Origin of the sequence: Azospirillum griseum (genome assembly GCF_003966125.1) — a bacterium.
GTDB classification, from domain to species: domain Bacteria; phylum Pseudomonadota; class Alphaproteobacteria; order Azospirillales; family Azospirillaceae; genus Azospirillum; species Azospirillum griseum.
Genome location: NZ_RXMA01000005.1, coordinates 112083 through 167322, shown reverse-complemented (window position 1 = coordinate 167322; position 55240 = coordinate 112083). Strand labels below are relative to the sequence as shown.

Here is a 55240-nt window from a genome sequence, read left to right as displayed (position 1 = left end):
CGCTCTGGAGATGGGCGTGCCGCTTCTGGGCATCTGCCGGGGCTTTCAGGAGTTGAACGTCGCGCTGGGCGGCACGCTTCACCAGCGGGTGCACGAGATCCCCGGATACACCAACCACCGCGAGGACAAATCGGCCCCTCTCACCGTCCAATACGGTCCATCCCACCGTGTCCACCTGACGCCGGGCGGGGTGCTGGCCGGCTTGGCGAACGGGGCCGGGTCGGTGATGGTCAACTCCCTGCACGCCCAGGGTCTGGACCGGCTGGCCGACGGCCTGTCGGTGGAGGCCCGCGCCGACGATGGTCTGGTCGAAGCCGTGCGGGTGACGGCGGCCCCGGCCTTCGCCCTGGCCGTGCAATGGCACCCCGAGTGGCGGTTCTGGGAGGATTCCCTCTCCACCGCCCTGCTGCACGCCTTCGGCCAAGCCGCCGCCGCGCACGCGCAGCGCAAGCGGTGATCGGCATCACCTGTTGGTCAACGAAGGGGTCTTGGCCAACGAAAAAGGGGACCGCGCATCGCACGGTCCCCTTTTTGCTTAGCATTCTTGCTGAACCGTGCGCAGCGGCGTCGGCCACAGCCGCGCCAACCGGCGTCACTTCGACCGGGACACCCGGCGCAGGAAGTCGATGAACTGGCCCTGCTCTTCCGGGGTCAGGTCCTTGACCATGCCCTGATCGTGCGCCTGGACGCGGGGGATCAGGTCATCCATCAGGGCCTGGCCTTCCGGCGACAGGCGCAGGGCGTAGGAGCGGCGGTCGTTCGGCGAGGGCGCGCGCACGACAAGGCCACGCGACTCCAGACGGTCGATCACCGCGACCATGGTCGACCGGTCGATGCCGACCGCCGTGCCCAGATCGGATTGGGACAGGCCTTCGTTCTCGCGGATCATGATGAGGACGCCGAACTGGCCGGGCGTCACGTCATGCGGGGAAACCGCGTTCTGGAAGCTCTGGAACAAAGCCACCTGCGCCTTGCGGAGGTTGTACCCCACGAGGTCGGGAAGTGGGCCAAGGGCGAGCTTGCCGTTTTTGCCGGGACGCAGGCGCGAACGCCGGTCGGCGGGGGTGGAACGCTCGTTGTCAGTCACCGCAAGTGCCGTCGTTGTATGATCATGGAAGATGAATGCATAACATGGGGTGAACCATCCGCTTTGTCAGCAAGAACCGCACGGCGCACAGCAAACGCATACCTATCATGCGATTTACGCATTGGTTGTGCATCAAACAAACGCCACCTTGATGCATTAAGAAGCGATCAGACTCGCTTTCGGCAATGATCGCCCGCCCTGCGGTTTCCCCTGCCGCCTGCGGGTTCCGACATTCGGAGCTTCCGACGCCCGGTCCCCCCCAGACCGGGCGTCTTCGTGCCGCCCCCTCGCCATCGAGTCGGTCCTGGTCGGATCAAGGCGGTGATCGCGCCCCTCCGTTGGGCGCTTGGTCCGCCGCGTGGTTTCGGGTACCTCTGGAGTCCACCCGCTCCACACCACCGCAAGAGCCGTCCGATCATGGCCTACGCCGTTCCCCTGTGGTCCCAGCCCACCGTTCCCGTGACCGGCGGCGATCCGTTTCCCGTTCGCCGCATCTATTGCGTCGGCCGCAACTACGCCGCCCACGCCCGCGAGATGGGGGCCGACCCGACGCGCGAGCCGCCCTTTTTCTTCATGAAGCCCGCCGACGCCATCGTGCCGGACGGGGCGACGGTCCCCTACCCGCCCAAGACCGCCAACCTGCACCATGAAATCGAGCTGGTGGTCGCCATCGGGCGCGGCGGGCGCGACATCCCGGTCGAGGCCGCGCTGGACCATGTGTTCGGCTACGCCGTTGGGCTGGACATGACCCGGCGCGACCTGCAAAACGCCGCCAAGAAAGAGGGCAAGCCCTGGGACATGGGCAAGGGCTTTGACCAGTCGGCCCCGTGCAGCGCCATCCGCAAGGCCGCCGACATCGGCCACCCCAGCGCCGGGGCCGTCACCCTGTCGGTGAACGGCGCGCTGCGGCAGAGCGGCGATCTGGCCGATCTGATCTGGTCGGTGGCGGAGACGATTGCCTATCTGTCCGGGCTGGTCGAGCTGCAACCCGGCGATCTCATCTACACCGGCACGCCCGAGGGCGTCGGCCCGGTGGTGAGCGGCGACGTGCTGAGCGGCGCGGTCGAGGGGGTCGGCACGCTGACCCTGACCATCGCCCCCTCGCACGGCACCACCACGACCAGCGCGTGAGCGGCCCGACCATGCGCATCGTCACCTGGAACATCAATTCGGTCCGCATGCGTCTGGACCTGCTGCTGCGCCTGATCGCGGAGGAGCAGCCGGACGTCATCTGTTTGCAGGAAACCAAGGTGGTGGACGCCGATTTCCCGCTCGATCCCCTGATCGCGCAGGGCTACGTCCACACCCACATCCACGGGATGAAGAGCTACAACGGCGTCGCCATCCTGTCGCGCCTGCCCTTCACCGCCCCCGCCGTCCGCCATTGGTGCGGCAAGGAGGACCGGCGCCACGCCCTGGTGACGCTGCCCGGCGATGTGGAGCTGCATTGCGTCTACATTCCGGCGGGCGGCGACATCCCCGACCCGGCGGTGAACGACAAATTCGCCCACAAGCTCCAGTTCCTCGACGACATGACGGCGTGGCTGGCGGCGGAACGCCGGGCCGATCAAAAGATGGTGCTGGTCGGCGATCTCAACATCGCCCCGCTGGAACAGGATGTGTGGAGCCACAAGGAGTTGCTCTCCGTCGTGTCCCACACCCCGGTCGAGGTGGAAAAGCTGGGGGCGCTGCAGGCGTCGGTCGGCTGGGTGGACGCGATGCGCCATTTCGTGCCGCCGACGGACAAGCTCTACACCTGGTGGAGCTACCGGGCGAAGGATTGGGCGGCGTCCAACCGGGGCCGCCGCCTGGATCACGTCTGGGTGACGCCGCCGCTGAAGGACGCCTTGCGCGGCCAACGCGTTCTGCGCGACGCGCGCGGCTGGGAACCGAAGCCGTCCGACCACGTGCCGGTTCTGATCGATCTGGATCTGTGATCCTGGATCGGTGATTCCGGATCGGTGACGCGGACACCGCGCCGCTTTTCCGCCCGACCGGGTGGAAAAGCGGGGTCAGGGCTGCTGTTGCGGCTTTTTCTTGGCCGGGGGAGGAGCGGGCTGCTCCTTCAACTGGACGAGCACCGCACGCACCCGCCCCAAATCGGGCGGAACCGGGGCCTTGGCCACCGGGGCTTTGCTGGGCACGGTCTTCGCCGGAGTTGGGAGCGTCGGCTCTGGGGCGACCAGCGCGGCGGGAATGACGATCGGCCCGGTCGGCAGCGGTCGGTTCGGGACCGGAGTCGGGCGGGGCGGCGGGGCCAGATCGGCCAGCGCCACCCGCTCGACGGCGGCGGGTTTCTGCGGCGCGCGGGCCTCCTGCACGGCCTGGCCGCCGCGCGGCTCGCCACCGCCGCCCTTCGGCGTCCAGGTGCGGAACGGGCCGGTGTCGACGTGGACGTGGCCGGTGCTGGGGTACATGGCGTAACCGCCGCGCTGCATCGCCGCCGCCTCTTCGGCCAAGCGGGCCGGGGACACGCCGGGAATCGAGAAATCCGCCGCCTGCCCGCGCATGTGATAGGAGTTGTCGGCGACGTTGGCGTTGGTCTTGGCCAACAGCGCGTTGCTGGCGGGCGAACGGTAGCCGGAGGTCAGGCGGATCGGTGCCTCTGCAGGCGCGCCGGTGCGTTGACGCAACTCGACCAGCATGTCGATCAGGGCGGGATCGACCGGGATGGTTTCACCGCTGCGCCGGTCGCGGAACAGGATGGCGATCTCGCGCATGGCGTCGGGATCATACCCGGTTCCCGGTCGCCAATAGGTGGCGGCGACGGTTTCGCCGCTGGGATGGGTCATCACGATGGAGCGTGGCCCGTCGCCCAGCCCCGCCCCCGGTTGCGAGGCGCAACCCGCCAACCCGGCGGCGATCAGACACAGCGGCGCGAGCGCCCGCAGCCCCTTCGGCATCCTTTTCCCCCACCCCCGACGCCGCACGGCCCCCGCCCCATCGCGGTTCGCCCAACGCGTTCCGCGCGGCCCCTCCCCTGTTTCTACCAGAATTGTCACAGGCCGAAACTGTGACATCGACTCCCCAACGGGTGGCAGGGATGCGAAAGACGGGGAAAACGGGTCAGAGCGTCAGTTCCATGCCCTCGCGCGCCACCAGCGAGCCGGGGCGCATGGCCTGGGCGGCTGCGGCGATGGCGTCCAACTCGTCATCGGTGCGGGCCGGGTCATGGTGGAAGATCACGGCGCGCCCGACTCCGGCGGCCTCGGCCAGGCGCAGGCACTCCTGCCAGGTCGAATGCCCCCAGCCGACGCGCGCCGGGTATTCGGCGTCGGTGTAGGTGCTGTCGTAGATCATCAGGTCCGCCCCGCGCAGCAGCTCCAGAATGATCGGGTCGCGGCCCTCGGCGGGGTGTTCGGTGTCGGTCAGCACGCACAGGCTGCGGCCGCCCCACTCCACACGGTAGCCGGTGGCCCCGTCGGGGTGGTTCAGCGGTGCGGTGCGGACGGTCACACCGGGCTTGGGTTCCAACGTCTCCCCAGCGGTGAAGTCGCGGAAACAGCAATCGGCGCGGAAGATCTCGACCGGGACCGGAAACAGAGGGGCCGTCATCATCCCCGACAGCACGGTGCGGAAAGGCCGGTCCGGCGGCAGATGCCCGGCCCAAAAACACAGACGGCTGTCCGGATGGAAGGCGGGCGCGAAAAAAGGCAGACCGCAGATGTGGTCCAGGTGGCTGTGCGTCAGCAGCAGGTCGATGTCCACCGGCCCGCCGCGCGCCAGCCGTTCGCCCAAGGGGCGGATGCCCGTGCCGCAATCAAACACGATGTGGGCGTCGCCGCACCGGACCTCGATGCAAGCGGTGTTGCCACCATACCGCACGGTGTCGGGACCGGGGGAGGCAATGCTGCCGCGAACGCCCCAAAACCGGACGGTGAAGGGCGCGGCAGCCTGGGCGGCATCGGAGGCGGAAAGGGGCGCGGGTCCGGCGGTCATAGCCCGGTCATGTTGGCGGGGACCGCCGCCCAAGTCGAGGATTTTCCACCCCGCCCGGTGACGCGCGCCGCCCCCAAGACCGGGCTTTCCCCAATGATCGGAATGTGGTGAAACGCATAAGATGTGGTAGCGTGCCGGTCATCGCGCACAGCGCGGTTTCCCGCTCGCCGCCACCCTCGCCCGAGGGGGCCGACGGGCCAGAGGACGGACCTGACGACGGATGGATCCAGACAAGCTTGCCAAAGTCCTGGCGATGGCCGAGTCGGAGCATCAGGGGGAAGCCTTGTCCGCCCTGCGCGCCGCCCGCATCATGCTGTCCCGCGCCGGAATGACCTTCCGCGATCTGGCCGAACGCGCCCGCGAGGATCGACCGGCCCCGGAGCCGCCGCCCACCGTCGTCACCCCCAGCGCCCCGGCGCAACCGCCCCCGCCCGACGAGCTGGTGCACGGCCTGCGCCGTCAGGTGAAGGATCTGGAACTGGAACTGGCGACCCTGCGCCGCCAGCTCGACAAGGCCGCCACCGACCTCGACCGCCACAAGGAAGAGGCCGAACGCTGGCGCGGTCTGGCCCGCGAGACGGCGGAAAAGCTGTGGGACATCGGCAAGGCGCTGGAGCGCAAACACTCCCGCCACACCGACAGCGACAAGCGCCGCGCCGCGTTGGAGCTGTTGCAGGATCCCGCCAGCGCCCTGCTGTCGGACGACGAGATCGCCCGGCGGATCGGCCTGTCGGCGCACATCGTCGGCCATTGGCGGCGACGGCTGGCCATCGTCGGGCGCAAGATGCGGCTGCTGCCGGTGGTGGCGCGCGGGCGCGGCCTGTGGGGGTTGCCGGGCAAGCCGCCGGTCGGCCTGGGCCGTGGCCGCCAGCGTTGGCCCGCCATCACCGCCCAGATCACCATCGCCGGGCGCGGCAGCCAGACCGACGCGCGCGGCGGCTCGCCTTACGGCACCAAACGGTAGCCGCCGGGTTCCGTCACCAGGATTTGCGCGCTGGACGGGTCGCTTTCGATCTTCTGGCGCAGGCGGTAGACGTGGGTTTCCAGCGTGTGGGTGGTGACGTCGGCGTTGTACCCCCACACCTCGCCCAACAGCACGTCGCGCCCCACCACCTGATCGCCCGCGCGGTACAGATGCTTCAGGATCGCCGTTTCCTTTTCGGTCAGGCGGATCTTGCGGTTCTTCGCCTCGTCCAGCAGCAGCTTAGCCGCAGGGCGGAAGCTGTAGGGACCGATGGCGAACACCGCGTCCTCGGTCTGTTCGAACTGGCGGAGCTGCGCGCGCAGCCGGGCCAGCAGCACCCCCAGCCGGAAGGGCTTGGCGATGTAGTCGTTGGCCCCGGATTCCAGACCCAGGATGGTGTCGGAATCGGTGGCCGACGCCGTCAGCATGATGATCGGGCAGCGCACCCCGTCGCGCCGCAGCTTTTTGCACACGTCGCGCCCGTCCATATCCGGCAGCCCGACGTCGAGCAGGATGGCGGAAAACCCACCCTCCGGCGCGGCGGCCAGCGCCCCGGCCCCGTCGCCCGCCTCCACCGTCTCGAACGACTCCAACAGGCGGAGCTGTTCGGCCAGCGATTGACGCAGGGCGCTGTCGTCATCGACCAGAAGAATGCGTTTCACAGAGGTCATGAGCGCAAGAAACCATACCGGGAACACCGCCGGGACCTTAGCACGGGCCGCAACTCCTTGTCGCCAGACCTCGTTTGGTCCACGTCAGACCTCGTTTGGTCCACATCACACGCCGTCAGTCCGCGCCGGACAGCGCCAACGCACCGGCCAAGACCTCCAGCCGCTCCACCAGCGCTCGCCCGCCCGGCTCGTCATCCTCCACCCGCAACAGAATGGCGGACGGCAGTCCCAGCGCGATCACCGCATCGGCCACCGCGCGGTCCGGAACCACGATCATCCGCATCAGGGCCAACACCCCCTGTTCGAGATGTCGCCGCGCCGCCGCCGCGCCGTTTGTGTCACCGTCGCCCCCATCCCCCGCATCCGCCCAGCGCAGCCGGTCCACCAGAGCAACCAGACGCAAACGCCGGTCCTCCACCGCCAGCGCCGCCGCCAGATTGGGCAGCGCCAGCGCATCCACCAACACCACCGCGCCGTCGGGCAGGCGAGGCGTCAACAGCTCCGCCGCCAAAATCGCCGACGGATCGACCTGGGGGTGTGGACCGGGCAAACGGTGGACGGTGATCGACGGACCACCCGCCCGCTCCACCGCCGCCAGCATCCGCAGGGCGTAGGAATCGGGCGACGGGACGCTGGACAGCACGGCGTGCAACACCACGACAATGGGTTCCTTGGTTGATTCCCGGGTGCGGCCCCCGGAAGTGTGGGATCAGATGCATTTGGCGACGATGCGCGGCAGCGTGCCATCGGCCCGCGCCTTGCGCACCGCCGCATCATAGCGCGCCAGCACCAGCCCACGGCAAGCCCCGGAAGCTCGGGGCCGGTTCAGCCGTTTGTCCCGAATCTTGAGTCGGCCGATCGGGCATTTTGCGCGCACTCGCCCACCGTTGCGTTCCCGGCAACGGTCTGGCGCGCGGGAAACGCTGGACAGGGGCGCGCCACCTGCGCTTTGCTTCGCCCGCCCCGCGCACCATCTCTGTCGAGTCGCTCGCGCACCCGTCTTCCGCACACGCCACGAAGTACCCCGACCATGCAGCCCGAACGCCGCCCAGACCAGATTCCTTCGATCGACGAGGCCGCCGTGCGCGCCGTGGACCGCGCGCTGGCCGCGCTGCGCCGGGGCGAGGTGGTCGCGATTGAAAACACCGACGGCAGCGTCGGGGCCGCCGTGTCGGTGGAATCGGTGGCCATCGACGCGGTGCAACGGCTCAAGCGCCTGACCGGCGGTGTGGCCGGGCTCGCGATCACCCGCCGCCGCGCCATCGTGCTGGGCCTGCTGACCGAGGGGGAGGACGACTCCCCCGCCCTGTCGGGCAGCGTCGTGGCGCTGGGTTGTGCTGGTGGGTTGACCGCCGACCAGGCCCACGCGCTGGCCGATCCCGAACAACCGCCCAAGGGCATCGTCGTTCCGCCCGGCCTGACCGCCCGGATCATGGACGCGCACAGCCGCGACGCGGCGGCGGTCGATCTGGTCCGGTTGGCCAGGCTGCTGCCCGCCGCCATCACGGCGGCGGTGGCCGACACCAGCCGCAGCGCCGCCGAATGGGCCGCCGAGCATGATCTGTTGCTGGTGCGCGCCCGCGACGTCGCCGATTACCGCAGCCATGTCGTGCGCACCCTGCGCCGGGTGGCCGACGCCCGCGTGCCGTTGAGCGGGGCCGAGAACACCCGGATTTTCGCCTTCCGCCCCGCCGATGGCGGGCCGGAGCATCTGGCCATCGTCATCGGCGACCCCGATCCCGCCCATCCGGTTCTGGCCCGGCTGCATTCGGAATGCTTCACCGGCGATCTGCTGGGATCGTTGCGCTGCGACTGCGGCGACCAGCTGCGCGGGGCCATCGCCGAGATCGCCCGCCAGGGCAGCGGCGTGCTGCTCTACCTGGCCCAGGAAGGGCGCGGCATCGGGCTGGTCAACAAGCTGCGGGCCTACCGGATCCAGGACAAGGGATTCGACACCGTGGACGCAAACGAGATTCTGGGCTTTGAGGCCGACGAGCGGGTCTATCTCCCCGCCGCCGAAATGTTGCGTCAACTGGGCTATGGGGCCGTCCGGCTGATGACCAACAACCCCGAGAAGCTGCGCCAGCTTGGCCGGTGCGGCATCAACGTCGTCGAACGCGTTGCCCACATCTTCCCGTCGAATGGCCACAATGAGGGGTATTTGCGGACGAAGGCGGAGCGCAGCGGCCACATGTTCTGACCGCGCCGCCGTCGGTTGAGCGCGGCGGGCAGGAATCGCCCCAGCGCGCCCGACCGACCGGCAGTTTTTGCCGCCGCCCTCCCCTGGGGGAATCCGATTCCGGGTGGCCGTGGCTTTGGAGCGGTGAAATCCGCCCTTTTCACCGAGTCGTTGCTCCCGAAATCCCTTGCTGTTGTTGGCACACCCCTTGCTTTCCTGGTCAGCAACCTTCGCCGGGAGACACGCCCATGGCCATCGACGCCGCGTCCTACGACAGCACCGCCGCCACCCGCCCGGTGGTTGCCCGCGAGCGTGAAACCACGACGATGGTCAGCCGCGACGGCGAACGGGTTGAGATCCCGAACGATCTGTCCTTTGGCGACATCCTGGACGTCATCAACCCGCTTCAGCATCTGCCGATCATTGGCACGCTCTACCGCAACCTGACCGGTGACACCCTGAATCCCGCCGCGCGGGTGATGGGTGGCTTCTTGTATGGCGGCGTCGTCGGCGGTCTGGTGTCTGTCACCAACGCGGTGATCGAACAATCCAGCGGCAAAGATGTGGGCGATCACGTCATGGCTTCGCTCGGCTTCGGGGAGGGCGTCCATCCCGCCGCCCCGGTTGCCGTTGCGACCACCACGGGGGGGACGGCGACGGCCTCCACCACCGGCTCCCCCGTGGTTCCTTCCACCGCACCCACGACCAACGGCGCGGCGGTGCAAGTCGCGCAGACCACCCCCACCCCGCCGCAGACCATCCCCCAGATGGCCACCCCCCAGGCGGCCGCCTCCACCACGCCCAGCGCCGCCGCTCCGCAGCGGGCCGCAACCGAGGCCAACGGCGGGGCCGGTGGCCCAATCCGTCTGTCCGCCGCCGGGCCGGGACCGACGCCGGTCAGCAGCCTGTCCGGTGGAGCGGTGCCGACACCCAGCAAGATGCCCGCGCGCGACACCCCGCTGGCCAGTTCCGCCCTGGCCAAGCACAGCGCACCGAAGTTCGCCGCGCCGATGACCGGCTCCACGATGGTCAACGCGCAGGCGGCCAATGGCAACGCGCCGACGGCGGCCACCCCCGAAGCCTTGTCGGAAACGATGATGCGCAACCTCGCCAAATACGAACAGTCGCGCAAAACCGCGCAGCCCGCCGCACCGGCCCTGCGGGTGTCCGGATGAGCGGGGCCGTGGAGATCACCGTCGATCCGGACGGCTGGGTGATGTGGAACCATCGCCGTGCCCGCTGCGCGCTGGGACGCGGCGGCGTGCGCACCGACAAGCGCGAGGGCGATGGGGCCACGCCAGTCGGTCGCTTTCCGCTGCGCCGGGTGTTGTGGCGGGCCGACCGGTTGACGCAACCCGCCACCGGCCTGCCCATCCGCCCCATCAATCCGAGCGATGGCTGGTGCGACGCGCCGGAGGATCCGGCCTACAACCGCCCGGTCACGCGCCCGCACCCGACCAGCCACGAGGCGCTGTGGCGGGAGGATGGTGTCTATGACGTGATCGTGGTGATGGGCCACAACGACGACCCGGTGATCGCCGGGTTGGGCAGCGCGGTGTTTCTGCACATCGCCCGCCCGGATTGGGACCCAACGGCGGGCTGCGTCGCCCTGGCCTTGGACGATCTGCTGGCGCTGCTGGCCGATTGTGGACCGGGGAGCGCGCTGACGGTCCCGCCCCCCATCGGGCCAAATCCGACCGGTCAGCCCGCCGGATAAGGGCGGGAACCGAAAATCGCCGTGCCGACTCGAACATGGGTGGCCCCGAAACGGATGGCGGTCTCATAGTCGCCGCTCATCCCCATGCTGATCTCGGCCAGACCCAAACGGCGGGCCATGTCGGAGAGAAGAGCGAAATGCATCGCCGGTTCCTCGTCCACCGGCGGGATGCACATCAACCCCGTGACCGGCAAACCCAGGCGATTCCGGCAATCAGCCAGAAACGACTCGACGTCCGCCGGAGCGATCCCGGCCTTTTGCGGTTCCTCTCCCGTGTTGACCTCGATCAGGCAGCGCGGGCGGCGACCGGATTTCGCCATCTCATCGGCCAACGCTTCGGCCAGTTTGGGCCGGTCCAACGTTTGAATCACATCGAACAGGGCGACCGCGTCCTTGACCTTGTTGGTTTGAAGCGGGCCAATCAGATGCAACTCCAGGTCTGGAAACCGCGCCTTCAAGTCAGGAAACTTGCTTTTGGCCTCTTGCACGCGGTTTTCGCCGAACACGCGCTGCCCAACCGCCAACGCCTCTTCAACCGCCTCCACCGGATGGGTTTTCGACACCGCCACCAGCGTGGTCGACAGTGGTGCTTCCCCCACCGCCGATGCCAGCGACTCGGCGATGCGGCGGCGGACCTCGCGCAACCGCGCGGCCACCGCACCATCGGCGTTCTGGTGAGAATCCATGGCCTGAGCGCCCGTCATGGCAAGCCCTTTCTGGTCGGTGGGGTGTACAGGAGACCGTCCGGCGTGGTAGCGGACAGCCTGTTCAAACGCAAGCACCCAAAGGAGTTCCCCCATGCGGAATCGGTTGCACCGGACGGCCCGTTCAGCAGCCGCCACAGCATTGGCGGCGATGGTCATGCTCATGACCGCTCAACAGGTTCAGGCCGAAACCAAAGCCGCCGCCCAAGGGCAGGCGCAGGCCGGTCAGGCCCCCTCTGGCAAATCCGACAAGCCGCGCGTGATGGCCGGATCGCCGTTGACGCAGATCCCGTTCGCCATTCCTGCCTTTCCACTGACGGATGATGGCACCTACCGCGCCTATTTGAACAAGATCGCCGCCGATGACAACCGGCAGTGCGGCAAGCAGGAGCAATTTGGGTGGGAGTTCGAGAAGGGCAGCCAGGCCACCCTCGACAGCCTTTTTTCGGCCGCGCAATCGGCTCTGGCCAAGAACGGCTACAAAATCACCGCCTCAACCTCGGCGGCCATCGCCGACAAGGAAACCGTTGCCCAGTTCGCTGACAAAAGCAAACGCAACATCCTGTTGGTCTGGGTTCCCATGCAGGACGCCGCCCTGTTGATGCTGTGTGAAACCGCAAGCACCAAAAAGCCCAAGTGAACGCTGCGTGGTCGCAGCGACTCGGCGACCAATGACGCTCACGGCACCATATGTGACGGGAGCAGCGACGCGACGGCATGAAAAAAGGCGACGGGTTGCCCCGCCGCCTTTTTCCGCAACAGCCCCGCTGTCGATCAGAACGCGATGCGCGTGTCGATCAGGACGATGTTGGCGTCGTTGTTGACGGTGCCAACCTTGTTGTCCAGGAAGCTGTATTCCAGGCTGGTGGTCAGGCCGGGCGCAACGGCGTAGGTGACGCCCGCTTGCCACAGATGAGCCTTGGCGTTGGTGGTCGCCGCAAAGCTCTCAACACCGCCCTTGGCGTCGGTGTAGGTGGCGGCGAAGGTGAGCGGGCCGGTCGCATACTGCGCACCCAGGATCCAAACCTGATTCTTGTCCAGGTTCCGCGCCGTGGTGGCGTGACCGCTCTTGCCGCTGTAGGCGTAGCTGCCGCCGATCTTGAACGCACCATAGCCAACGGTCACACCGGTGTGGACCGAGCTGAGATCCTGGACGGTCGAAACACCGGCGTTGCCGAAGATGTACTCGACGCTGGCGTCAACCGACACCGCACCATAAGCGCCCTTGTAGAAGGCACCGACTTCGCCGGTGTCGAAGTAGTTGGTGGTGTTCTTGGTGCGGTTGATCGAGGTGTAATAGTCACCGGTGCGCGGGGTGTAGGCGGCACCCAGCTGCAGGCCCGAGAAGGTCGGGGTCAGATAGACCAGCTTGGTGGCGTTGTCGCCCGATTCCTGGGTGCGCAGGTTGCCCAGCGCGTAGGGCAGGCTGCCCGCGTAGAAGTTCAGGGCGTTGCCGTCCGGCGTGCCGCCAATGCCGTCAACGTTCGGGCCGATGTTGCCGTACTCGTCGCCCAGACCGTTGATGACACCGGCCTGGACGGTCCCGAAGGCGCCGTTGACGAACAGGAAGCCGCGATCGGCATCGACCGTGCGGTTGGCGTTCGCGGCGCGCAGACGCAGGCGGGCACCATATTCCAGACCGTTGTCAGCCTTGGCCGTCGGGGTGAAGTGCAGACGGAAACGGTTGCTGAACTCGGTCGTGCGGCCGTTGGCGTTGGTCGTCACATCTTCCTTGGCATAGGCGGCCAGGAAATAGGCGTCACCGCCGACCAGAATGTCGAACTTCGACTTGGTCTGGGCCGAAGCGGCACCAGCGGCGCAAACGATGGCCGACACGGCGCAACCAATGAGGAGTGAGCGCTTCATGATGATGTTGTCCTTCTTATCCAAACCCGTCCCTCGGGTGAGCTTTGAGAATAAACGCGGTTGTCATATTTCCTACAAGCGTTGAAACAAAACCACCGCATGATCGGTTGAACAAGTTGCACTTTCGACACAGCCAATTTGTTGGATACTTCAGCAATCTATGCTCTGCTGCAACTTGATATTCCTGTGTGTCATTTTTTAGGCTTTTTGCCGATTAAATAGTCACTGCGCTGTCGTCTTGCGTGATGTCAGGACATGGCGGGAGTCATTGCAATGCAACAAAGGCTCTCGACCGAGTCGAAAACAGCACGTTCCGCGTTTTCGTCCCGTTGCACGGCAAAGAACACAAGTCCAAAACCAAAGGGGGTGTGTCCACCCCGCCTCGTTTCACTGCCCGTGCCGTTCCATCGTTTGCGGCGCACCGGGCCTGGAGAGCGGGACCCTGTGAAATTGTGCTAAACTTGCCACACTGTTCCATCAACGCAGCGGGCGGCGTGTTTCCCGCTTGTCGCTCGCCTCGGCTGTGCGTACCACTGGGCATGGCTGCGGAACAAACCGGGCTGTATGAATATTGTTGCCAGGATGGAGACAACACCATGAACCGTAATCTTCTGGCCGGCGCTGCGGCCATTGCGCTGGCGCTGGGCGCCGGGACCGCCAACGCCCAGGCGAAGTTCGATCTCAAGATCGGTGGCGATGCGTTCTTCCAGGCCGGCTTCGTCGACCAGGACCGCGACACCAACCGCCGTTCGACCGAGTTCAACAACCGCTTCCGCCTGAACATCGTTGCCTCGGCCAAGGCCGACAACGGCCTTGAGTACGGCGCTCGTCTGCGTCTGCGCAACAACACCAACGACCGCGTCACCGAAGCGGATCGTGGCTACATGTTCCTGAACGGCAGCTTCGGCCATGTCCGTCTGGGCGTGTCGAACAGCTACAGCGACGATATGGGTGCGGTGTTCCGTCCGATCGACTACTCGTTCCTGGGCTTCTGGGACGAGCCGGTCAACTGGGCCTCGACCGGCAACGGCACGGGCATCACCACCCGTCTGGCCGATCTGACCCTGACCGACAACAGCCGTGGCACCAAGGTGTTCTACGCCTCGCCGCGCTTCTCGGGCTTCCAGGTCGGTGGTTCGTTCACCCCGCAGCCCAGCAGCAACTTCACCGACATTGACCGCGTGAAGAACACCACCGCTGGCTACCAGGACATCTGGGAACTGGGCCTGAACTACGCCGAGACCTTCTCGGGCGTTGGCGTCAAGGCTGGCGTTGGCTACACCGGTGGCCGCAACGAGCTGTCGACTGTCGAAGGTCTGTCGGCTCTCCAGGCTGGCCTGTCGATCGACTACGCCGGCTTCACGCTGGGCGGTGGTTACATCAACAAGTACGACTCCGGCCTGACCAAGGCTTCGGCCCGCAAGTCGAACTTCCAGGTCTGGAACGTTGGTGCGCAGTACGTCACCGGCCCGATCACGGTCGGCGTTGGTTACACCCACGGTTCGGAAGAGGGCAGCCAGGCCATCGCCGGCAAGGACAAGCAGGACTACTACTCGATCGGTGCGAACTACAAGGTCGCCCCGGGTCTGGTGGTTGGTGCCGAGTACGCCTACGTCAAGTTCGACGACGAGACCAACCTCGCCGCCAACGACGACAAGGCGAACGTCTTCATCGTTCGCAGCTGGCTCTCCTTCTAATAGAGATCAACCGATCTCTGTTGGATGGTTCCAGGAAAGCGGCAGCCTTCGGGCTGCCGCTTTTTTTTGACCCGGCTTTTGCCCTGGTGGCCACACTCTCCCCTGTTGCGTCCGGTCGGGTTTTTATGGTCTTTTCAGCGGCACCTGTGCACGGCATCGTGCGCACATCCCCATTCTTGACGTTGGGTTTCCAAATCATGCGCCGTGTCCATGCCTTGAAGCTCCTCTCCGTCCTCGTCGTCGGGTCGCTCGCGACCGCTGGCTGCTCCAGTTGGGGCGGCAAGACCGAGACGATGGAAGAGCAAATGAAGAAGGATTATAAGTACGGCAGCATCCTCGGCACCGAGGGTGGCTTCAACCTGTTCGGCAAGAACAAGCGTGGCACCGGGGAGCAGGACAGCGCCAACGGTCTGGGCGTCAACAGCTTCCTGTGGCGCGCCGCGCTCGACACCCTGTCCTTCATGCCGATCGCCTCGGCCGATCCCTTCGGCGGCGTCATCCTGACCGACTGGTACACCGCCCCGGAAACCCCGAACGAGCGGTTCAAGGTCAACCTGTACATCATGGACAAGCAGCTGCGCGCCGACGGCGTGCGGGTGTCGGTGTTCAAGCAGCAGCGCACCGGCAACGACTGGCGCGACACCACCGTCGGCAACGACACGGCGGGCACGCTGGAAGACGCGGTTCTGACCCGCGCCCGCCAGCTGCGGGTCGCCGCCCAGGCCGCCACGCGCCAGTGACCATACGGCCAGACATCACACGGCCAGACATCACACGAATGGGGCGGGCCATGATGCGCCCGTCCGCTTTCATCGCAAGCTGAACGATACAACGGGAAACGGCGTCCTCCATGTCGCGTTACAATGTCAAGGAAACCGAAGCGAAGTGGCAAAGCCTGTGGGAAAGCCAGGGCTGCTTCACCGCGCGCGAGGACGCGTCCCGTCCCAAATATTATGTGCTGGAGATGTTCCCCTACCCGTCGGGGCGCATCCACATGGGCCACGTCCGCAACTACACCATCGGCGATGTGATCGCCCGTTTCAAACGGGCCAAGGGCTTCAACGTCCTGCACCCGATGGGCTGGGACGCCTTCGGCCTGCCCGCTGAAAACGCGGCGCTGGAAAAGAAGACCCACCCGGCGAGCTGGACGCGCGAGAACATCGCGACCATGCGCGGCCAGTTGAAGACGATGGGCCTGTCCATCGATTGGGACCGCGAAATCGCCACCTGCGACGTGGAATATTACCGCCACGAGCAGAAAATGTTCCTGGATTTCCTGAAGGCCGGTCTGGCCTATCGCAAGGAAAGCTGGGTCAACTGGGATCCGGTGGACAACACCGTGCTCGCCAACGAACAGGTGATCGACGGGCGCGGCTGGCGCACCGGCGCGCTGGTCGAAAAGCGCAAGCTGTCCCAATGGTTCCTGAAGATCACCGCCTTCGCCGACGATCTTCTGAAGGGGCTGGAGACGCTGGACCGCTGGCCCGAGCGCGTCCGCATCATGCAGGAAAACTGGATCGGCAAATCCACCGGCGTGCGCTTCCGCTTCGCGCTGAAGGACCGGGCCGACACGCTGGAGGTCTTCACCACCCGGCCCGACACGCTGTTCGGCGCGTCCTTCGCCGCCATTTCGCCCAACCACCCGTTGGCCGCCGAACTGGCCGCGTCGAACCCGGAGTTGGCGGAGTTCATCGCCGAATGCAACCGGCTGGGAACCAGCGAGGAAGCGATTGAAACGGCGGAGAAGTGCGGGTTCGACACCGGCCTGAAGGTGGTGCATCCGCTCGACCCGTCGTGGGAATTGCCGGTCTATGTCGCCAATTTCGTGCTGATGGAATACGGGACCGGGGCGATCTTCGCCTGCCCGGCGCACGACCAGCGCGATTTGGACTTCGCCCGCAAATACGGCCTGCCGGTGCTGCCGGTGGTCATCCCCGCCGACGCCGACCCGGCCAGCTTCACCGTGGACACGGAGGCCTACACCGGCCCCGGCGTGCTGCGCAACTCGCGTTTCCTGGATGGGCTGGACGTCGAGTCGGCCAAGCAGGAGGTGGGCAAGCGCCTCGAGTCGGCGGGCCAGGGCGAACGCACCACCCAATTCCGCCTGCGCGATTGGGGCGTGTCGCGCCAACGCTATTGGGGCTGCCCGATCCCGGTCATCCATTGCGACTCCTGCGGCATCGTCCCGGTTCCCGACGATCAATTGCCCGTCGTGCTGCCGGAGGATGTGACCTTCGACAAGCCGGGCAACCCGCTGTCCCATCACCCGAGCTGGAAACACACCGCCTGCCCGAGCTGCGGCAAACCGGCGCTGCGCGAAACCGACACCTTCGACACCTTCATCGAGTCGTCGTGGTATTTCGCCCGCTTCTGCTCGCCCAAGGAGGACTCGACCGGCTTCACCCGTGAGTCGGTGGATTACTGGCTGGGGGTGGACCAGTACATCGGCGGCATCGAACACGCCGTCCTGCATCTGCTCTATTCGCGCTTCTGGACCCGCGCGCTGAAGACATGCGGCTATCTGAACCTGGACGAGCCGTTCACCGGCCTGTTCACCCAGGGCATGGTCAACCACGAAACCTACAAGGACGCCGACAGCGGCGCGTGGCTGGCCCCGACCGATCTGGAAAAGAACGACCAGGGCCAGTGGGTGCACCGCGACACCAAGGTCCCGGTCAACGTCGGCCGCGTCGAAAAGATGTCGAAGTCCAAAAAGAACGTGGTGGACCCGGCGCACATCATCGGCACCTACGGGGCCGACGCCGCCCGCCTGTTCATGCTGTCGGACAGCCCGCCGGAACGCGATCTGGAATGGACGGAATCCGGCATTGATGGCGCGTGGCGCTACATCAACCGCCTGTGGCGCATGGTGACGGACGCCCCGGTGGCCCTGCCCCCGGTTGGCGCGCCCAAACCCGACGCGCTGAGCGCCAAGGCCGAAGCGACCCGCCGTCTGGTCCACAAGACCATCGCCGGGATGTCGGAGGACCTCGACAAGTTCCGCTTCAACAAGGCCGTCGCCCGCGTGCGCGAACTGTCCAACGCGCTCGGCGAACTGGACGGCAGCGGTGAGGGCGAGGCCTGGGTGCTGCGCGAAGGCTTCGAGTCGGTGGTCCGCCTGATCGGCCCGATGATGCCCCATCTGGCCGAAGAGCTGTGGGTGGCGCTGGGCCATCAGGGCCTGCTGACCGACCAGCCCTGGCCGGAGGCGGACCCCGCCCTGGTGACGGAGGACAGCGTCAAGATCGCCGTCCAGGTCAACGGCAAGCTGCGCGCCACGCTGGATTTGCCGCGCGATCTGGACAAGGACTCCGCCGAACGGGTTGCCCTGGCCGACGCCAACGTGCAACGTGCGTTGGAGGGCAAGCCTGTCCGCAAAGTCATCGTCGTCCCGAACCGGGTGATCAATGTCGTCGTCTGACCCCAGCCTGTTCCGTCGTGATCAACGTCCGGCCCGGAAGGGTTGGGCGTTGGCGTGTGCGCTCATCCTCCTGTCGGGCTGTGGCTTCCAGCCGCTCTACGGCGACAAGAGCTATGGGGCGGGGGCGACGGAGATGCTGGCCAACGTCGACATCGCCGGCATTCCCGACCGGGAAGGCCAAAAACTGCGCAACCTGCTGATCGACCGCTTTTACCCGTCAAGCCGCCCCAGCAGCACGCGCTACCGTCTGGCCGTCAGCCTGACGGCGACCGAGGAAAAGCTCGCTCTGCAAAAGGATGCGTCGGCGGTGCGGGCACAGCTTCATGTGACCGCTCCCTACACGCTGACCGACACGGCCACCGGGGCCGTGGTGTTCCAGTCGCGCGCCCGGTCGCTCATCAGCTACAACATCCTGGAGCAGCATTACGCGGGCGTGGTGACGGTCGAAAACGCCTATGATCGCGCGTTGGAGGAGATCTCCAACGACATCACCACCCGCGTCGCCATGCATCTTGGCCGCCAGCCCTAAACACACCGGTCGGCGGATCGGCCCGGTCGATCCGCTCCCCCGACCGGTGCAGGAACGCCGTCCGTGAAGCTGCAAGCCAGAGCCATCGACGGGTTTTTGCGCAACCCGGATCCGGCCATCCGCGCCGTCCTGCTCTATGGGCCGGATGGCGGGCTGGTGCGCGACCGCGCCCAGCAATTGGGCCGCAAAGTCGTGGAGGATCTGGCCGATCCCTTCCGCGTCGCCGAATTCCTCGGGCGGGCGGTGGCCGACGATCCCGCGCGGCTCGCCGACGAGGCCGCCGCCCTGTCCTTCACCGGTGGACGCCGCCTGATCCGCGTGCGCGAGGCGGAGGACAACAGCGCCGCCGCCTTCGCCGCCTTTCTCGACCCGCCGCCGCCCGGCGACAGCCTGGTCGTTGTCGAGTCGGGCGATCTTGGCGCGCGCTCCAAGCTGCGGTTGCTGTTCGAAGGGGCCGACAAGGCCGTCGCCATTCCCTGTTACGTCGAGGATGAGGCGTCGCTGGGCCGGGTCATCGCCGATCTGCTGCACGCCCATGGCCTGTCCGCCGACCCCGACGCGCTGGAGTTTCTCAGCGGCCATCTGGTCGGCGACCGCATGGTCGCGCGCGGCGAGGTGGACAAGCTGGCGCTCTATGTCGGCGCGGCCAAGCGGGTGCGGCTGGAGGATGTCCAGGCCTGCATCGGCGACAGCGCCGCCCTGTCGATGGATGAACCGATCTGGGCGGCGGCGGAGGGGGATTTCGCCACGCTCGACCGCTCGCTGGCCCGGCTGTTCGCCGAAGGCACCTCGCCCGTGCCGATCCTGCGCGGGGCGCAGCGCCATTTCCAGCGCCTGCACCTGATCGGCGGGCAGATCGCGGCGGGCAAATCCGCCGAAGCCGCCGTCGAGTCGCTGCGCCCGCCGGTGTTTTTCAAGCTGAAAAGCCGCCTGATCGGGCAGGCCCGGCGCTGGTCGCCCAATCTGGTGCGTCAGGCGTTGGAACGGTTGGTGGACGCCGAGGCGGATTGCAAGAAAACCCACATGCCCGACGAAACCATCTGCGCGCGGGTGCTGTTCCAACTGGCTTCGCTGGCCGCGCGGCGCTGAATCCCCACCCACGGACCTCCCCCGGCCCCGCAACGCGCGGAACCGGGGGGAAACGGTCTGTTACTGGCCCAGAACGTCGAAGTTGGACGGGGCCGGGTCGATGATCCGCGCGCCGGTCGGGGCCACCTCCAGCACCGCCAGACCGCGTTCGACCGCGCCGTTGGCGCGCAGGCGGAACAGCCCGTCCAACCCTTCGAAGCCGCTGGGGTTGGTCATCGCGCTGCGGTCCACGCCACGCCCGGCGCGGGCCAGCACGGCGGCGACCGACGTGGCGTCATAGGCCAGGGTGGCGATGCGCTGCGGCTTGCGGCCATAGGTCTGCTCGAACTTCGCTTCGAAGGCCGCGCGGGCCTGCGGCGTCGGCGCGGCGTACCAGCCGCCGACCAGGGCCGGTTCCTGACCCAGGCTGCTGCCCTGCTGGGCATCGTCCCACAGGCCGGTTCCCAACAGCTTGACCTGCTGCGGCGACACGCCGTTGGCCGCCAGCGCGGCGGCCAGCGCTTGGGCGCGGCTGCCGCCTTCGGCCAACAGCACCGCCTGCGGCTGGCCAGCGCCCTGGGCCACTTGCCGGGCCGGGCCGGACAGATCGGTGGCGGCGGCGTCGTAGCGTTCGACCTGGACGGTCGCGCCGAATTTCTGCGTCGCCCCCTGCATCGCGCCGACCACCGCGTCGCCATAGGGGGTGCGGGGGGCCAGCACGACGAAGCGGCTGATGCCGCGCGATTTGGCGAAGCCCGTCACCCGTTCGACCTGATCGCCGGGCACGAAGCCCATGACGAAGGCCCCGTTGCCCGCCTGGTTCCAATCGGTGGTGAAGGCCAGCACATCGACCCCGGCGGGCTGGGCCACCGGCTTGACCGCCGCCACTTCCGCCGCAAACAGCGGGCCGAGGATGAGGCGCGCGCCCTCCGCCAGGGCCTGACGCGCGGCGTCGGCGGCCCCGGCCGGGGTTCCCTTGGTGTCGCGCGGCAGCAGTTCGAAGCGGTCGCCCGCCATGTCGAACAGGGCGAGTTGCGCGGCGTCCAGCATGCTTTGCCCGATGGCGGCACTCGGCCCCGACAGCGGGACCAGCAAGGCGACCTTGACGTTTTGCGACGGGTCGACAACCGGGGTGGCTGCGGTCGGTTGCGTGGTTTGCCGCGCCCCTTGTGCCACGGGCGGCGGGGCCGTTACAGTCGAGCACGCCGACAGCCCGACGGCGACCAGCAAGGCCGCCACGCCGTGACGTTTCAGACCCCCGTGACGTTTCAGACCCAGTGAGAAAGCTGTTGCCAAGCGCGCCACCGATCGTCTCCACATCCGCTAAGGCTCAAACCGACGCCCAAGGTAGCGGCACGGAGTCCTTAAGTAAACTCGCGCCCGGCCTTTATGTCGTCGCCACCCCGATCGGGAACGCCGCCGACATCACGCTGCGCGCGCTGGACACGCTGACCCGCGCCACGGCCATCGCCTGCGAGGACACCCGCGTCACCGCCAAGCTGATGGGGATCCACGGCATCCACACCCCGTTCGTGTCCTATCACGAGCACAACGCCGCCAAGATGCGCCCGATCCTGATCGAACGGATGCAGGCGGGGGACGCCATCGCGCTCGTCACCGACGCCGGGACGCCGCTGGTGTCCGATCCCGGTTACAAGCTGGTGCGCGAGTGTGTCGCAGCCGGGGTGGCCGTCACCACCCTGCCCGGCGCGTCGGCCCCGCTGGTGGCGCTGGTGCTGTCCGGGCTGCCGACCGACCGTTTCCTGTTCGCCGGGTTCCTGCCGAACAAGAGCAGCGCCCGCCGCGCCACCGCCGGGGAGCTGAAAAACGTCCCCGCCACCCTGGTGTTCTTTGAATCGCCGCAGCGCCTGCCGGAGTCGCTGGCCGATCTCGCCGACATTCTTGGCTCCCGCGAGGCCGCCGTCGCCCGCGAGTTGACCAAGCTGTACGAGGAGGTGCGGCGCGGCACCCTGCCCGAGCTGGCCGCCCATTACGCCGAGGCCGGTCCGCCGCGCGGGGAGGTGGTGCTCGTCATCGGTCCCCCCGGTGCGGAGGAAGCCCCCAGCGAGGCCGACATCGACAGCCTGCTGCGCGAGGCGCTGACCCGCCTGTCGGTGCGCGACGCCGCCGCCGACGTCGCCGCCCGCACCGGCCAGCCCAAACGCGCCGTCTACGCCCGCGCCCTGGAATTGACCCGAGGCGAATTGACCCGAGGCGAATTGACACGCGGTGAAGGGCCGGGCCATGGCTGATCCCGACGCGATGCGCAGCCACGCCGAACGCTTCGGGCGCTGGGCGGAAGGCTTGTGCCGCTGGACCCTGCGGCTGAAGGGCTACCGCATCCTCGCCAACCGGCTGCGCACCCCGATGGGCGAGATCGACATCGTCGCCCGGCGCGGCCAGACCATCGCCGTGGTCGAGGTGAAGGCGCGCGCCGACTGGGACGCCGCCAACGAGGCGGTGAACGCCCGCCAGCGTGGGCGTTTGGCCCGCGCGGCCCATGTCTATCTGGCGGCCAACCCGCAATATGCGGGCTATGTCTTGCGCTTCGACGTGATGCTGGTTACGCCTTGGTCCTGGCCCCGCCACCTGATCGACGCGTGGCGGCTCTGACGACCGGACGGGACGCGGACAACCGTCCCGCCACAGCACGGAAGGACAGGCTTTTGACCCGCCACGCCGAAGCCCGCGCGATCCTGAGCCACACCGGGGAGCTGCCCGACGAGGCCATCGATCTGGCCGAAGCCGCCCTGGCCCTGGCCGCGCTGGACACGCCCGACGCCGACCTCTCCGGCTACCGCCGTCACATCCGGGCGATCCTGGACGATGTCGCCGACCGGGTGGACGACCGCTTCCGCGAAACCGAAAGCCTGGAAAGCCGCATCGACCTGCTGCGCCACGTCATCGGCGAGCGGCACGGCTATTCCGGCGATCACGACACCTACGATGATTTGCAGAACGCCAACCTGATGCGGGTGATCGACCGGCGGCGCGGGCTGCCGGTGGCGCTGGGCATCCTCTACATGCACGCCGCCCGTTCGCAGGGCTGGCCGATCGTCGGTCTGAATTTCCCCGGCCATTTCCTGATCCGCGTCGATCTGGGACCCGCCCGCGCCATCATCGACCCGTTCAACGACGGCCAGATCCGCAGCGCGGCCGATCTTCGCGAGCTGCTGAAGGCCACGGCGGGCGGCGAGGCGGAGCTGTCGCCCGAGCATTACCGCCCGGTGTCGAACCGCGACGTGCTGCTGCGCCTGCAAAACAACATCAAGCTGCGCCATCTGTCGGCCCACGACGTGGCCAAAGCGCTGGAGGTGCTGGAGGCCATGCGCCTGCTCGCCCCGCAGGAACCGGCGCTGTGGCGGGAAACCGGGCTGCTGGAGGCCCACGCGGGCAAGCTGACCGACGCCATCGCCGCGCTGGAAACCTTCATGGCGTTGAGCGGCGACCAGCACCAGCGCCATCAGACCGCCTCGCTGATCCAGACCTTGAAGAAGCGGTTGAACTGAACAGCTTCATACGCCGGACACCCGGAATCACCCCCACCCATTCCCAAGGGCCGTTTTGAAGGCCGGAGAGTCGCCATGAGCCTTGCCGTTGCGTTCCAGATGGATCCCATCGAGTCGATCAACATCGACACCGATTCCAGCTTCATGATGGCGCTGGAGGCGCAGAAGCGCGGCCATCGCCTGTACCATTACCACCCGCGCGACCTGATCCTGACCGGCAACCGCCTGACCGCGCGCGTCCGTGAGATGACCGTGGTCCGCCAGCGCGGCGCCCATTACACGCTGGGCGAACCGGTCCTGACCGATCTCAGCACCATGGACGTCATCCTGCTGCGGCAGGATCCGCCCTTTGACATGGCCTACATCACCTCCACCCACCTGCTGGAGCATGTGCAGCCCAAGGTTCTGGTGGTGAACGACCCGGCGGAGGTGCGCAACGCCCCGGAAAAGCTGTTCATCACCCGCTTCCCCGATCTGATGCCGCCGACGCTCATCACCAGCGACAAGCAGGCCATCCTGGATTTCCGGGCGGAGCACAAGGACATCATCGTCAAGCCGCTGTTCGGCAACGGCGGGGCCGGAGTCTTCCACCTGAAGCCCGACGACGAAAATCTCGGCTCCCTGTTGGAGATGTTCACCCAGCTCTACCGCGAGCCGGTGATCGTGCAACGCTACCTCCCCGAAATCCGCCAGGGCGACAAGCGCATCATCCTGGTCGATGGCGAACCGGTCGGGGCCGTCAGCCGCATGCCGCAGGACGGCGAGGCCCGCGCCAACTTCCACGCCGGTGGCAGCGCCAAGAAAACCGAGCTGACCGAACGCGAACGCGCCATGTGCGCCGCCATCGGCCCGGTTCTGCGCGAAAAGGGGCTGATTTTCGTCGGCGTGGACGTGATCGGCGACTATATGACCGAAATCAACGTCACCTCCCCCACCGGCATCCAGGAAATCAACCGCCTGAACAACGTTCAACTGGAAGCACTGCTGTGGGACGCCATCGAACGCCGCCGCGCGGCGGCTTGAGGTCCAATCGTCTGCAATCTTGTCGTGCGTTCGACGATGCCCCCCTCTTGCGATCAACCGGGCGTCGTCCTATCTCTGGATCAAGGGAGCGACGTCTTGCCACGCCGCTCCCCCGGTCCGGTCCTTAGCCCAGAAGCTCAAGCAACCGCTTGATCACGTCCAGGATCAGGACCAGAAGGGTGAGGAACTCCTTCATCCTCAAGTCCTTCTTCGTGTGGCGGGGGCGGACGGTCCGCCCCCTCCCGACCACACACATTGGCGGTAGCGCACGGCTGTGTGCGCAACAACCAAAACCATGCATCCCGGGGGTGTTGACCCTGAACCGCCACACCCCGCCAAACCATCCGCTTTTTCGCACCGCGCCTTGACCGGCGGACGTCGGGGGGCGATAACTGCCGCCTCCCAGAGTTTTCGAGCGAGACGATCCGTGAACCGCATCTTTTCCGGCATGCAGCCGACCCGGCAGCTTCACCTCGGCAACTATCTGGGGGCGCTGCGCAATTGGGTTGAGCTGCAGAACAGCTACGAATGCATTTTCTGCGTCGTCGATCTGCACGCCCTGACCATCGACCAGGACCCCGAGGTTCTGCGCAACAACATCCGCGAGGTCGCGGCGGCCTACATCGCCGCTGGCATCGACCCGGACAAGAACATCCTGTTCAACCAGTCCTTTGTCTCCGGCCATTCCGAATTGGGGTGGATCCTGTCCTGCCACACGCCGCTCGGCTGGCTGAACCGGATGACCCAGTTCAAGGAAAAGGCGGGCAAGCAAAAGGACATGGCCAATCTGGGCCTGTACGCCTACCCCACCCTGATGGCCGCCGACATCCTGCTGTACAAGGCCACCCATGTGCCGGTCGGCGAGGATCAGAAACAGCATCTGGAATTGGCCCGCGACATCGCCGGGGCCTTCAACCGCCGTTATGAGACGGAGTTCTTCCCGCTGCCCGAACCCCAGATCCTGGGCGAGGCGACGCGCGTGATGAGCCTGCGCGACGGCAAGAAGAAGATGTCGAAGTCGGACGAGTCCGAATATTCGCGCATCAACATGACCGACGACGCCGACACCATCGCGCAGAAGATCCGCAAGGCCAAGACCGACCCGGAACCCCTGCCGGACACGGTGACGGAGCTGGAGGCCCGGCCCGAAGCCGACAACCTCGTCACCATCTATTCCGCCTTGGCCGGGCAGAGCCGCGAACAGACGCTGGCCGAGTTCGCCGGGGCGCAATTCTCCGGCTTCAAGGCGGCCCTGGTCGATCTGTCGGTCGCCAAGCTGGCCCCGATGACCAGCCGCATGAAGGAGTTGTTGGCCGACAAGGGGGAAATCGACCGTCTGCTGCGCAAGGGCGGCGAGCGCGCCGCCGCCATCGCCGACAAGAACCTGAACGACGTCAAGGACATCATCGGTCTGCTGCGTCCGTAAGGGAGCGTTTCGCGCCATGAGGGTCGCGCCATGACCGCCCCCATCCTGCTCACCGGTTTCCTGCCCATCGGCGAGGATGCGGTCGATTCATCCGCGCTGCTGATGGATCGGCTGGCCGGGGAGCCGGGGGTGGTCGCGGCGCTGCTGCCGCCGCTGTACGACGCTTGCGGCGACGCCTTCGCCGCGCTGTTGGACGAACACCAACCGGCCGCCGCCCTGTGTTTTGCCGTGTCCGCCGACAGCGACAGCGTGCAGATCGAGCGGTTGGCCTGGAACCGCGACGAAAGCGAACGGGCCGACGCGGCGGGAACCGTCCGCACCGACCAGACCATCGCCGACGATGGACCGACGGCCTACGGCTCCACCCTGCCCTTGCCCCGCGTGATGCGGGAGTTGGCGATGGCCGGGGTGCCTGTGACCTTCAGCGACTTCGCCGGGGGATTTCTCGGCAACCATCTGTTTTACCGCGCCCGCCACGCCATCGAATCCGCCGATCTGGACGTGCCGATGGGCTTTTTTCACCTGCCCTTGCTGCCCGAACAGGCGACCGGCGTGCCGGGACGGCTGGGCATGGGGCTGGAACGGCAGGAACTGGCGGTGCGCACGCTGGCGGTGATGCTGCGCGACGCCTTGGCCCCCCGGACCTGACGTCTCCCGCCCGCGCAACGGCGCGGGAAACTCTCAAACAAAAACGCTCAGGCGAGCTTGACGGCGGCGGGCCGACGGTTGTCGGGCGGCGTGACAATGCCGCGCAGCTCGGCCAGAAAGGCGCGACCATGGTCGGTCAGCGTCACGATCTTGCGGCGGCGTTCGCGCGGGTCTTCCTGCGCCTGGACCAGATCCAGCCCGGCCTTGCCGAAGCTGTGCCAACGGCTGAGGGCGGCGACGTTGCGCGAGGCCGAGGATTGGGCGATGCCCAGACGCTCCGCCAGCTCGCCAATCGAAATGCCTTCGCTCTGCGCGATGGTCATGAAACTCAACGCGTATTGAATCGGCAGGTCGGGGTCGAGCTTGCGGAACGCCTCAAGCACCTGGACGACGGTGGCGACCTCGTCATAACGAACACGGTTCGGCATCAGATCGCCTCCGCGCCGTCCAGCGCTACGCGGAGCGCGACGGTGGTCCCCAACGGGCCGGTGTGTAGATGACGTTCAAACGTCCAAGCCATAGGATGAATTCCCCGTTTTCCCGCCGCAGGTCGAACAACCCGTCCGGCGATGCCCAGTGGGCGTGCTCAACGAAGAGACGATGGCCGCAAAAGCCCAGAAACACTGACATGGGATCCTCTTGATGTCCGAAGGTCGGGTAGGGGCAAGGGGTCAAGGCGATGGGTGCGTTGATGGGCTGGGGTTGCGGCGCGATTGGCCGGACCGCCGGTTCGGCGGGTCCAAGTGGCGGGTACGACGGTTTTCATCGTGGTTCTCCAGAGGTTGAACAAAAGCATGAGGGATAAGGGACACCCGGCACGGGCGTGCACGGGCTGGATCGGGTATCGCCGGTCAGCGATAGGGTTGCAACGTGAAAACGCTGCACAGGTCGGCCGGGCTGCGGTCCCGGTGCGGGACCGGGGCGACGAACAGGCTGTCGTTCCGGTTCAGCCCGATGTCGCGCCGCAGATGCTCGCACAGATGGTCCAGGCCCATCAAACGATCGGATGCGCCGCTGTCACCGGATCCCAACCAGCGACTCCGCAACGCCGTCCACAGGGTCGGCATGGTGTTTCTCCTTCTTGTCCACACGGTTTCGACCCGACGAAACCGCCAAACGCAAAAGAGGCGACCGGGCTGGTCGCCTCCTGCGTCTGAAATAGTTCCGCAGTCGGATGTGTTTCGTCAAGAAGCCATCCGTCCAACGCTGCACGCCGCGCGCGATTTTTCAAACTGTGTGGTTTCGGCAACGGGGCTGGTCACGCTGGGCCGGATCGGCGGGCCAGCAGGGCGTCCAGCGACCACGGCCCCGCCCCGCGCGCGATCAGCGCCAGAAAGGCGACGGCCCAGACTCCATGCGTCGGCCAGGCCATCGGGTAAACAAAGATCTGGATCACGGCGGTCATCGCCAGCAGGGCCAGCGCCGACAGGCGGGTGGCCAGCCCCAGCACCAGCAGCAGGGGGAACAGATGCTCGGCCAACGCCGCCAGATGGGCGGCGATGGCGGGGTCGATCAGCGGCAACCGGTATTCCTCCTCGAACAGGAACAGCGCGTTGTCCGACAGCCGCCAACCGTCCATCTTCGTGCGGCCCGATTGCCAGAACAGCGCCGCCGGGAACAGCCGGGCGGCCAGCGGAACCAGCGCGTCGGCCACGCGCGCCACACCCGCGCCGGAAAAAGGAATGGTCATCGCCCGCACTCCGTCTTGCATCCTTGCCACAGCGCCGATCAGGCGGGCCGCTTCACCGGTTCCAGCGATCCCGGCCCGAAGGGGGTGGAGATGCTGGAGCAGGTCCCCTTCGGCGTCAGCTTCCAGGCGTCGCCCTGGTAATCGACCTTCGAGGTTCCAGCACAGCTGGTTCCGGGGGTGGCGCAATCGTTCTGACCGGCCAGCGACACGCCGTAGCATTTCTCCTTGCCGCTGGTGGTTCCCGCCTGGGCGGGCAGCGTGGCGAGCGCGAGCGTGCTGGCCAGCGACACCGCCAGCGCCAGTTGGAAATCACGACGATTCATGATGGGGGTCTCCAAACACAGACGGGGAAGGGTGGGAGCAACCGGGACGTGTGGGGGGAGGGGAACCGCCCCGGTCGCGCCGTTGGTCAGCCTGATGGTCAGGCGAGTGGTCAGTTCAAATCCTTGGGGGCCTTCGCCTTGATCTCCGGCCAATTGGTTTCGGCCTTGGCGATGTTGCCGGGGATGTCACCGCTCCAGACCTTTTGAACGTCGGCGTTGACGTTCAGGTACAGCTTGCCATCGACCAGCCGGAACAGCTCGGGATCGCCGTCCAGCTTCTTTTCCAGGGCGACGCCCATGGCGCAGAAGCCGCCATAGGCCGGCTCGTATTTCGCCGGGTTGGCCTTGAACAGATCGCGGTTGGCCGCCGAGACGAAGCGGTAGGTCGCGCCCTTGTGGGTGGCGGTGTAATCGGCCATCCCCTTCACCGCCTTGTTCTGGGTCTGATAGGCGACGGCGTCGTAGCCGTGCAGGATCACCGCGTCCTTGTCGAGGTTGATGGCGGCGGTGGAGGCCGGATCAAAGGCGTGGCTGGGCATCGGGGCGGCGACAATCGCCAGACCGGCCAGGGTCAGGCCCACCAAGGCGGCGCGGCGCAGCAGTGCGGAAACACTCATGGTCATGTCGGTTCTCTCGCGTCAGGGTACGGGTCGGGGTGTGGGAACGGTTCAGACGGCCAGCGGGCGCACCGCCGGGAAATCGACGGTCGTTTCGGCGATGTGGTTGGCGTAGTTGGTCAGGATGTTCAGGACGACGTTGGCCAGAACCTCCAGGATTTCGCCGTCGTTCAGGCCACCGGCGCGGGCGGCGGTGAGGTCGTGATCGGACAGCTTGCCGTGATCGGCGACGATGGCGCGGGACAGCCGGACCACCGCCAGACCGCGCGGATCGACGGATTCACCCCGGCGGGCGGCGTCGATCTCGTCCGCCGTCAGGCCAGCGCCCTTGCCGATCAGGCTGTGGGCGGCCAGGCAATAGTCGCAGGCGTTGGCCTCCGCCACGGCCAGCGCGATGCGCTCACGATCGGGGGCGGACAGCAGACCCGCACCGACCGTTTCGGCCAGACCCAGATAGGCGTTCAGCGCCACCGGCGACTGACCCAGCGTCGCCACCAGATTCGGGACCATGCCGAGCTTGCCCTTGACGGCGGCGAATTGCGGGGCGACCGAGGCGGGCGGGGCGTTGCGGTCCAGCGGGAGAATGCGCGGCATCGGACAGGTTCCTTAGCGTTTGGAGAGGAAGAGGGCGGAGCGGCCATCCGCTCGACACAGGATGGAGAATGCCGTACCCTGCGCTACACATCGTCCCGAAGAGATTGCAGATCGTCCAAATGACGCCGCCCTCTCCCACCGCCACCGACCAGCTCGCCACCGACCAGCTCGCCGTCATGTTCAGCCGGGTCCGCCTGACCGCGCGGGTGTTCCACACCGGGCTGCTGTGCCAACAGGTTGATTTCCCGGCGGGGGGAACCGGCCATCTGCATCTTTTCCGCTCCGGCCATTTGGAGGTGCATGGCCCCGGCCCGACCCACCGCAGGCTCGACCAGCCGACCGCGCTGTTTCTGCCCCGGGCGGAGGATCACCGCTTCGTCGTCGGGCCGGAGGGGGCCGATCTGGTCTGCGCCGAAATCGACCTGGGCGGGGCGGGCAACCCGTTGGAAAGCGCCCTGCCCGCCTTGATCGCCCTGCCGCTGGACCCGGCGGACACGCTGACCGGCTCGCTCGCCCTGCTGTTCGGGGAGGCGATGGGCCAGGGCAGCGGGCGGCAGGTGGTGTTGGACCGGTTGGCCGAGGTTGTGCTGATCCACCTGCTGCGCCGCCTGATCGACAGCGGGCAAAGCGACGCCGGTCTGTTGGCCGGGATGGCGCACCCGGCGCTGTCGCGCGTGCTGACCGCCCTGCACGCCAACCCCGCCGGATCCTGGACGCTGGAGCGGATGGCGGACGAGGCCGGGATGTCGCGCAGCGCCTTCGCCGAGTGCTTCCGCAGCGTGGTCGGGGTGACGCCGGGCGATTACCTGCGCGAATGGCGGTTGCAGTTGGCCCGCACCGGGATCGCCGCCGGTCAACCGCTGAAGCGCGTCGCGGCGGAGGTCGGCTACGCCAGCCCCGCCGCCCTGTCGCGCGCCCTGGGCGACAGCCCCAGCGGATCCTTGCGCGTGCTGCGTGGTTCAACACCGGATTGAGACCGGATTGAACGTTGCCGCGCCCGCCGTCTGTGGCATTTCTGCACCGCAGCGACGGCGTTTTCCGGTGGCCCGGCGCGCGCAGCGGCTTGGCTGGACAAGCGGCGGGCGGGCGGTCAAACAATCCGCACCCGTGTTGCGGGATGCGTCCCGCCCCTTGTCGTCCTCCCTCCCTTTCGTCCGGGAGCCTGTAGCCGTGCCTGTCTGCGCCCCCTCCGCGCGGCCCCGGTGGCCGTCGATTGCCCGCTTGGTTCCAAATTTGGTTCCCAAATTGGTTCCAGCGGCGCGCGCGACCGCTTTCGCCGTGGTGGCGGTGGCCGCCGCCGCGCTGCCGGGCGCGTCACCGCTGCGGGCCGAGGCGCGCTTCACCCCCGGACCCTGCTGGTTCACCGTGCCGGATGGCGAGGCCGCTTTGTGCGGCACCGTCGCCGTGCCGGAACGGCGCGACCGCGCCGGGTCGGGCCATTTCCGCCTGCCCGTCGCCGTGCTGTTGAGCAGCGCGCGCCAGCCCGCCGCCGATCCGGTGCTGTTTCTGGAAGGCGGGCCGGGGGCCTCCCCCTTTGGCGGCGGCGAGGCGACCGAGGAAAAGATGGAGGTGTGGTGGGAGCTGTCCGCTCCCTTCCGCCGGACCCGCAACGTCATCCTGTTCGACCCGCGCGGTGTTGGCCGGGCCGAACCCGACACCGATTGCCCGGAGCTGGACAGCGTCGGGGCCTCCCCCCGCGCCCGCCCGGTGACGCGGGAACAGCGGGCGCAGGCCGAACGCGCCGCCGTCACCACCTGCGTCAACCGCTTCAAGGCCATGGGGCTGGACGGCGGCCTGTTCTCCACCCCCATCGCCGCCGACGACGCGCTGGACATCGCCAGCGCGCTGGGCGCGCAGCGGGTCAACCTGTTCGCCGTGTCCTATGGGACCCGCGTCGCGCTGGAGATTTTGCGCCGCCCCGGCGGGCGGGTGCGCAGCGCCGTTCTGGATTCGGTCTACCCGCCCGATGTGAACGCGCAGGAGGACGCGCCCTGGCTGGCCCACCGCGCCTTCCGGCGGCTGTTCGACGATTGCGCCACCAACCGCGCTTGTCGGGCGGCCTACCCCGATCTGGAAAAGCGCTTTCTGGCGCTGGTGGAGCGGCTGAACGCCACCCCGGTCGATCTGGTGGTGGGGGAGTTCGAATCCCGCCGCGCCCTGCGCCTGAGCGGGGCCTCGCTGATCGCCGCCGGGCTGGAGGCCATGGCCACCGGCGAGGCGGTTCCCAGCGTTCCGGCGATGCTCGACCGCGCCATCCGTGGCCGCTACGACGCGGTGGCCGAATGGGCACCGACCAGTTGGTTGGGCGATCCCGACACCGCCGACGGTCTGGCCTTTTCCACCGAATGCCGCGAAACGGTCAATCCCACCGACCCGGTCAAGCAGGCGGAAAGCGCGCGGCGCTACTCCCCCTACGGCTCCATCCTGGCCGACGATCCGGGGCAACGGGTGTGCCGCCTGTGGCCCGCCGGGCAACAGGAACCGTCCGAACGCCTGCCGGTGGCCAGCCCGGTGCCGGTGCTGCTGCTGTCGGGGGCCTATGACCCGGTGACGCCGCCGGATTGGGGCGACCGCGCCGCCGCCACCCTGCCGAAAAGCCGCCATCTGGTCTTCCGCAGCGCCGGGCATCTCGTGACCGCGACCGAAGAATGCGCGATCACCGCCGCCGTCACCTTCATCGACAGCGAAACCCTGCCCGCCAACGCCTGCCCCGCTGCGGGCAAACCGCCCAGCTTCGACCGGCCATAGGACGCAGACCCATGCCCTTCACAGCGGACGAACAAAATCGCCTGTTGGCCGTCAAAGGGGTTGGTCCGACGGTGATCGCGCGGTTGGAGCAGCTTGGCATCCACAGCCTGTCCACGCTCGCCCAACAGGATGCCGCCACCCTGTGCGCGGCGGCGGCGGTCGCGGTTGGCAGCAGTTGTTGGAAAAACAGCCCACAAGCCCGCAAGGCGATCGAAGCCGCCATTGCCCTGGCCAAAAGCACACCCTGAGTCAGCCACCCTCACCGCCCCGGCGCGATGCGGCGGTAACTGAGCGCTTCGGCGATGTGCCGCCGCCGCACCCCGCCGCCGCCGCCCAGATCGGCCAGGGTGCGGGCCACCCGCATCACCCGGTGATAGCCGCGCGCCGACAGCTTCATCCGCTCCGCCGCGTCGGTCAGCAGGGCGCGCCCGTCGGCGTCGGGGGCGGCGACGCGTTCCAGCAGCTCGCCATCGGCTTCGGCGTTGGTGCGCACCGCCGGGCCAGCGCCGCCCGCGTGACCGGCGTAGCGTTCCGCCTGGATGGCGCGGGCCACCGCCACCCGCGCCGCCACCTCCGCGCTGCCCTCGGCGGGTGGCGGCAGGCTGAGATCGGCGGGGCTGACGGCGGGCACGTCGATGTGCAGATCGATGCGATCAAACAAGGGACCGCTGATTTTCGACTGATAGTCCAGGGCGCATTTCGGCGCGCGGGCGCAGGCGAGCGACGCGTCGTCCAGATGGCCGCAGCGGCACGGGTTCATCGCCGCGATCAGTTGGACACGCGCCGGGTAGGTGACGTGGTGGTTGGCCCGGCTGACCACCGCCCTGCCGGTTTCCAACGGCTGGCGCAGCGCCTCCAGCAGCGGGCGGGGAAATTCCGGCAGTTCGTCAAGGAAGAGAACGCCTTGATGCGCCAGGGAGATTTCGCCGGGCTTGGCCCGCGTGCCGCCGCCGACCAGGGCGGGCAGGCTGGCCGATTGGTGCGGCGCGCGGTAGGGGCGTTGACGCAACAGCTTGCCGTCCTCCAACAGCCCGCCGACGCTGTGGATCATCGACACCTCCAGCGCCTCCGCCGGGTCGAGCGGCGGCAGCAGGCCGGGCAGCCGGGCGGCGAGCATGGATTTGCCCGATCCGGGCGGGCCGATCATCAGCAGATTGTGGGATCCGGCGGCGGCCACCTCCAACGCCCGCTTGGCGGTTTCGTTGCCCTTGACGTCGCGCAGGTCGAGCGGCGGCGGCCCGGATTCCTGAAGGCGCGGCTTGGGCGGGGTCAGCACCTGGCTGCCCTTGAAATGGTTGATGAGCGCCAACAGGGTGGCGGGGGCCAGCACCTCCAGATCCGGCCCGGCCCAGGCGGCTTCCCCCCCGCAGGCCGCCGGGCAGATCAGGCCCCGGTCGTGGGCCAGCGCGTCGATGGCGGCGGGCAGCACCCCGGCCACCGGGGTCAAGGCCCCATCCAGCGCCAGTTCGCCCAGGGCGACGTAGCGGGCCATCTCCGCGTCCGGCAGCACCCCCATGACGGTCAACAGCGCCAGCGCGATGGGCAGATCGAAATGGCTGCCCTCCTTCAGCACGTCCGCCGGGGCCAGATTGACGGTGATGCGCTTGGCGGGCAGCGCCAGCCCCAGCGCGTGCAGCGCGGCGCGCACCCGCTCCCGGCTTTCGGCCACCGCCTTGTCCGGCAACCCGACGATGGTGAAGGCGACGATGCCGCCGGACATCTGCACCTGCACGTCGATGCCCAGCACCTCGATGCCCTGAAACGCCACGGTGTTGATGCGAGCGACCACGCGCGAGCCTCGTTGCAGAGTGCCGATGAACACCTGTGTATGGCGGGTGGTCGCATCGCCGGTCAATCCTGTTCCGCGATCATCACGACGCGGATGCGCGTGCAGGATGGGGAGCCGGTTCGGATTCCGCCGGAACCCTATTGAATAAGTGTTTTCTAATGTATAAGTGAAGTCCGTGGCGCGGCAGCGCGGACGCAAAAGGGAGGGCGGGAGCGTGACGGGACCTGTGACGGCATTGGCCGGTGGGGCGCTGATCGGCGCGGCGGCGGCGGGGATGATCTTGATCAACGGCCGCATCACCGGAATCAGCGGCATCCTGAGAGGAGCGCTGCAACCCGGGGGCATGGGCTGGCGCGTGGCCTTCATCGCCGGATTGCTGCTGGCCGGTCTGGTCGCCCGCTGGTCGGGCGTGCCGACGCCGGAGGCGCTCAGTGGCCTGTCACCGCTGTGGTTGCTCGCCGCCGGGCTGCTGGTCGGGGCGGGCACGCGGATCGGGTCGGGCTGCACCAGCGGCCACGGCGTGTGCGGGTTGGCCAACCTCTCGCCCCGCTCGTTGGCGGCAACCCTGACCTTCATAGCCGTGGCCGCCGCCACGGTCTTCGTCACCCGTCATCTGCTGTGAAAGGGAAAACGCCATGCGCAGCCTGTCCGCCGGTCTGTTCGGCCTGCTCTTCGGCCTTGGCCTGATCCTGTCGGGGATGACCGACCCGGCCCGCGTGCTGGCCTTCCTCGATCTGGCAGGGGCCTGGGATCCGACGTTGGCCCTGGTGATGATCGGGGCCATCGCCGTGGCCGCACCGGCCTTCGCCATCGTCCGCCGCCGCCCCACCGCGTGGCTGGGCGACCCCATCGCCCTTCCCGACCGCCAGCGGATCGACGCGCCGTTGATCGGCGGATCGGCCCTGTTCGGGGTGGGCTGGGGGCTGGCCGGGATTTGCCCCGGCCCGGCGCTGGTTCTGCTGGGGGCCGACGCGCCCGCCATCGCGCTGTTCATCGTCGCCCTGCTGGCCGGGGGCTGGATCGCCGACCGGGCGCGGCAGGGCACCACCAACCGCTGACCCGTTCCCCTCACACGCGTTCCCCGCCCCGCCCGCGTTCCCCGCATGGCACCCGCCGCAGCGGGCGGGGTTGGTGGGATCGGTCCGTCACCGTATGGTTGGGGTTCTCCATCACCCCAGCGGGACGGGACCATCGTGCAACTGCATCTCAGCACCTGGATCGAGGTCGAAGCCTATCTGAAGACGTCGAAGGGCATCGTCATGCCCATCGGCTCCACCGAACAGCACGGGCCGAACGGGCTGGTCGGCACCGACGCCATTTGCGCCGAGGTGATCGCGCGCGGCGTGGGCGAGGCCACCGGCGCGCTGGTCGGCCCCAACATCCCGGTGGGCATGGCCGTGCACCACATGGAGTTCCCCGGCTCGATGACCCTGAAGCCGTCCACCCTGATCGCGGTGATCCGCGATTACGTCGGCTCGCTGGCCGAACACGGGTTCGAGCGCTTCTTCTTCATCAACGGCCATGGCGGCAACATCCCGTCGATCCGCGCCGCCTTTTACGAAGTGTACGCCGAACAGCGGGCCTTGCGCGGCCGCGACGCCCCGGATCTGCGCTGCACCCTGGTCAATTGGTGGGAAAACCCGGAGATCGGCCGCCTGTCGCGCGAGTTCTACCAGGGCAAGGAAGGCTCGCACGCCACCCCCAGCGAGGTGTCGCTGACCCAGTTCGCGCACCCCGAGGCGATCAAGCGCGTGGCGATGGAGCCGGAACAGGCCCCGGCGGGCGGCTTCCACGACGCCCGCGATTTCCGCCGCCGCTACCCCGACGGGCGCATCGGATCGGCCCCCGGTCTGGCCAGCCCGGAGCACGGCCAGCGCCTGTTTGACGCCGCCGTCAGCGCCATCGCCACCCAATACCGCGCCTTTGTTGCCGAGGCGTGAGGACAAGCGCGCCCGACACGTTGATTCGGCGGTCTGATCTCCCTAAATTCGGACGGCGTTGAGGCGCTTCGCCTCAACCCCGTTCCAATGTTCCAGGCCATGATCTCCGAGCTGAACCAGCGGTCGCGCGACATTTTCCGGTTGATCGTCGATGCCTATGTGGCGTCGGGCGAACCGGTGGGGTCGCGCACGATTTCGCGGCGGCTGGGCATGACCCTGTCGCCCGCCACCATCCGCAACGTCATGGCGGATCTGGAGGAGCAGGGGCTGCTCTACGCCCCGCACGCGTCGGCCGGTCGCATCCCCACCGACGCCGGGCTGCGCATGTTCGTGAACGGCCTGCTGGAGGTCGGTGCCCTGACCGACGAGGAGCGGGTGACGATCGAGGCGCAATGCGCCGGATCCGGGCGCGCCCTGGCCGATGTGCTGTCGGAAGCCACCGGCATGCTGTCCGGTCTGTCGCGCTGCGCCGGGCTGGTGCTGGCCCCCAAGACCGACCGGCCGCTGAAGCACATCGAATTCGTCGCCCTGGGGCCGGGCCGGGCGCTGGTCGTGCTGGTCAACGAAAACGGGCTGGTGGAAAACCGCGTGATCGAGGTGCCGGTCGGCCTGCCCGCCTCCACCCTGCAAGTGGTGTCGAACTACCTCAGCGCCCGGCTGGTCGGCCGCACGCTGGACGAGGCCCGCCAGGACGTACTGACCGAAATCCAGGAGCAGCAGACCGAGTTGGACGAGCTGTCGCGCCGCGTCGTCGCCGCCGGTCTGGCCACCTGGTCGGGCAGCGCCGGGATGGATTCCGGGCAACTCATCGTGCGCGGCCAATCCAAGCTGCTGGAGGACGTGACCGCCATCTCCGACCTGGAGCGGGTGCGGTCGCTGTTCGAAGCGCTGGAGACCAAGGAAGCCATGCTGCGCCTGCTCGACGCCACCGGACGGGGCGACGGCGTGCAGATTTTCATCGGGGCGGAGAATGTGCTGTTCAACCACAGCGGTTGCACCATGATCATCTCGCCCTTTCAGAACAGCCGGGAACAGGTGATCGGGGCCATCGGCGTCATCGGCCCGACCCGCATCAACTACGCCCGCATCATCCCGCTGGTGGATTACACCGCCAAGGTGGTCAGCCGTCTGGTCGGCTGACCGGTTTTCACCCGCAACCCGCCTCAATCGACCGAACCAAGAAGCCGAGAATTCCATGAGCGAAGAGCAGACCAAGCCCGCCGAGACCGAGGTGGACACCCCCGCCGCCGAGACCGCCACCGACGCCCCCGCCGACCGCGTCGCCGCGCTGGAGGCCGAGGTCGCCAACCTGAAGGATCAGGTTCTGCGCGCCATGGCGGAAGCCGAAAACACCCGCCGCCGCGCCCAGCGCGATCGCGAGGACGCCAGCAAATTCGCCGTCTCCAGCTTCGCCAAGGAGCTGGTATCGGTGGCCGACAACCTGCGCCGCGCGCTGGACGCCGTTCCGGCCGAAGGCCGCGAGCAGGACGAGATGGTCAAGGGGCTGGCCGTGGGCGTCGAGGCGACCGAGCGCCAGCTCTTCGCCGCCTTCGACCGCGCCGGGATCAAGCGCATCGACCCGACCGGCGAGATGTTCGACCCGAATTTCCATCAGGTGATGTTCGAGATCGAAAACACCGGCAAACCGGCGGGGACCGTCGTCCAGGTGCTCCAACCCGGCTACACCATCCATGGCCGCCTGCTGCGCGAAGCCATGGTCGGCGTGGCCAAGGCCAGCCCGACCGACGCCGGTGGCCAGCACATCAACACCACCGCCTGACCGAGACGCAACCGGACGGCGGACGGCCCCACAGCCGCCCCCGTCCGGTTTGCCAGAGCAATCGTTTGAAGCATCGTGCACCCGACCGGAACAAGAATAGACACGGATTTCACGGATTTTTCTCACGGATTTCGCGGAGCGTGTTTCTGAGCCATCCTGTTTGCGAGCTTGCGACCAACCTCGTGACCGGACGGGTGAAGCTGTTGGGGAAAAATCCGTGCAATCTATCCTTTTATCCGTGAAATCCGTGTCCAGTCTTGCTTGCGTGACGACACTCGCTCGTTCAAGCGAATGCCCTGGTCCGGTTCGCCGTCCTGTTGACCGCGCTCGCAAAATTGCCTAGGGCTTGGCCGTGTGCCGCCCCCCCAAGGGACGCGATCCCGCCCACGGGAACCCCATGGGAACCGCCTGGAGAAGCCTGATGGCCAAAAGCGTTCTGACCGTTGATGACTCCAAGACCATCCGCGACATGGTCGGCTTCACCCTGCAAAAGGCCGGTTACACTGTCGCCGAGGCGGCGGACGGCACGGCGGCGTTGCAGCTGGTCAATCAGCGGAAATTCGACTGCATCATCACCGATCTGAACATGCCGGGCATGGACGGTCTGGCGTTGACCAAGGCGATCCGTGGGACCGCCACCAACCGCGCCACCCCGATCCTGCTGCTGACCACCGAGGCCGACCCGGCCAAGAAGACCGCCGGGCGCGAGGCCGGGGCCACCGGCTGGCTGGTCAAGCCCTTCAACCCGGAAAAGCTGGTCGAGACCGTCAAGAAGGTGTGCCCGTAAGCGGGCGCGGGACCAGCGTCTCCCCCGCCGGGTCGTGCCGGGCAAAGCGCCGCTGCGCCGCCGCCCGGCCCGCCACGGCGTAGCAATAGACGCAGCCGTGCGGGCAACTGTCGTAATCGCCGATGTCCCGGCTTTCGGCGCACAGGCAGCCGGGGCGGTTGCCCTTCTCCCGCGCCGCCAGCGCCCGCCCGGCGACGTCCGACAGGCGGGCGGCGTCCACGCAGCGCGCAGGCCCCCAGCCCACACCCATGCCCGCCCCCAGGCCTGACGACGCGTCCGCCGGATCGATCAGATCCGGTTGGGTGCACAGGGTCAGCCGCATCCCCTCCCCCGCCGCGACAGCCGCCAGATCGCCCAACAGGGCGCGCTTGTCCGCCAGATCGGGATCGCGCCACGCCACCCCCGCCGCCGCCAGATTGCGCGCCGTCTTGCGGTAGGGTTCCAGGAAGGACACCACCACCTCGTCCGTCGTGCCGCGCATGGCCCGCGCCAGCGCCGCGAAGGTCTGCCGGTGCCAGGCCGGCGGCGTGTCGGCGGTGAGGGCGATGGGATCGTACCGCCAGACCACCGCGCGCGGCCCCCAACGGTCGCGCACCCCCGCCAGCCGCTCCGCCGTCAGCCGCCAATCCGGCACGGAGCGTTCCAGCGATCCCGGCAAGCCGGTGACGCTGTGCTGGACGACAAAGGGAAAGCCGCGCGCCGCCACCTGGGTCAGCCCGTCGAGAAACGGGCCAATGTTCTTGGTCCAGAACACGAACCCGTCCACCGCCGGACGGGTCAACTCCACCCGCAGGCCTTTGCCGTTGTAGGGATTGACCATGGTGCAGAACCCGGCGTCGAGCCGGTTGAGGAACCAGCGCCCGTAAAAGGCGGGAATGTCGGTCTTGTAGCTGGCGGAGACGATCATCCCCCACCATGACCCGCCGCCCCCGATACCGGCAAGCCCTCTGAAGGCCCCACGAAAGCCCCACGAAAGCCCCATGGCCTGAGGGGTTGGAGCGCACCACCACACCGCTTACAGTGCCGCCGCACCGACCACCCCCGATCAGGACCGCCCCGCATGACCGATCCCTTTTCCCCGCTGAACGCCGACGCGCCGGAAGGCCGGATGATCGGTTGGAACGACACGGTGCGGTTCCGTCTGCCCCCCGGCTGGGCCGCCGAGGTGGAGGAGGTCGAAGGCCAGCCGGTTGCCACCTTCCGCCCACCGCCGCCCGCTGGCGGCACCCTGCGGCTGGTCACGGACCGGGTGGTTCCCAAGCCGGAGTCCGGCGGGGTGGACGCCACCTTGCAGGAAATGGCGTTGCGCTTCGTCCGGCCGCAGGACCAGCGCGCGGGCGACCGCACGGTCGAAGCGCGCGGCGACGATGGCCTGCTGGCGCAAGCGATGATGCGCACCGAGGAGGATGGCCGGGCCGAAACGCATTATCTGTGGATGATCGGGGCCAACCGCGCGGGCGTGGCCGCCGTCGCCATGTTCAGCGTCGCCCTGCCCGCCATTCTGGACGGCGATGAATCCTGTGCCGCCATGCTGGGCCAGGTCGACGAGGCGATCCGCACGGCGGAGATTCTGTAACCAGCTCAACCGAACCAGTCCACCCGCGCTGCTGGCCCACCCTTGCGGGCGCTGCCCAGATCCTGGTTGCTGTGGCCAGCCATGTCCTGGTCTTGCGGCCACGCTCCACCTCACCGGCAGCGCCTCATCCTGACTCCGCAAGCCGTCACGCGAACGGGTTGAGAGTCAGCAATGGCCGACGTCGTTGGCCATCATGGCCTTCAGGCGCGCCGTTTGGGGATCGGAGGCCGCCGCCGCGTCTTCCGCTGCCAAGGCGGCAAGGCTGATGAAATGCGCGAGGTCCCCCAAATCGCAGCGGGCCGCGTCGGACATCAGGCTGTCCAGGCAGGACTTGATCGCCAGAGCCACATCGCGTCGTTCATCCATCATTGCACTTCCCCTCCCTGCAAAACCGTCCTTGACCGCGCCGCGTCGCTGACGCGCACCACCGCGCATCCCAGCCACACGGCAGGCTTTCCCAACGCTGTTCACAAGCCGACGCGCAGCAACACCGTCGTGCATGTCAAAGGAGATAACACAGTCTTTTGTCTGTTTCACCCATGGATTCAAAAAATCTTTAATAAACACAGCAACTGCGAATTGATTGGCGGCTAAATTTCACGCGTATGCTTGTTAATAAACAGTTAAGCATCGTCTTCTCTCTCCATTGACTTGATGAAAGACTTGTAACATGCGCTACAATTTGTCTCATGTTGGGTGAATACCCGGGTATATAGCCGATGCTGCTTGAATACCATGGTATTCTATTCGCGACCATCGGCTTCGGGATCGAACCCCCGCCGCCACGCCCACACAGGATTTCCCTGATTTTGCGTCGGGATCTGTTCACCACACCGTTGCAGGCCGAAACGCACCCGCCTATATCTCGGCCAGCAGTGATCCATTCGAAACCGTTCCACCGACCCGGAGGGGATCGCAGCGGTGCCGGACGCGACGGGCCGCTACGCATCTGCCGAACACAAGAGGCTGAACATGAGCAAAGTCATCGGTATCGATCTCGGCACCACCAACTCCTGCGTTGCCGTGATGGAAGGCGGGTCCGCCAAGGTCATCGAAAACGCCGAAGGCGCGCGCACGACGCCGTCGATGGTCGCCTTCACCCAGGGTGGTGAGCGTCTGGTCGGCCAGCCCGCCAAGCGCCAGGCCGTGACCAACCCGGAAAACACCCTCTTCGCCATCAAGCGTCTGATCGGTCGTCGTTACGACGATCCGCTGACGAAGAAGGACCAGGGTCTGGTTCCCTACAAGATCATTGCCGGTGACAACGGCGACGCCTGGACCGAAGCCCACGGCAAGAAGTACAGCCCCAGCCAGATCAGCGCCTTCATCCTGGGCAAGATGAAGGAGACGGCGGAAAACTATCTGGGTGAGAAGGTCACGCAGGCCGTCATCACCGTCCCCGCCTATTTCAACGACAGCCAGCGCCAGGCCACCAAGGACGCGGGCAAGATCGCCGGGCTTGAGGTTCTGCGCATCATCAACGAGCCGACGGCGGCCGCCCTTGCCTATGGCATGGAAAAGAAGGGCAGCGGCATCGTCGCCGTGTATGATCTGGGCGGCGGCACCTTCGACATCTCCGTCCTGGAGATCGGCGACGGCGTGTTCGAGGTGAAGTCCACCAACGGCGACACCTTCCTGGGCGGTGAGGATTTCGACAGCCGCGTCATCGAGTTCCTGGCCGACGAGTTCCACAAGGAGCAGGGCATCGACCTGCGCAAGGACAAGCTGGCCCTGCAACGTCTGAAGGAAGCCGCCGAAAAGGCGAAGATCGAGCTGTCCTCGACCACGCAGACCGAAGTCAACCTGCCCTTCATCACCGCCGACCAGACCGGACCGAAGCACCTCAACATCAAGCTGACCCGCGCCAAGCTGGAAGCCCTGGTCGATGATCTGGTGCAGCGCACGATCGAGCCGTGCAAGGCCGCGCTGAAGGACGCCGGTCTGAAGGCCGCCGAAATCGACGAAGTGATCCTGGTCGGCGGCATGACCCGCATGCCCAAGGTCATCGACGCGGTGAAGCAGTTCTTCGGGCGCGAGCCGCACCGTGGCGTGAACCCGGACGAGGTCGTGGCCATCGGCGCCGCCATTCAGGGCGGCGTGCTGAAGGGCGAGGTCAAGGACGTCCTGCTGCTCGACGTCACCCCGCTGTCGCTGGGCATCGAGACGCTGGGCGGTGTCTTCACCCGCCTGATCGACCGCAACACCACCGTTCCGACCAAGAAGAGCCAGGTCTTCTCGACCGCCGAGGACAATCAGAACGCGGTGACGATCCGCGTGTTCCAGGGCGAGCGCGAGATGGCGCAGGACAACAAGCCGTTGGGTCAGTTCGATCTGGTCGGCATCCCGCCCGCCCCGCGCGGCGTGCCGCAGATCGAGGTCATCTTTGACATCGACGCCAACGGCATCGTCAGCGTCACCGCCAAGGACAAGGCGACCGGCAAGGAGCAGCAGATCCGCATCCAGGCCTCGGGCGGCCTGTCGGACGCCGACATCCAGAAGATGGTCAAGGACGCCGAGGCCCACTCCGCCGAGGACAAGAAGCGCCGTGAGCTGGTCGACGCCCGCAACCACGCCGACGCCCTGATCCACACGACGGAGCGGACGATCAAGGAGAACGCCGACAAGATCCCGGCGTCCGACAAGACCGCCGCCGAGGCCGCCGTCACCGAGTTGAAGGGCGTGATGGACAGCGACGATCTGGAGAAGCTGAAGGCGAAGACCGAGGCTCTGGCCCAGGTCTCGATGAAGCTCGGCGAGGCCATCTACAAGGCCGGTCAGGCCGATGGTGCCGCCACCGGCGACGCGCAGCCGCAACAGCCCAACGAATCCGGTGTGGTTGACGCCGATTTCGAGGAAGTGCACGACGACAAGAAGAAGTCGGCCTAAGCCAGCCGTTTCTTTTTGATCCGTATGTGATGCGAGCATCGATGGCCCGCCGCCTGTGACCGGCGGCGGGCCTTCGGTATGATGGGACGGTGGGCGGAACGGGTGAACGGCGGCCAGGCGGCGGCGCACCCCGGACCCGGAACGCCGGACCCGGAACGATGTGAAGGCGGTCGGATCCCATGGCGAAACAGGATTATTACGAGCTGCTCGGGGTGGAAAAGGGCGCCAGCGCGGACGAGCTGAAAAAGGCTTACCGCAAGAAGGCGATGCAGTACCACCCGGACCGCAACCAGGGTGACAAGGACGCCGAGCACAAGTTCAAGGAAGTCAGCGAAGCCTATGACGTTCTGAAGGACGACCAGAAGCGCGCGGCCTACGACCGTTTCGGCCACGCCGCCTTTGAAAATGGCGGCGGGCGCGGCGGACCGGGGGCCGGAGGCGGCGGCTTCAACTTCGATTTCGGTGGCTCGGGCGGCTTTGCCGACATCTTCGACGAGATGTTCGGCGAGTTCATGGGCGGACGCCGGGGTGGCGGCGGATCGGCCGGGCGCGGCCAGGATCTGCGCTACAACCTGGAAATCGGGTTGGAGGAGGCGTTCAAGGGCACGCAAACCACCGTGCGCGTTCCCACCTCCGTCCAGTGCGACAGCTGCAACGGCAGCGGTGCCGCGTCGGGCACGCAACCGATCACCTGCCCGACCTGCCAGGGCCACGGCAAGGTGCGCGCCCAGCAGGGCTTCTTCACCATCGAACGGACCTGCCCCGGCTGCCACGGTGCCGGCAAGGTCATCAAGGACCCCTGCAAGAGCTGCGGCGGGGCCGGACGGCTGCGCAAGGAAAAGACCCTTCAGGTCAACATCCCGGCGGGTGTGGAGGACGGCACGCGCATCCGCCTGGCCGGGGAGGGCGAAGCGGGCCTGCGCGGGGCACCGGCGGGGGATCTCTACATCTTCCTCGCCATCCAGCCGCACCCGATTTTCCAGCGCGACGGGGCGAACATCCATTGCCGGGTGCCGATCCCGATGACCACGGCAGCACTGGGCGGCGCGGTGGAGGTGCCGACCATCGACGGAACCCGCACCAAGGTGACGGTCCCGCCCGGCACCCAATCCGGCCACCAGTTCCGCATCAAGGGCAAGGGCATGTCGGTGCTGCGCAGCCCGCAGCGCGGCGACATGTACATCCAGGCGGTGGTCGAAACCCCGGTCAACCTGACCAAGCGCCAGCAGGAATTGCTGCGCGAGTTCGAGAGTGGCGGGAAGGAAGGATCGAATCCGCAATCGGAAGGATTTTTTGCAAAAGTCAAAGAACTCTGGTCCGACTTGAAAGACTGATCCTTTCGATCAACCGGGATGAGACAAAAGAAGCGGCGCAAGCCGCTTCTTTTCGTTTGGGCGCGCTTTGTCGCAGGGGGACAGCCCTGACTTGACCCCGACTGCCGCAAAAGGCCGTTGCCGGGCTGTGAATGCGCGTGTAATCACCCAAGACCATGGATCCATCGGCTGTTGTTGGGGAAACGCCGCCACATGCTCGGTGACTTGCCACTTGCGGACCTGCTGCGCGGCCACCAACTCCGCCACCTGATCCATCCCACCAAACACACCCCGATCCTGGGGCGGCGGCGCGCCGCGATGATCCAATCGCGCGTGCGCATGGTGGCCCTGGTCTTCGGCCTGCTGACCCCCTTGTGGATCGCCATCGACATGATGGTGTTTTCCTGGCCGCTGTCGGGGCAGCTGATGGGCTTGCGGCTGGCCGCCAGCGCGGCGTTCCTGACCCTGGCCTGGGAGTCCCACCCGTGCGAGGACATCCGCAGCGCCTGGATCCGGTTGGGGGCCTTGCTGGCGATTCCCACCCTGTTTTTCACCATCTCCCACCCCCTGCTCTACGCCGAGGGAACCGACGATCTGCGGGTGGCGGTGACGGCGGGCTATGGCTATCTGCCCTTCGTCATGGTCGCGGGCCTCAGCGTCTTTCCGCTGACGGCCCTGGAAGGCGCGCTGTTCGCCACCCCGATGCTGGCCGCCCATCTGGGGGCGGGGTTCTACGGCTCGCTCGTCCTGCCCTTCCCGTCCTACCTCAGCGCGCTGTGGCTTTTGCTGCTGATCGCGGTGGTGGCGACGCTGGCGGCGATGAGCCAGCTCCATTTCATGATCGCCCTGCTGGAACAGGCCGCGCACGACGTGCTGACCGGGGCCTTTTCCCGCCGCATCGGCGAGGAGCTGTTGAAGCTTCAGGTCGCCAACGCCCAACGGTCCCGGCAACCCCTGTCCACCGTCTTTGTCGATCTGGATGACTTCAAGGCGGTGAACGACCGCTATGGCCACGATGAGGGCGACCGTGTGTTGCGCCACGCCGCCACCACCATCCGCAGCATGCTGCGCGAATCCGACGCGCTGGTGCGCTGGGGCGGGGAGGAGTTTTTGCTGATCATGCCCGACACCCCGGTCAGCGGCGCGATGATCGCGGTGGAGCGGATGCGGACGGCGGGCTTTGGCAAGCGCCCCGACGGCAGCCTGCAAACCGCCAGCGTCGGCGTGGCCGAACAGAACACCGACCGCCTGTTCGATTGGGAAGCCCTGGTCGATCTGGCCGACCAGCGCATGTATCAGGCCAAGCAGAGCGGCAAGAACCGCGTGGTCAGCGCCGCATCGGCGGACGCGTCGGCCTGATCCCCCCGGACGCCTTGCCCCGGTTGCCGATCAAGAGCCGCCCCAAACGAAGACCGCCCGGAAGCGGTGGCTTCCGGGCGGTTTCATATCACCGTAACGGGTCTTCAGACGGTGTTACTCGTCGCGCTGCCCCAGGAAGTGCAACAGGAACTGGAACAGGTTCACGAAGTCGAGATACAGGGTCAGCGCGCCCATCAGGGCCAGCTTGCCGCTGCTCTCGCGGTCATAAGCTTCGGCGTAGCTTTCCTTGATCGACTGGGTGTCATAGGCGGTCAGGCCGGTGAAGACCAGAACACCAATGGCCGAGATCGCGAAATGCAGGGCCGGCGACTGGAAGAAGATGTTCGCCAGACCGGCGATCACGATGCCCAGCACGCCCATCATCAGGAACGACCCCATCTTCGTCAGGTCGGCCTTGGTGGTGTAGCCGTACAGGCTCATCGCCAGGAAGGTCGCGGCGGTGACGAAGAAGGTCAAGGCGATCGACGCCCCGGTGAAGACCAGGAAGATCGACGCCATCGACAGGCCCATCGCGCCGCAATAGGCCCAGAACACGAGCTGGGCGGACGCGAAGGACAGCCGGTTGATGCCGAACGACAAGACCATGACGAAGGCCAGCGGGGCCAGCATCACAACCCACTTCAGCGGGGTGCCGAAAATGGCCGCCATCAGGGTGGCGTTGGTGGACACCAGCGCCGCGATGAGGCCGGTCAGCACCAGACCGGCACCCATGTAGTTGTAGACGCGCAGCATGTGCTGGCGCAGGCCTTCGTCGAAATAGCCCCGATCTGTCGCGCGGCCCATGGTCGCGAAGCGGTTAAAGGTCGGGTCAGCCATGGTTCAATCCTCGGTCAAAATGGGTGGTCCCGTTGCATTCCCATATTGGCGTGTCCCCCCAACCGTTCAATAGGAATCCGAACAGGATTCGTCGGATAAATTCGCGCGCGTGACTCCCCAACCGTGAAACACAGCTCTGTGAAACTTCTTTGACCGCGCCGCGCTTTGTTTGCCGACGCACACCGTCATTCGTTGCGCAGCAGCGGGGCGGCGGGTTGGCCCAACGCCCGCCAGGTGCCAAAAAAGCCAAAGGCCAGCGTGATCGCCGTGCTCAACAGCGCCGTGCCGATCACCGCCATCGGCTGGAACGCCCAATCCCACCGCATCAGGAACAGCAGCACCGCCCAGGCGGTCAGCGTGCCGATCACCCCGGCGATGGCGGCGGTCAGCAGACCCAGCAAGCCATACTCCACCAGGAAGGCACGCAGCACATCGGCCCGCGTCGCCCCCAGCACCTTCAGCACCACGGCGTCGTAGACCCGGCGGCGGTGCCCGGCGGCCACCGCCCCGGCCAGCACCAGCGTGCCCGCCACCAGCGTGATCGCGGCCACCACCCGCACCGCCGTGCCGATGTTCCCCAGCATCCCCGCGACGGTGTCGAGCGCGTCCTTCACCCGCACCAGGGTGATGTTGGAAAAGTGCGACAGCACCGCCTTTTGCACCGCCGCTTCGGACTCCGGCGTCGCGCGGACGGTGGCGATCCAGGTTTGCGGCGCGCCTTCCAGCGTGCCGGGGGCGAACACCATGGTGAAGTTGATCGTCATCGTGCTGAATTCCGCCGCGCGCACGCTGGCGACCGTCGCCTCGATGCTGCGGCCCAGGATGTTGACCGTCAGCCTAGCCCCCGGCCCGATGTTGAAGGCGTCGGCAACGCTCTGGTGGATGGAGATCAGGGGCGGGCCGCGATAATCAGTGGGCCACCACTGGCCCTTGACGATCTGCGAATGCTCCGGCGGCGTGGCGGAATAGGTGATCCCCCGGTCGCCCGCCAGAATCCACGCCTGTTCGGGGTTGACCAGCGCCTTTTCGGCCTCCGTCCCGTTCACCCGCTCGATCCGCCCGCGCAGGCTGGGGACCGCTTCGAAGGCGCTGGTTCCCGGCACGGCGGTGACGGTGTCGCGCAGCGCGGCGAACTGGTCGCGCTGGATGTCGACGAAGAAGAAGGCCGGGGCGTCCTTCGGAATGGTGTCCGACACCCGGCGGGCGAAATTGGCCTCGATCTGCGCCACGGCGACCAGCACGGTCAACCCCAGCCCCAGCGACAGCACCACCGCCCCGGTCGGGTTGCCGGGCCGGTGCAGGTTGGCCAGCGCCAGCCGCAAGCCCGGTCGGCGCACCCGCCCCACCCGCGCCGCCCCCCAGGTGATGAGCGCGGCCGCCCCACGAAACAGGGCAAAGGTGGCGATGGACCCGCCGACGAACCACAGGGCGAAGGGCTTGTTATCCGCCGTCGCCACCGCCAGACCAGCGAGCGCCAGCACGGTCAGGCCCAGGCCGATGACATAGGGCGCGCGCGGGCGGCCCCGCGCCGGGGTGATGGCGTCACGGAACAGGGCACCCGCCGGAACCTCGCGCGCCCGGCCCAGCGGCCACAGCGAGAAGGCCAGCGCCGTCAACAGGCCATAAAGCGCGGCCAAGGCCAGCGCGCCGGGGTAAATCCCGATGCGGGCCGTCACCGGCAACACGCCGTCGAGCAGATGGCCCAGCGCCAGCGGGGCCAACGCCCCCAGCGCCAGACCGGCCACCACGCCCAAGACGGCCAGCGCCAGTATTTGCACCAAATAGAGCTGGAACACCAACGCCCCGGGCGCGCCGACGCATTTCAGCATGGCGATGGTGCGGGCGCGGGATTCCAGATGGCTGCGCACGGCGTTGCCCACCCCGACCCCGCCGACCAACAGCGCGGTCAATCCGACCAGCGTCAGAAACAGCGTCATCCGTTCGATGAAGCGTTCGATCTGGGGGGAGGCGCTCGACAGATCGCGGATGGTCCAGGGCGCGTTGGGAAAGCGGGCCTTCACCGCCGCCTGCCAGTCCCGCGCGTCGGTTCCCGGCGGCAAGGCGATCTTCACCGTCCACCACACCAGACTGCCCGGTTGCAGCAGGCCGGTTCCCTCCAGCGAGGCCAGCGACACCAGCAGGCGCGGCCCCAGGGAAAAGGCGTTGGAGGAGGCGCGGTCCGGCTCCCGATCCAGCACCCCGGCGACGCGATAAACACGGTCGCCCAGCCGCAGGCGGTCGCCCACCGCCACGCCCAGCCGGTCGGTCAGGCTGGCTTCGACCACCGCCCCCCACAGCCCGTCCCGCTCGGCCAGCGCCTCGGCCAGGGAAGCGCCGCCGGTCAGGGTCACAGCGCCGTAAAGCGGATAGGGGTCGTCCACCGCCTTCAGCTCGACCAGCGACGACCGGCTTTCGTCCAGCGCCCGCGCCATGCCGCGCATTTCCGCGCTGGTGGACGACCGGGCGGAGCCAACCAGATCCGCCCGCTGCTCCGGCGTTGGCGGGGTGTAGAGCTGGCGCACCGCGACGTCGCCGCCCAGGATCACCCGGCCATCCTGAACCAGACCGGCTTTCAGGCCGCTTGACACCGATTGCACGGCGGCGATGGCCGCCACCCCCAGCGCCAGACAGCCCAGGAAAATCCAGAATCCCTTCAACCCGCCGCGCAACTCCCGCCGCGCCAGCCGAAGGGCCAGACGCAGGGTGAACAGCCGGTGGGCAAAGGGGTTTTGGTCGGCGCGCGGCTCGCCAAACGGTACGGTGCCTGGCGGCACGGCATCCGGCGGCACGGTCGGGTCGCTCATCCCGCTCACTCCCCGACCAGAACGGGGCGCGCCCGCCGGGTGGCGAGGCCGTCGTCGGCGATGCGCCCGTCGGCCAGCCGCACCGTGCGGTCGCAGCGCGCCGCCAGCGCCGGATCGTGGGTGATGAGCACCAGCGTCGTGCCGCGCCGTTCGGCCAGATCGAACAGCAGACGGACGATGGTCGCCCCGGTGTCGATGTCGAGGTTGCCGGTCGGTTCGTCGGCCAGCAGCAGCGCCGGTTCGGTGACGAAGGCGCGGGCCAGCGCCGTGCGCTGCTGCTCCCCGCCCGACATCTGGCCGGGGTAATGGTGAATGCGGTGGCCCAGACCAACCGACTCCAGCGCCCGTTGCGCCCGTTCGAAGGCGTCGGCCACCCCGGCGAACTCCAGCGGGATCGCCACATTCTCCAGCGCCGTCATCGTCGGGACCAGATGAAAGGCCTGGAAGACGATGCCGACGCGGTCGCGGCGGAAACGGGCCAGACCATCCTCGCTCAACCCGGCCAAATCCTGACCGGCGACCCGGATCCGGCCCGCCGTGGCCCGTTCCAACCCGGCCATGACCATCATCATCGTCGATTTTCCCGACCCGCTGGGGCCGACGATGCCCACCCGCTCGCCGCGTTCGACGCGCAGGGAAACGCCGCGCAGGATGTTGACGGGTCCGGCCCCGCTGTCCAATCTCAGATGGACGTCGTCGAGATCGACGATGGTTTCGGACGGCGTTGACATGGATTGGACCTTGGACATGCGTCACTCGATCGTGCGGAAAGGACCTTCGCCATATGGCACGGCTCCCAGCGCTTTCAACCGCCGCGCCCTGTTTGCCGCAGCGCTCGCGGCGATGGCCGCCCTCATGACCCCGTTCCCCCCGGCCATGGCCGCGCCGCCGATCAAGCTGCTGGCGCTGGGCGACAGCCTGACCGCCGGGTACGGCCTGCCCGAGCCGCAGGGCTTCACCGCCCAACTGCAACGGGCGCTGGTCGCCAAGGGCTACGCCGTCACCGTCATCAACGCCGGGGTGTCGGGCGACACCACGGCGGGCGGGTTGGCCCGGCTGGATTGGGCCTTGGCCGACCGCCCCGACGCCGCCATCGTCGAGCTGGGGGCGAACGACATGCTGCGCGGGCTTGACCCCGCCGCCGCCAAAGCCAATTTGGATGCGATCCTGACGCGGCTGAAGGACCAGAAGATTCCAACCCTGTTGGCGGGCATGCTGGCCACCCCCAGCCTTGGCCCCACCTACACCCAGCCCTTCAACGCGCTCTATCCCGATCTGGCCGCCCGCCACGGGGTGCCGCTCTACCCCTTCTTCCTGGATGGGGTGGCGACCGACCGGGCGCTGATCCAGAACGACGGGCTGCACCCGACCGCAAACGGGGTGGCGGTGATCGTGGAGCGCATCCTGCCCGCCGTCACCCGCCTGCTCGATTCCCTGCCCAAATCCGGAAGCTGACCCGCCGATGAGAACCGCCTCTGCCCCGCCCGGCCCCGTTTTTCTCACCGCCAGCGCCGCCGGTGCCGATTGGGGGCTGACGGCGAAAGCCTGCCTCGATCAGCTCGGGCCGGTGGCGGGCTGCACGCTGGGGTTCCTGTATCTGACCGACGGGTTGGCCCCGCACGCGGCCAGCATCCTGACCCTGCTGCGCGGCGTCACCGGCATCCGCGATTGGGTGGGAACCGTCGGCATCGGCGTGGTCAGCCGCGACGCGGTGTTTTTCGACGAACCGGCGATGGCGGTGATGGTCGCCCGGCTGCCGGAAGACGCCGTGCGCCTGTTCCCGATGCTGACGACCGACCTGGACCCGCTGCGGCGGGCGGCGGGCGGCTGGCTGGACAAGCATGGTGCGGCCTTCGCCCTGGTCCACGCCGACCCGCGCAACCAGCAGCTTCCCGATCTGGTCGCCCGCCTGTCCGACAGCGCCAGCGCCTTTCTGGTCGGCGGGACCAGCGCGTCGCGCGGGGAGTTTCCGCAATTCTGCCTGCCCGCCGACGTCGGGCTGGGCGGCAGCGTGGTCGCCGATGGCGGGTTGTCGGGCGCGCTGTTCGCCCCGTCGGTCGCGGTCGCCACCGCCAAGACCCAGGGCTGCCAGCCCATCGGGCCGAAACGCACCATCACCGCCAGCGACGACAACGTGATTTTGGAGATCGACGGCCGCCCGGCGCTGGAGGTGTTCAAGGAGGACATCGGCCCGGATCTGGCCAACAATCTGCGCCGCGTCGCCGGGGTGATCTGCGCCGGGTTGCCCATCCCCGGATCCGACACCCAGGATTATCTGGTGCGCGATCTGGTCGCCATCGATCCGCGCGCCGGGTGGCTGTCCATCGCCGAACCGGTGGCGACCGGCCAAGGCATCCTGTTCACCCGCCGCGACGCCGCCAACGCCGCCGCCGACATGCGCCGGACGCTGGCCACGCTCAAAAAGCGGGTGACGTCGCCGCCCAAGGGGGCGGTCTACATCAGCTGCATCGCCCGTGGCCCCAGCCTGTTCAATGACGCCGACGCCGAGCTGTCGATGATCCGCGAGGCGTTCGGCGACCTGCCCATCGTCGGATTCTACGCCTCGGGCGAAATCTCTCACAACCGTCTGTATGGTTACACAGGCGTTTTGACCCTTTTCCTGTAAGGATCGTTTCGGATGCAGTATCGTTTGCTTGGCCGCAGCGGCCTGTCGGTCAGCGCCATCGGCCTCGGGACCATGACCTGGGGCAAACAGAACACGGAGGCCGAAGGCCACGCCCAGATGGACGCGGCGCTGGAGCGTGGCGTCAATTTCTGGGACACGGCGGAGATGTACGCCATCCCGCCGACCGCCGACAGCTATGGCAAGACCGAGGCGATCATCGGCTCCTGGTTCCAGTCGCGCGGCCAGCGCGACAAGGTGATCCTGGCGACCAAGGTGATCGGTGGCGGCGGTGGCATGCAATGGGTGCGCGACGGCCGGTCGCGCCCTGACCGCGCCAACATCGTCGCGGCGGTGGACGCCAGCCTGGCGCGGCTGAAGACCGACTACATCGATCTCTACCAACTCCATTGGCCCGACCGCGCCACCGCCCGTTTCGGCGCGCGCGTCCACAGCCACCAGCCGGACAAGGACGGCGTGCCGATCGAAGAGACGCTGGCCGTCTTCGGCGAACTGGTGACGGCGGGCAAGATCCGCCATGTCGGCCTGTCGAACGAAACGCCGTGGGGCGTCATGCGCTTCCTGCGCGCCGCCGAGGTCGCCGGTCTGCCGCGCGTTGTCTCCATCCAGAACGCCTACAACCTGCTGAACCGGACCTTTGAACAGGGCCTGTCGGAAGTCAGCCTGCGCGAGGAGGTCGGGTTGCTGGCCTATTCGCCGTTGGGCGCGGCGACGCTGACCGGGAAATACCTGAACGGCGCGGTCCCGCCGGGGTCGCGCCGGTCGATCGATCACCGGACCTCGCGCTACGCCACCGTCAACGCCGACGCGGCGACCGAAGCCTATCTCGACATCGCCCGCCGTCATGGCCTGTCGCCGTCGCAGATGGCCATCGCCTTCACCCTGCATCAGCCCTTCGTCGCGTCCTCCCTGATCGGGGCGACGACGATGGAGACGCTGCTGTCGAACATCGACGCCGTTCATCTGACCCTGTCGGACGAGGTGCTGGCGGAGATCAACGCGGTGCACAACCGCATCCCCGACCCCTGCCCGTAAGACTGGGGTCAGCCCCCCACCCCATCCCGGATCCGCCCGCCGATGATGCGCCTGTTCGTCGCCATACCCATCGCGGAGCCAATCCGCCAGCGCCTCGCCGCCTTGCACGGCGGGGTGCCGGGGGCGCGCTGGATGGAGGCGGACAGCCTGCATCTGACCTTGCGCTTCATCGGCGAGGTGCCGGAGGATCAGGCCATCGACATCGACGAGGCGCTGTTGGGCCTGCGCACCGCCCCCTTCGCCCTGACGCTGGACGGTGTCGGGCTGTTCGGATCGGCGCGCCGCGCCCGCATCCTGTGGGCCGGGGTGGAGCGGAACGACGCCCTGACCCATCTTCAGGCCAAGGTGGAAACGGCGCTGGTCCGCTGCGGCCTGCCCGCCGACGCCCACGCCTTCACCCCCCACGTCACGCTCGCCCGGCTGCGCGACGCCCCGGCGGAGCGGTTGGGCCGTTACCTGTCCGATCACGGCCTGTTCCGCGCCGGACCGATGCCGGTGAACCGCCTGACCCTGTACCGCAGCCACCTGAGCGACCATGGATCGCGGTACGAGGTGTTGGCCGACTATCCGCTGACCAGCGCCTGAGCGCCGCCTGACCGCCAGCTAACCGGATCCGGCGCGCCGTGAAACGGGTGCGTCGCAGCATCAGCGGCCGCATCAACGATTGACAGCGCGGCGGCGCGCGCGATTTATCCCTATCACCCCCCGCCCTGATGAAAGAGTTCCGCGCCGATGACCCGCCGCCGCCTGCCCACGCCCGAGGAGCGGTATCTGTGGCGGATCGCCATGCGCGACGCCGTGCCAATGCCGGGCCGGGCCGAGGACGCCGACCCTGGACCGGATCCGCTCGATGCCGGTGGGGAGGAACCGGTCGCCACCCGTTTGGCCCCGCCACCCACCGCGCGGGCGCACAGCCCAGCGGAACGGCCGGGCCGCAACGCCCTGTCGCCGCTGACCATGGGATCCACCGCCAACATCGACCGGCGCACCAGCGACCGGTTCCGGCGCGGCGAACTGCCGATCGAAGGGCGGATCGACCTGCACGGCATGACCCAGACCCAGGCCCACACCGCGCTCGCCGCCTTCGTTCACCGGGCGTGGCACGAGCGGCGGCGCTGCGTGCTGATCATCACCGGCAAGGGCAGCTTCACCGGCGGGGTTGGCGTGCTGCGCCAGGCGGTCCCGCGCTGGTTGGGCGATCCGGCCCTGCGCCCGCTGGTCGTCGCCATCCAAACCGCCCAGCCCAAGGACGGCGGCGACGGCGCGTTGTATGTCTTGATTAAACGGCGGCGCGACCGTAAGGACTAGAGCGCCGGATCGCGGAATCCGCGTTCCGTTCCAACGCCCAAGGCGTCCTCCGTTTCATGTGAAACACGGCTCCTCCGGCGGTTCGTGTGACGCGGGGCGGACTCCCGTGGGCCGGTTCTGATCCTTTGGGCCAACCCTTTTGGAAGACATCCGATGACACCGTTCGGCGAACGGGTCCGTTCGCTGCGCGACGCCAAGGGCGTGACGCTGAAGCAGATGGCGAGCGACCTGTCCATCTCGTCCGCCTACCTCTCGGCGCTGGAGCATGGCAAGCGCGGCCAACCCTCCCCCCAGCTTGTCCGCCAGATCTGCGCCTATTTCGGCATCATCTGGGACGAGGCGGAGGCGCTGGAGCGGCTGGCCGACCTGTCGCACCCGCGCGTCACCGTGGACACCTCCGGCCTCAGCGCGCGGGCGACCGAGTTGGCGAACCGCCTGTCCGAACGCATCGGCGACCTGGACGACGAGACGCTCGACCGCCTGCTGACGATCATCGACGCCGTGCCGCCGCGCAAGACCGCCGGAACACGGCGCATCGCCGGGCGGCGGCGGTGAGGGAATGGCGAACGCACCGATCACGCCGACCCGGCGGAACTCACGCCCTTCATGACAGCGCTATAATTTGATTACGTGTGAATAACATATAGATTCTTACTCTTGTGCGGCCTCTGCGTATTTCTTACCGTCCCCCCATCAAAATATTACAAAATGGGGATTCCAGCCATGATGTCGCCTCAGAACATAGAAAAAGTCACGGTTTCC

At 67.5% G+C, this 55240-nt stretch carries 60 protein-coding genes (2 of these 60 only partly in view); 39 read left to right on the top strand and 21 right to left on the bottom strand.

Annotated elements, in window-relative coordinates:
• Positions 1 to 457, top strand: the 3' portion of a protein-coding gene (locus tag EJ903_RS07880) for a gamma-glutamyl-gamma-aminobutyrate hydrolase family protein (protein ID WP_126613835.1). Its footprint begins 302 nt before the window's first position; 457 of the gene's 759 nt are visible here — the last part of the coding sequence; the start codon falls outside the window, past its left edge; it ends in the stop codon at positions 455 to 457.
• A 135-nt stretch (positions 458 to 592) separates the two neighbouring features.
• On the opposite strand, the gene EJ903_RS07875 is transcribed toward EJ903_RS07880, so the two are convergent.
• On the bottom strand, positions 593 to 1087 hold the full coding sequence (locus tag EJ903_RS07875) for a MarR family winged helix-turn-helix transcriptional regulator (RefSeq protein ID WP_126613833.1): 495 nt from the start codon (positions 1085 to 1087) through the stop codon (positions 593 to 595).
• 417 nt (positions 1088 to 1504) lie between these two features.
• Here EJ903_RS07875 and EJ903_RS07870 point away from each other — a divergent pair, with 417 nt between their 5' ends.
• Positions 1505 to 2218, top strand: a complete 714-nt coding sequence (locus EJ903_RS07870; RefSeq protein WP_126613831.1) for a fumarylacetoacetate hydrolase family protein — start codon at positions 1505 to 1507, stop codon at positions 2216 to 2218.
• Positions 2219 to 2229: 11 nt separating this feature from the next.
• A complete protein-coding gene (gene xth / locus EJ903_RS07865; protein WP_126613999.1) occupies positions 2230 to 3024 on the top strand; it encodes an exodeoxyribonuclease III in 795 nt (264 codons plus the stop codon).
• Positions 3025 to 3099: 75 nt separating this feature from the next.
• Here the strand turns inward: xth and EJ903_RS07860 are convergent, their stop codons facing one another.
• Positions 3100 to 3990, bottom strand: a complete 891-nt coding sequence (locus tag EJ903_RS07860; RefSeq protein WP_126613829.1) for a YcbK family protein — start codon at positions 3988 to 3990, stop codon at positions 3100 to 3102.
• A 163-nt stretch (positions 3991 to 4153) separates the two neighbouring features.
• Complete coding sequence (locus EJ903_RS07855) at positions 4154 to 5026, bottom strand: MBL fold metallo-hydrolase (protein ID WP_126613827.1); 873 nt, start codon at positions 5024 to 5026, stop codon at positions 4154 to 4156.
• Between the two features lie 220 nt (positions 5027 to 5246).
• Here EJ903_RS07855 and EJ903_RS07850 point away from each other — a divergent pair, with 220 nt between their 5' ends.
• Complete coding sequence (locus EJ903_RS07850; RefSeq protein ID WP_126613825.1) at positions 5247 to 5990, top strand: hypothetical protein; 744 nt, start codon at positions 5247 to 5249, stop codon at positions 5988 to 5990.
• Here EJ903_RS07850 and EJ903_RS07845 read toward each other — a convergent pair.
• The 3 genes from EJ903_RS07845 to EJ903_RS26935 form a co-directional block, all read right to left on the bottom strand.
• A complete protein-coding gene (locus EJ903_RS07845; RefSeq protein ID WP_126613823.1) occupies positions 5972 to 6661 on the bottom strand; it encodes a response regulator transcription factor in 690 nt (229 codons plus the stop codon). The genes EJ903_RS07850 and EJ903_RS07845 overlap by 19 nt on opposite strands.
• A gap of 115 nt (positions 6662 to 6776) precedes the next feature.
• Positions 6777 to 7319 carry a glycosyl transferase gene (locus EJ903_RS07840; protein ID WP_210211400.1) on the bottom strand — a complete coding sequence of 181 codons (543 nt, stop codon included), beginning with the start codon at positions 7317 to 7319 and terminating at the stop codon, positions 6777 to 6779.
• Positions 7320 to 7370: 51 nt separating this feature from the next.
• Complete coding sequence (locus EJ903_RS26935) at positions 7371 to 7538, bottom strand: hypothetical protein (protein ID WP_158627894.1); 168 nt, start codon at positions 7536 to 7538, stop codon at positions 7371 to 7373.
• A 153-nt stretch (positions 7539 to 7691) separates the two neighbouring features.
• On the opposite strand from EJ903_RS26935, the gene ribA reads away from it, so the two are divergent.
• The 3 genes from ribA (at position 7692) to EJ903_RS07825 (ending at position 10557) form a co-directional block, all read left to right on the top strand.
• The gene (gene ribA / locus EJ903_RS07835) at positions 7692 to 8861 is read left to right on the top strand and encodes a GTP cyclohydrolase II (protein WP_126613821.1); all 1170 of its coding nucleotides are present in this window, start codon (positions 7692 to 7694) and stop codon (positions 8859 to 8861) included.
• A 227-nt stretch (positions 8862 to 9088) separates the two neighbouring features.
• Entirely contained in the window at positions 9089 to 10015 is a 927-nt protein-coding gene (locus EJ903_RS07830; RefSeq protein ID WP_126613820.1) for a hypothetical protein, read from the top strand.
• Positions 10012 to 10557, top strand: a complete 546-nt coding sequence (locus tag EJ903_RS07825) for a L,D-transpeptidase family protein (RefSeq protein WP_126613818.1) — start codon at positions 10012 to 10014, stop codon at positions 10555 to 10557. The genes EJ903_RS07830 and EJ903_RS07825 overlap by 4 nt, the downstream gene beginning before the upstream one ends.
• On the opposite strand, the gene EJ903_RS07820 is transcribed toward EJ903_RS07825, so the two are convergent.
• Positions 10542 to 11243 (bottom strand): YggS family pyridoxal phosphate-dependent enzyme, encoded by a 702-nt coding sequence (locus tag EJ903_RS07820; RefSeq protein ID WP_126613816.1) that lies wholly within the window; start codon positions 11241 to 11243, stop codon positions 10542 to 10544. The genes EJ903_RS07825 and EJ903_RS07820 overlap by 16 nt on opposite strands.
• A 181-nt stretch (positions 11244 to 11424) precedes the next feature.
• On the opposite strand from EJ903_RS07820, the gene EJ903_RS07815 reads away from it, so the two are divergent.
• Positions 11425 to 11901, top strand: coding sequence for a hypothetical protein (locus tag EJ903_RS07815; protein WP_126613814.1), 477 nt, complete (start codon positions 11425 to 11427; stop codon positions 11899 to 11901).
• 134 nt (positions 11902 to 12035) lie between these two features.
• Here EJ903_RS07815 and EJ903_RS07810 read toward each other — a convergent pair whose 3' ends face one another.
• Entirely contained in the window at positions 12036 to 13127 is a 1092-nt protein-coding gene (locus EJ903_RS07810) for a porin (RefSeq protein ID WP_126613812.1), read from the bottom strand.
• A gap of 596 nt (positions 13128 to 13723) precedes the next feature.
• Between EJ903_RS07810 and EJ903_RS07805 the strand changes: the two genes are divergently transcribed.
• The 5 genes from EJ903_RS07805 (at position 13724) to holA (ending at position 19863) form a co-directional block, all read left to right on the top strand.
• Positions 13724 to 14824, top strand: coding sequence for a porin (locus tag EJ903_RS07805; protein ID WP_126613810.1), 1101 nt, complete (start codon positions 13724 to 13726; stop codon positions 14822 to 14824).
• Positions 14825 to 15021: 197 nt separating this feature from the next.
• A complete protein-coding gene (locus tag EJ903_RS07800; RefSeq protein ID WP_126613808.1) occupies positions 15022 to 15564 on the top strand; it encodes a DUF3576 domain-containing protein in 543 nt (180 codons plus the stop codon).
• A gap of 86 nt (positions 15565 to 15650) precedes the next feature.
• Positions 15651 to 18245: a leucine--tRNA ligase gene (leuS, locus tag EJ903_RS07795; RefSeq protein ID WP_377006232.1), complete on the top strand. Its 2595-nt coding sequence runs from the start codon at positions 15651 to 15653 to the stop codon at positions 18243 to 18245.
• Complete coding sequence (lptE, locus tag EJ903_RS07790; protein WP_126613804.1) at positions 18232 to 18774, top strand: LPS assembly lipoprotein LptE; 543 nt, start codon at positions 18232 to 18234, stop codon at positions 18772 to 18774. Before leuS ends, lptE begins: the two co-directional genes overlap by 14 nt.
• A 63-nt stretch (positions 18775 to 18837) precedes the next feature.
• Entirely contained in the window at positions 18838 to 19863 is a 1026-nt protein-coding gene (gene holA, locus EJ903_RS07785) for a DNA polymerase III subunit delta (protein WP_126613802.1), read from the top strand.
• Positions 19864 to 19923: 60 nt separating this feature from the next.
• Here the strand turns inward: holA and EJ903_RS07780 are convergent, their stop codons facing one another.
• Positions 19924 to 21081, bottom strand: a complete 1158-nt coding sequence (locus EJ903_RS07780) for a penicillin-binding protein activator (protein WP_246015333.1) — start codon at positions 21079 to 21081, stop codon at positions 19924 to 19926.
• A gap of 50 nt (positions 21082 to 21131) precedes the next feature.
• Here EJ903_RS07780 and rsmI point away from each other — a divergent pair, with 50 nt between their 5' ends.
• The 6 genes from rsmI (at position 21132) to EJ903_RS07750 (ending at position 26448) form a co-directional block, all read left to right on the top strand.
• Positions 21132 to 22094 (top strand): 16S rRNA (cytidine(1402)-2'-O)-methyltransferase, encoded by a 963-nt coding sequence (gene rsmI, locus EJ903_RS07775; RefSeq protein ID WP_246015331.1) that lies wholly within the window; start codon positions 21132 to 21134, stop codon positions 22092 to 22094.
• Complete coding sequence (locus EJ903_RS07770) at positions 22087 to 22455, top strand: YraN family protein (RefSeq protein WP_126613796.1); 369 nt, start codon at positions 22087 to 22089, stop codon at positions 22453 to 22455. Before rsmI ends, EJ903_RS07770 begins: the two co-directional genes overlap by 8 nt.
• Positions 22456 to 22508: 53 nt before the next feature.
• On the top strand, positions 22509 to 23351 hold the full coding sequence (locus EJ903_RS07765; protein WP_126613794.1) for a SirB1 family protein: 843 nt from the start codon (positions 22509 to 22511) through the stop codon (positions 23349 to 23351).
• A 75-nt stretch (positions 23352 to 23426) separates the two neighbouring features.
• Complete coding sequence (gene gshB / locus EJ903_RS07760; RefSeq protein ID WP_126613792.1) at positions 23427 to 24374, top strand: glutathione synthase; 948 nt, start codon at positions 23427 to 23429, stop codon at positions 24372 to 24374.
• 427 nt (positions 24375 to 24801) lie between these two features.
• Positions 24802 to 25800, top strand: coding sequence for a tryptophan--tRNA ligase (gene trpS, locus EJ903_RS07755; protein WP_126613790.1), 999 nt, complete (start codon positions 24802 to 24804; stop codon positions 25798 to 25800).
• Between the two features lie 30 nt (positions 25801 to 25830).
• Positions 25831 to 26448, top strand: a complete 618-nt coding sequence (locus EJ903_RS07750) for a pyroglutamyl-peptidase I (protein ID WP_126613788.1) — start codon at positions 25831 to 25833, stop codon at positions 26446 to 26448.
• 47 nt (positions 26449 to 26495) lie between these two features.
• Here the strand turns inward: EJ903_RS07750 and EJ903_RS07745 are convergent, their stop codons facing one another.
• The 6 genes from EJ903_RS07745 to EJ903_RS07720 all read right to left on the bottom strand — a co-directional run bounded on the left by EJ903_RS07745 (position 26496) and on the right by EJ903_RS07720 (position 29672).
• Positions 26496 to 26876, bottom strand: coding sequence for a MarR family winged helix-turn-helix transcriptional regulator (locus EJ903_RS07745; protein WP_126613786.1), 381 nt, complete (start codon positions 26874 to 26876; stop codon positions 26496 to 26498).
• Positions 26877 to 27299: 423 nt separating this feature from the next.
• Positions 27300 to 27515 carry a hypothetical protein gene (locus EJ903_RS07740; RefSeq protein ID WP_126613784.1) on the bottom strand — a complete coding sequence of 72 codons (216 nt, stop codon included), beginning with the start codon at positions 27513 to 27515 and terminating at the stop codon, positions 27300 to 27302.
• Positions 27516 to 27706: 191 nt separating this feature from the next.
• Entirely contained in the window at positions 27707 to 28138 is a 432-nt protein-coding gene (locus tag EJ903_RS07735) for a DoxX family protein (protein WP_246015329.1), read from the bottom strand.
• Positions 28139 to 28176: 38 nt separating this feature from the next.
• Positions 28177 to 28461, bottom strand: a complete 285-nt coding sequence (locus EJ903_RS07730; protein ID WP_126613780.1) for a BufA1 family periplasmic bufferin-type metallophore — start codon at positions 28459 to 28461, stop codon at positions 28177 to 28179.
• 110 nt (positions 28462 to 28571) lie between these two features.
• Entirely contained in the window at positions 28572 to 29084 is a 513-nt protein-coding gene (locus EJ903_RS07725; RefSeq protein ID WP_210211398.1) for a YHS domain-containing (seleno)protein, read from the bottom strand.
• A 45-nt stretch (positions 29085 to 29129) separates the two neighbouring features.
• A complete protein-coding gene (locus tag EJ903_RS07720) occupies positions 29130 to 29672 on the bottom strand; it encodes a carboxymuconolactone decarboxylase family protein (protein WP_126613778.1) in 543 nt (180 codons plus the stop codon).
• A gap of 119 nt (positions 29673 to 29791) precedes the next feature.
• Between EJ903_RS07720 and EJ903_RS07715 the strand changes: the two genes are divergently transcribed.
• From EJ903_RS07715 to EJ903_RS07705, 3 genes are all read left to right on the top strand, one after another.
• Positions 29792 to 30646 (top strand): AraC family transcriptional regulator, encoded by an 855-nt coding sequence (locus EJ903_RS07715; protein ID WP_126613776.1) that lies wholly within the window; start codon positions 29792 to 29794, stop codon positions 30644 to 30646.
• 259 nt (positions 30647 to 30905) lie between these two features.
• Positions 30906 to 32420, top strand: coding sequence for an alpha/beta hydrolase (locus EJ903_RS07710; protein WP_246015327.1), 1515 nt, complete (start codon positions 30906 to 30908; stop codon positions 32418 to 32420).
• 11 nt (positions 32421 to 32431) lie between these two features.
• Entirely contained in the window at positions 32432 to 32668 is a 237-nt protein-coding gene (locus tag EJ903_RS07705; protein WP_126613774.1) for a helix-hairpin-helix domain-containing protein, read from the top strand.
• 11 nt (positions 32669 to 32679) lie between these two features.
• On the opposite strand, the gene EJ903_RS07700 is transcribed toward EJ903_RS07705, so the two are convergent.
• Positions 32680 to 34209 (bottom strand): YifB family Mg chelatase-like AAA ATPase, encoded by a 1530-nt coding sequence (locus tag EJ903_RS07700; RefSeq protein WP_126613772.1) that lies wholly within the window; start codon positions 34207 to 34209, stop codon positions 32680 to 32682.
• Positions 34210 to 34423: 214 nt separating this feature from the next.
• On the opposite strand from EJ903_RS07700, the gene EJ903_RS07695 reads away from it, so the two are divergent.
• The 6 genes from EJ903_RS07695 to EJ903_RS07670 all read left to right on the top strand — a co-directional run bounded on the left by EJ903_RS07695 (position 34424) and on the right by EJ903_RS07670 (position 38716).
• Positions 34424 to 34831 (top strand): YeeE/YedE family protein, encoded by a 408-nt coding sequence (locus EJ903_RS07695; protein ID WP_126613770.1) that lies wholly within the window; start codon positions 34424 to 34426, stop codon positions 34829 to 34831.
• A 13-nt stretch (positions 34832 to 34844) separates the two neighbouring features.
• Positions 34845 to 35267 carry a DUF6691 family protein gene (locus tag EJ903_RS07690; protein WP_126613768.1) on the top strand — a complete coding sequence of 141 codons (423 nt, stop codon included), beginning with the start codon at positions 34845 to 34847 and terminating at the stop codon, positions 35265 to 35267.
• Positions 35268 to 35402: 135 nt separating this feature from the next.
• On the top strand, positions 35403 to 36149 hold the full coding sequence (locus EJ903_RS07685) for a creatininase family protein (RefSeq protein WP_126613766.1): 747 nt from the start codon (positions 35403 to 35405) through the stop codon (positions 36147 to 36149).
• Between the two features lie 99 nt (positions 36150 to 36248).
• Positions 36249 to 37289, top strand: coding sequence for a heat-inducible transcriptional repressor HrcA (gene hrcA, locus EJ903_RS07680; protein WP_126613764.1), 1041 nt, complete (start codon positions 36249 to 36251; stop codon positions 37287 to 37289).
• Positions 37252 to 37929, top strand: coding sequence for a nucleotide exchange factor GrpE (gene grpE, locus EJ903_RS07675; RefSeq protein WP_281274754.1), 678 nt, complete (start codon positions 37252 to 37254; stop codon positions 37927 to 37929). The genes hrcA and grpE overlap by 38 nt, the downstream gene beginning before the upstream one ends.
• Before the next feature lie 421 nt (positions 37930 to 38350).
• Positions 38351 to 38716 carry a response regulator gene (locus EJ903_RS07670; protein ID WP_126613760.1) on the top strand — a complete coding sequence of 122 codons (366 nt, stop codon included), beginning with the start codon at positions 38351 to 38353 and terminating at the stop codon, positions 38714 to 38716.
• Here the strand turns inward: EJ903_RS07670 and EJ903_RS07665 are convergent.
• The gene (locus EJ903_RS07665; protein ID WP_126613758.1) at positions 38697 to 39623 is read right to left on the bottom strand and encodes a DUF1848 domain-containing protein; all 927 of its coding nucleotides are present in this window, start codon (positions 39621 to 39623) and stop codon (positions 38697 to 38699) included. The genes EJ903_RS07670 and EJ903_RS07665 overlap by 20 nt on opposite strands.
• A 153-nt stretch (positions 39624 to 39776) precedes the next feature.
• Here EJ903_RS07665 and EJ903_RS07660 point away from each other — a divergent pair, with 153 nt between their 5' ends.
• Complete coding sequence (locus tag EJ903_RS07660; protein ID WP_126613756.1) at positions 39777 to 40292, top strand: hypothetical protein; 516 nt, start codon at positions 39777 to 39779, stop codon at positions 40290 to 40292.
• A gap of 165 nt (positions 40293 to 40457) precedes the next feature.
• On the opposite strand, the gene EJ903_RS07655 is transcribed toward EJ903_RS07660, so the two are convergent.
• Positions 40458 to 40661 carry a hypothetical protein gene (locus EJ903_RS07655; RefSeq protein WP_126613754.1) on the bottom strand — a complete coding sequence of 68 codons (204 nt, stop codon included), beginning with the start codon at positions 40659 to 40661 and terminating at the stop codon, positions 40458 to 40460.
• Between the two features lie 603 nt (positions 40662 to 41264).
• Here EJ903_RS07655 and dnaK point away from each other — a divergent pair.
• The 3 genes from dnaK (at position 41265) to EJ903_RS07640 (ending at position 45850) form a co-directional block, all read left to right on the top strand.
• Positions 41265 to 43178 (top strand): molecular chaperone DnaK, encoded by a 1914-nt coding sequence (gene dnaK / locus EJ903_RS07650; protein WP_126613752.1) that lies wholly within the window; start codon positions 41265 to 41267, stop codon positions 43176 to 43178.
• A gap of 179 nt (positions 43179 to 43357) precedes the next feature.
• The gene (gene dnaJ / locus EJ903_RS07645) at positions 43358 to 44512 is read left to right on the top strand and encodes a molecular chaperone DnaJ (RefSeq protein ID WP_126613750.1); all 1155 of its coding nucleotides are present in this window, start codon (positions 43358 to 43360) and stop codon (positions 44510 to 44512) included.
• Positions 44513 to 44704: 192 nt separating this feature from the next.
• A complete protein-coding gene (locus tag EJ903_RS07640) occupies positions 44705 to 45850 on the top strand; it encodes a GGDEF domain-containing protein (protein WP_126613748.1) in 1146 nt (381 codons plus the stop codon).
• Between the two features lie 114 nt (positions 45851 to 45964).
• On the opposite strand, the gene EJ903_RS07635 is transcribed toward EJ903_RS07640, so the two are convergent.
• The 3 genes from EJ903_RS07635 to EJ903_RS07625 all read right to left on the bottom strand — a co-directional run bounded on the left by EJ903_RS07635 (position 45965) and on the right by EJ903_RS07625 (position 50222).
• Entirely contained in the window at positions 45965 to 46687 is a 723-nt protein-coding gene (locus EJ903_RS07635) for a Bax inhibitor-1/YccA family protein (protein WP_174237263.1), read from the bottom strand.
• Between the two features lie 185 nt (positions 46688 to 46872).
• On the bottom strand, positions 46873 to 49491 hold the full coding sequence (locus EJ903_RS07630) for an ABC transporter permease (protein WP_174237262.1): 2619 nt from the start codon (positions 49489 to 49491) through the stop codon (positions 46873 to 46875).
• Between the two features lie 5 nt (positions 49492 to 49496).
• Positions 49497 to 50222, bottom strand: a complete 726-nt coding sequence (locus EJ903_RS07625) for an ABC transporter ATP-binding protein (protein ID WP_246015325.1) — start codon at positions 50220 to 50222, stop codon at positions 49497 to 49499.
• 124 nt (positions 50223 to 50346) lie between these two features.
• Between EJ903_RS07625 and EJ903_RS07620 the strand changes: the two genes are divergently transcribed.
• The 7 genes from EJ903_RS07620 to EJ903_RS07590 all read left to right on the top strand — a co-directional run.
• Entirely contained in the window at positions 50347 to 50946 is a 600-nt protein-coding gene (locus EJ903_RS07620; protein ID WP_246015323.1) for an arylesterase, read from the top strand.
• Between the two features lie 7 nt (positions 50947 to 50953).
• On the top strand, positions 50954 to 52117 hold the full coding sequence (locus EJ903_RS07615) for an FIST signal transduction protein (RefSeq protein WP_126613742.1): 1164 nt from the start codon (positions 50954 to 50956) through the stop codon (positions 52115 to 52117).
• Between the two features lie 12 nt (positions 52118 to 52129).
• On the top strand, positions 52130 to 53170 hold the full coding sequence (locus tag EJ903_RS07610) for an NADP(H)-dependent aldo-keto reductase (RefSeq protein WP_126613740.1): 1041 nt from the start codon (positions 52130 to 52132) through the stop codon (positions 53168 to 53170).
• Between the two features lie 42 nt (positions 53171 to 53212).
• Positions 53213 to 53755, top strand: a complete 543-nt coding sequence (gene thpR, locus EJ903_RS07605) for an RNA 2',3'-cyclic phosphodiesterase (protein ID WP_126613738.1) — start codon at positions 53213 to 53215, stop codon at positions 53753 to 53755.
• Positions 53756 to 53902: 147 nt separating this feature from the next.
• Complete coding sequence (locus EJ903_RS07600; protein ID WP_126613736.1) at positions 53903 to 54478, top strand: Smr/MutS family protein; 576 nt, start codon at positions 53903 to 53905, stop codon at positions 54476 to 54478.
• Positions 54479 to 54631: 153 nt separating this feature from the next.
• Entirely contained in the window at positions 54632 to 55033 is a 402-nt protein-coding gene (locus EJ903_RS07595) for a helix-turn-helix domain-containing protein (protein ID WP_126613734.1), read from the top strand.
• 168 nt (positions 55034 to 55201) lie between these two features.
• Positions 55202 to 55240, top strand: the 5' portion of a protein-coding gene (locus EJ903_RS07590) for a globin domain-containing protein (protein WP_158627893.1). It continues 366 nt past the right edge of the window; 39 of the gene's 405 nt are visible here — the first part of the coding sequence; its start codon is at positions 55202 to 55204; the stop codon falls past the right edge of the window.

Excerpts from the sequence above, each read along its gene's own strand:
- EJ903_RS07845 (WP_126613823.1), bottom strand. The coding sequence starts at position 6,661 with ATGACCTCTGTGAAACGCATTCTTCTGGTCGATGACGACAGCGCCCTG.
- EJ903_RS07830 (WP_126613820.1), top strand. The coding sequence starts at position 9,089 with ATGGCCATCGACGCCGCGTCCTACGACAGCACCGCCGCCACCCGCCCG.
- EJ903_RS07625 (WP_246015325.1), bottom strand. The coding sequence starts at position 50,222 with ATGTCAACGCCGTCCGAAACCATCGTCGATCTCGACGACGTCCATCTG.
- EJ903_RS07640 (WP_126613748.1), top strand. The coding sequence starts at position 44,705 with ATGCTCGGTGACTTGCCACTTGCGGACCTGCTGCGCGGCCACCAACTC.
- EJ903_RS07815 (WP_126613814.1), top strand. The coding sequence starts at position 11,425 with ATGACCGCTCAACAGGTTCAGGCCGAAACCAAAGCCGCCGCCCAAGGG.
- EJ903_RS07615 (WP_126613742.1), top strand. The coding sequence starts at position 50,954 with ATGAGAACCGCCTCTGCCCCGCCCGGCCCCGTTTTTCTCACCGCCAGC.
- gshB (WP_126613792.1), top strand. The coding sequence starts at position 23,427 with ATGAGCCTTGCCGTTGCGTTCCAGATGGATCCCATCGAGTCGATCAAC.
- lptE (WP_126613804.1), top strand. The coding sequence starts at position 18,232 with ATGTCGTCGTCTGACCCCAGCCTGTTCCGTCGTGATCAACGTCCGGCC.
- EJ903_RS07730 (WP_126613780.1), bottom strand. The coding sequence starts at position 28,461 with ATGAATCGTCGTGATTTCCAACTGGCGCTGGCGGTGTCGCTGGCCAGC.
- EJ903_RS07745 (WP_126613786.1), bottom strand. The coding sequence starts at position 26,876 with ATGCCGAACCGTGTTCGTTATGACGAGGTCGCCACCGTCGTCCAGGTG.
- EJ903_RS07870 (WP_126613831.1), top strand. The coding sequence starts at position 1,505 with ATGGCCTACGCCGTTCCCCTGTGGTCCCAGCCCACCGTTCCCGTGACC.
- EJ903_RS07715 (WP_126613776.1), top strand. The coding sequence starts at position 29,792 with ATGACGCCGCCCTCTCCCACCGCCACCGACCAGCTCGCCACCGACCAG.
- EJ903_RS07750 (WP_126613788.1), top strand. The coding sequence starts at position 25,831 with ATGACCGCCCCCATCCTGCTCACCGGTTTCCTGCCCATCGGCGAGGAT.
- xth (WP_126613999.1), top strand. The coding sequence starts at position 2,230 with ATGCGCATCGTCACCTGGAACATCAATTCGGTCCGCATGCGTCTGGAC.
- EJ903_RS07825 (WP_126613818.1), top strand. The coding sequence starts at position 10,012 with ATGAGCGGGGCCGTGGAGATCACCGTCGATCCGGACGGCTGGGTGATG.
- EJ903_RS07800 (WP_126613808.1), top strand. The coding sequence starts at position 15,022 with ATGCGCCGTGTCCATGCCTTGAAGCTCCTCTCCGTCCTCGTCGTCGGG.
- dnaK (WP_126613752.1), top strand. The coding sequence starts at position 41,265 with ATGAGCAAAGTCATCGGTATCGATCTCGGCACCACCAACTCCTGCGTT.
- EJ903_RS07735 (WP_246015329.1), bottom strand. The coding sequence starts at position 28,138 with ATGACCATTCCTTTTTCCGGCGCGGGTGTGGCGCGCGTGGCCGACGCG.
- dnaJ (WP_126613750.1), top strand. The coding sequence starts at position 43,358 with ATGGCGAAACAGGATTATTACGAGCTGCTCGGGGTGGAAAAGGGCGCC.
- EJ903_RS07770 (WP_126613796.1), top strand. The coding sequence starts at position 22,087 with ATGGCTGATCCCGACGCGATGCGCAGCCACGCCGAACGCTTCGGGCGC.
- EJ903_RS07665 (WP_126613758.1), bottom strand. The coding sequence starts at position 39,623 with ATGATCGTCTCCGCCAGCTACAAGACCGACATTCCCGCCTTTTACGGG.
- EJ903_RS07595 (WP_126613734.1), top strand. The coding sequence starts at position 54,632 with ATGACACCGTTCGGCGAACGGGTCCGTTCGCTGCGCGACGCCAAGGGC.
- EJ903_RS07600 (WP_126613736.1), top strand. The coding sequence starts at position 53,903 with ATGACCCGCCGCCGCCTGCCCACGCCCGAGGAGCGGTATCTGTGGCGG.
- EJ903_RS07630 (WP_174237262.1), bottom strand. The coding sequence starts at position 49,491 with ATGAGCGACCCGACCGTGCCGCCGGATGCCGTGCCGCCAGGCACCGTA.
- EJ903_RS07635 (WP_174237263.1), bottom strand. The coding sequence starts at position 46,687 with ATGGCTGACCCGACCTTTAACCGCTTCGCGACCATGGGCCGCGCGACA.
- EJ903_RS07660 (WP_126613756.1), top strand. The coding sequence starts at position 39,777 with ATGACCGATCCCTTTTCCCCGCTGAACGCCGACGCGCCGGAAGGCCGG.
- EJ903_RS07725 (WP_210211398.1), bottom strand. The coding sequence starts at position 29,084 with ATGACCATGAGTGTTTCCGCACTGCTGCGCCGCGCCGCCTTGGTGGGC.
- EJ903_RS07850 (WP_126613825.1), top strand. The coding sequence starts at position 5,247 with ATGGATCCAGACAAGCTTGCCAAAGTCCTGGCGATGGCCGAGTCGGAG.
- EJ903_RS07705 (WP_126613774.1), top strand. The coding sequence starts at position 32,432 with ATGCCCTTCACAGCGGACGAACAAAATCGCCTGTTGGCCGTCAAAGGG.
- EJ903_RS07670 (WP_126613760.1), top strand. The coding sequence starts at position 38,351 with ATGGCCAAAAGCGTTCTGACCGTTGATGACTCCAAGACCATCCGCGAC.
- EJ903_RS07620 (WP_246015323.1), top strand. The coding sequence starts at position 50,347 with ATGACCCCGTTCCCCCCGGCCATGGCCGCGCCGCCGATCAAGCTGCTG.
- EJ903_RS07720 (WP_126613778.1), bottom strand. The coding sequence starts at position 29,672 with ATGCCGCGCATTCTCCCGCTGGACCGCAACGCCCCGCCCGCCTCGGTC.
- EJ903_RS07810 (WP_126613812.1), bottom strand. The coding sequence starts at position 13,127 with ATGAAGCGCTCACTCCTCATTGGTTGCGCCGTGTCGGCCATCGTTTGC.
- EJ903_RS07805 (WP_126613810.1), top strand. The coding sequence starts at position 13,724 with ATGAACCGTAATCTTCTGGCCGGCGCTGCGGCCATTGCGCTGGCGCTG.
- EJ903_RS07740 (WP_126613784.1), bottom strand. The coding sequence starts at position 27,515 with ATGCCGACCCTGTGGACGGCGTTGCGGAGTCGCTGGTTGGGATCCGGT.
- EJ903_RS07690 (WP_126613768.1), top strand. The coding sequence starts at position 34,845 with ATGCGCAGCCTGTCCGCCGGTCTGTTCGGCCTGCTCTTCGGCCTTGGC.
- EJ903_RS07820 (WP_126613816.1), bottom strand. The coding sequence starts at position 11,243 with ATGGATTCTCACCAGAACGCCGATGGTGCGGTGGCCGCGCGGTTGCGC.
- EJ903_RS07855 (WP_126613827.1), bottom strand. The coding sequence starts at position 5,026 with ATGACCGCCGGACCCGCGCCCCTTTCCGCCTCCGATGCCGCCCAGGCT.
- EJ903_RS07655 (WP_126613754.1), bottom strand. The coding sequence starts at position 40,661 with ATGATGGATGAACGACGCGATGTGGCTCTGGCGATCAAGTCCTGCCTG.
- hrcA (WP_126613764.1), top strand. The coding sequence starts at position 36,249 with ATGATCTCCGAGCTGAACCAGCGGTCGCGCGACATTTTCCGGTTGATC.
- thpR (WP_126613738.1), top strand. The coding sequence starts at position 53,213 with ATGATGCGCCTGTTCGTCGCCATACCCATCGCGGAGCCAATCCGCCAG.
- EJ903_RS07860 (WP_126613829.1), bottom strand. The coding sequence starts at position 3,990 with ATGCCGAAGGGGCTGCGGGCGCTCGCGCCGCTGTGTCTGATCGCCGCC.
- ribA (WP_126613821.1), top strand. The coding sequence starts at position 7,692 with ATGCAGCCCGAACGCCGCCCAGACCAGATTCCTTCGATCGACGAGGCC.
- EJ903_RS07610 (WP_126613740.1), top strand. The coding sequence starts at position 52,130 with ATGCAGTATCGTTTGCTTGGCCGCAGCGGCCTGTCGGTCAGCGCCATC.